58 protein-coding genes and 2 pseudogenes (2 of these 60 cut by a window edge) are annotated in these 56084 nt (G+C 58.0%); 37 read left to right on the forward strand and 23 right to left on the reverse strand.

Annotation, left to right across the window (positions count from 1 at the left end; translation table 11 throughout):
• The 5 genes from P3G59_RS16375 to P3G59_RS16395 all read left to right on the forward strand — a co-directional run.
• Positions 1-612 carry the 3' portion of a LysR family transcriptional regulator gene (locus P3G59_RS16375; RefSeq protein ID WP_277758082.1) on the forward strand. The gene continues 342 nt to the left of window position 1, outside the view, so 612 of the gene's 954 nt are visible here — the last part of the coding sequence; the start codon falls outside the window, past its left edge; the stop codon is at positions 610-612.
• A 163-nt stretch (positions 613-775) separates the two neighbouring features.
• Positions 776-1186 (forward strand): GFA family protein, encoded by a 411-nt coding sequence (locus P3G59_RS16380; RefSeq protein WP_277758083.1) that lies wholly within the window; start codon positions 776-778, stop codon positions 1184-1186.
• 129 nt (positions 1187-1315) lie between these two features.
• Positions 1316-2155, forward strand: coding sequence for a glutathione-dependent disulfide-bond oxidoreductase (gene yghU, locus P3G59_RS16385; protein WP_277758084.1), 840 nt, complete (start codon positions 1316-1318; stop codon positions 2153-2155).
• Between the two features lie 275 nt (positions 2156-2430).
• Complete coding sequence (locus P3G59_RS16390) at positions 2431-4584, forward strand: TonB-dependent siderophore receptor (RefSeq protein WP_277758085.1); 2154 nt, start codon at positions 2431-2433, stop codon at positions 4582-4584.
• A 140-nt stretch (positions 4585-4724) separates the two neighbouring features.
• Positions 4725-5918, forward strand: a complete 1194-nt coding sequence (locus tag P3G59_RS16395; RefSeq protein WP_277758086.1) for a GAF domain-containing sensor histidine kinase — start codon at positions 4725-4727, stop codon at positions 5916-5918.
• On the opposite strand, the gene P3G59_RS16400 is transcribed toward P3G59_RS16395, so the two are convergent.
• From P3G59_RS16400 to P3G59_RS16410, 3 genes are all read right to left on the reverse strand, one after another.
• Entirely contained in the window at positions 5915-6556 is a 642-nt protein-coding gene (locus P3G59_RS16400) for a LysE family translocator (protein ID WP_277758087.1), read from the reverse strand. The two genes, P3G59_RS16395 and P3G59_RS16400, sit on opposite strands and share 4 nt — an antisense overlap.
• 820 nt (positions 6557-7376) lie before the next feature.
• A complete protein-coding gene (locus tag P3G59_RS16405) occupies positions 7377-7718 on the reverse strand; it encodes a hypothetical protein (protein WP_095111982.1) in 342 nt (113 codons plus the stop codon).
• Between the two features lie 86 nt (positions 7719-7804).
• A complete protein-coding gene (locus P3G59_RS16410; RefSeq protein ID WP_277758088.1) occupies positions 7805-8449 on the reverse strand; it encodes an ATPase in 645 nt (214 codons plus the stop codon).
• 170 nt (positions 8450-8619) lie between these two features.
• Here P3G59_RS16410 and P3G59_RS16415 point away from each other — a divergent pair, with 170 nt between their 5' ends.
• From P3G59_RS16415 to P3G59_RS16425, 3 genes are all read left to right on the forward strand, one after another.
• Positions 8620-8868, forward strand: coding sequence for a hypothetical protein (locus P3G59_RS16415; protein ID WP_277758089.1), 249 nt, complete (start codon positions 8620-8622; stop codon positions 8866-8868).
• A 147-nt stretch (positions 8869-9015) separates the two neighbouring features.
• A complete protein-coding gene (locus tag P3G59_RS16420; protein WP_277758090.1) occupies positions 9016-10173 on the forward strand; it encodes a GGDEF domain-containing protein in 1158 nt (385 codons plus the stop codon).
• A gap of 8 nt (positions 10174-10181) precedes the next feature.
• Entirely contained in the window at positions 10182-10676 is a 495-nt protein-coding gene (locus tag P3G59_RS16425; RefSeq protein WP_277758091.1) for a PaaI family thioesterase, read from the forward strand.
• Between the two features lie 170 nt (positions 10677-10846).
• On the opposite strand, the gene P3G59_RS16430 is transcribed toward P3G59_RS16425, so the two are convergent.
• The gene (locus P3G59_RS16430) at positions 10847-13051 is read right to left on the reverse strand and encodes an OsmC domain/YcaO domain-containing protein (protein WP_277758092.1); all 2205 of its coding nucleotides are present in this window, start codon (positions 13049-13051) and stop codon (positions 10847-10849) included.
• A gap of 221 nt (positions 13052-13272) precedes the next feature.
• Here P3G59_RS16430 and P3G59_RS16435 point away from each other — a divergent pair, with 221 nt between their 5' ends.
• Positions 13273-15885: an EAL domain-containing protein gene (locus P3G59_RS16435; protein WP_277758093.1), complete on the forward strand. Its 2613-nt coding sequence runs from the start codon at positions 13273-13275 to the stop codon at positions 15883-15885.
• A 25-nt stretch (positions 15886-15910) separates the two neighbouring features.
• On the opposite strand, the gene P3G59_RS16440 is transcribed toward P3G59_RS16435, so the two are convergent.
• Positions 15911-16126 carry a hypothetical protein gene (locus tag P3G59_RS16440; RefSeq protein WP_277758094.1) on the reverse strand — a complete coding sequence of 72 codons (216 nt, stop codon included), beginning with the start codon at positions 16124-16126 and terminating at the stop codon, positions 15911-15913.
• A 188-nt stretch (positions 16127-16314) separates the two neighbouring features.
• Here P3G59_RS16440 and P3G59_RS16445 point away from each other — a divergent pair, with 188 nt between their 5' ends.
• The gene (locus P3G59_RS16445; protein ID WP_277758095.1) at positions 16315-17055 is read left to right on the forward strand and encodes an NAD(P)-dependent oxidoreductase; all 741 of its coding nucleotides are present in this window, start codon (positions 16315-16317) and stop codon (positions 17053-17055) included.
• A gap of 27 nt (positions 17056-17082) precedes the next feature.
• Here the strand turns inward: P3G59_RS16445 and P3G59_RS16450 are convergent.
• Positions 17083-17175, reverse strand: a pseudogene (locus tag P3G59_RS16450) (polyphosphate kinase 2); the annotation flags it as partial.
• A 109-nt stretch (positions 17176-17284) separates the two neighbouring features.
• Here P3G59_RS16450 and P3G59_RS16455 point away from each other — a divergent pair.
• From P3G59_RS16455 to P3G59_RS16470, 4 genes are all read left to right on the forward strand, one after another.
• On the forward strand, positions 17285-19411 hold the full coding sequence (locus P3G59_RS16455) for a TonB-dependent receptor (protein WP_277758096.1): 2127 nt from the start codon (positions 17285-17287) through the stop codon (positions 19409-19411).
• A gap of 135 nt (positions 19412-19546) precedes the next feature.
• Positions 19547-20338 (forward strand): enhanced serine sensitivity protein SseB, encoded by a 792-nt coding sequence (gene sseB / locus P3G59_RS16460; protein ID WP_277758097.1) that lies wholly within the window; start codon positions 19547-19549, stop codon positions 20336-20338.
• 51 nt (positions 20339-20389) lie between these two features.
• Positions 20390-21040 (forward strand): hypothetical protein, encoded by a 651-nt coding sequence (locus P3G59_RS16465; protein ID WP_277758098.1) that lies wholly within the window; start codon positions 20390-20392, stop codon positions 21038-21040.
• A 64-nt stretch (positions 21041-21104) separates the two neighbouring features.
• Positions 21105-21806, forward strand: coding sequence for a DUF695 domain-containing protein (locus P3G59_RS16470; protein ID WP_277758099.1), 702 nt, complete (start codon positions 21105-21107; stop codon positions 21804-21806).
• Positions 21807-21984: 178 nt separating this feature from the next.
• On the opposite strand, the gene msrA is transcribed toward P3G59_RS16470, so the two are convergent.
• On the reverse strand, positions 21985-22491 hold the full coding sequence (msrA, locus tag P3G59_RS16475) for a peptide-methionine (S)-S-oxide reductase MsrA (RefSeq protein ID WP_102899013.1): 507 nt from the start codon (positions 22489-22491) through the stop codon (positions 21985-21987).
• Positions 22492-22583: 92 nt separating this feature from the next.
• Between msrA and P3G59_RS16480 the strand changes: the two genes are divergently transcribed.
• Positions 22584-22961 (forward strand): hypothetical protein, encoded by a 378-nt coding sequence (locus P3G59_RS16480; RefSeq protein WP_277758100.1) that lies wholly within the window; start codon positions 22584-22586, stop codon positions 22959-22961.
• Between the two features lie 145 nt (positions 22962-23106).
• On the forward strand, positions 23107-23574 hold the full coding sequence (locus P3G59_RS16485) for a hypothetical protein (protein WP_277758101.1): 468 nt from the start codon (positions 23107-23109) through the stop codon (positions 23572-23574).
• Positions 23575-23627: 53 nt separating this feature from the next.
• Here P3G59_RS16485 and P3G59_RS16490 read toward each other — a convergent pair.
• Positions 23628-23849: pseudogene (locus tag P3G59_RS16490) on the reverse strand (MFS transporter); the annotation flags it as partial.
• Between the two features lie 269 nt (positions 23850-24118).
• Between P3G59_RS16490 and P3G59_RS16495 the strand changes: the two are divergent.
• Complete coding sequence (locus P3G59_RS16495) at positions 24119-24832, forward strand: NYN domain-containing protein (protein ID WP_277758102.1); 714 nt, start codon at positions 24119-24121, stop codon at positions 24830-24832.
• 76 nt (positions 24833-24908) lie between these two features.
• Here P3G59_RS16495 and P3G59_RS16500 read toward each other — a convergent pair whose 3' ends face one another.
• Both P3G59_RS16500 and P3G59_RS16505 read right to left on the reverse strand, forming a co-directional pair.
• Positions 24909-25199, reverse strand: a complete 291-nt coding sequence (locus P3G59_RS16500) for a hypothetical protein (protein WP_277758103.1) — start codon at positions 25197-25199, stop codon at positions 24909-24911.
• A gap of 63 nt (positions 25200-25262) precedes the next feature.
• The gene (locus P3G59_RS16505; protein ID WP_277758104.1) at positions 25263-25628 is read right to left on the reverse strand and encodes a hypothetical protein; all 366 of its coding nucleotides are present in this window, start codon (positions 25626-25628) and stop codon (positions 25263-25265) included.
• 189 nt (positions 25629-25817) lie between these two features.
• On the opposite strand from P3G59_RS16505, the gene P3G59_RS16510 reads away from it, so the two are divergent.
• The 4 genes from P3G59_RS16510 (at position 25818) to P3G59_RS16525 (ending at position 28704) form a co-directional block, all read left to right on the forward strand.
• The gene (locus P3G59_RS16510; protein WP_277758105.1) at positions 25818-26378 is read left to right on the forward strand and encodes a hypothetical protein; all 561 of its coding nucleotides are present in this window, start codon (positions 25818-25820) and stop codon (positions 26376-26378) included.
• A 496-nt stretch (positions 26379-26874) separates the two neighbouring features.
• Complete coding sequence (locus P3G59_RS16515; RefSeq protein ID WP_277758106.1) at positions 26875-27237, forward strand: hypothetical protein; 363 nt, start codon at positions 26875-26877, stop codon at positions 27235-27237.
• Positions 27238-27433: 196 nt separating this feature from the next.
• Positions 27434-27976 (forward strand): PAAR domain-containing protein, encoded by a 543-nt coding sequence (locus P3G59_RS16520; protein WP_277758107.1) that lies wholly within the window; start codon positions 27434-27436, stop codon positions 27974-27976.
• Positions 27976-28704: an N-acetylmuramoyl-L-alanine amidase gene (locus P3G59_RS16525; RefSeq protein ID WP_277758108.1), complete on the forward strand. Its 729-nt coding sequence runs from the start codon at positions 27976-27978 to the stop codon at positions 28702-28704. The genes P3G59_RS16520 and P3G59_RS16525 overlap by 1 nt, the downstream gene beginning before the upstream one ends.
• A gap of 385 nt (positions 28705-29089) precedes the next feature.
• Here P3G59_RS16525 and P3G59_RS16530 read toward each other — a convergent pair whose 3' ends face one another.
• Together P3G59_RS16530 and P3G59_RS16535 are read right to left on the reverse strand one after the other, a co-directional pair.
• Positions 29090-29896, reverse strand: coding sequence for a hypothetical protein (locus tag P3G59_RS16530; protein ID WP_277758109.1), 807 nt, complete (start codon positions 29894-29896; stop codon positions 29090-29092).
• 74 nt (positions 29897-29970) lie between these two features.
• Positions 29971-30771 carry a 2OG-Fe(II) oxygenase gene (locus P3G59_RS16535; RefSeq protein WP_277758110.1) on the reverse strand — a complete coding sequence of 267 codons (801 nt, stop codon included), beginning with the start codon at positions 30769-30771 and terminating at the stop codon, positions 29971-29973.
• A 267-nt stretch (positions 30772-31038) separates the two neighbouring features.
• On the opposite strand from P3G59_RS16535, the gene P3G59_RS16540 reads away from it, so the two are divergent.
• Positions 31039-32022 (forward strand): AraC family transcriptional regulator, encoded by a 984-nt coding sequence (locus P3G59_RS16540; RefSeq protein WP_277758111.1) that lies wholly within the window; start codon positions 31039-31041, stop codon positions 32020-32022.
• Positions 32023-32245: 223 nt separating this feature from the next.
• Positions 32246-33442 (forward strand): SEC-C metal-binding domain-containing protein, encoded by a 1197-nt coding sequence (locus P3G59_RS16545; protein ID WP_277758112.1) that lies wholly within the window; start codon positions 32246-32248, stop codon positions 33440-33442.
• A gap of 92 nt (positions 33443-33534) precedes the next feature.
• Here the strand turns inward: P3G59_RS16545 and P3G59_RS16550 are convergent, their stop codons facing one another.
• The 3 genes from P3G59_RS16550 to P3G59_RS16560 form a co-directional block, all read right to left on the reverse strand.
• On the reverse strand, positions 33535-34149 hold the full coding sequence (locus P3G59_RS16550) for a hypothetical protein (RefSeq protein ID WP_277758113.1): 615 nt from the start codon (positions 34147-34149) through the stop codon (positions 33535-33537).
• 243 nt (positions 34150-34392) lie between these two features.
• Positions 34393-36312, reverse strand: a complete 1920-nt coding sequence (locus P3G59_RS16555) for a tyrosine-protein phosphatase (protein WP_277758114.1) — start codon at positions 36310-36312, stop codon at positions 34393-34395.
• A 522-nt stretch (positions 36313-36834) separates the two neighbouring features.
• The gene (locus P3G59_RS16560) at positions 36835-37101 is read right to left on the reverse strand and encodes a hypothetical protein (protein WP_277758115.1); all 267 of its coding nucleotides are present in this window, start codon (positions 37099-37101) and stop codon (positions 36835-36837) included.
• A gap of 143 nt (positions 37102-37244) precedes the next feature.
• Here P3G59_RS16560 and P3G59_RS16565 point away from each other — a divergent pair, with 143 nt between their 5' ends.
• On the forward strand, positions 37245-37685 hold the full coding sequence (locus tag P3G59_RS16565) for a TspO/MBR family protein (protein WP_277758116.1): 441 nt from the start codon (positions 37245-37247) through the stop codon (positions 37683-37685).
• Entirely contained in the window at positions 37685-38662 is a 978-nt protein-coding gene (locus P3G59_RS16570) for an alpha/beta hydrolase (protein ID WP_277758117.1), read from the forward strand. The genes P3G59_RS16565 and P3G59_RS16570 overlap by 1 nt, the downstream gene beginning before the upstream one ends.
• Here P3G59_RS16570 and mug read toward each other — a convergent pair.
• Together mug and P3G59_RS16580 are read right to left on the reverse strand one after the other, a co-directional pair.
• Positions 38650-39165 (reverse strand): G/U mismatch-specific DNA glycosylase, encoded by a 516-nt coding sequence (gene mug / locus P3G59_RS16575; RefSeq protein ID WP_277758118.1) that lies wholly within the window; start codon positions 39163-39165, stop codon positions 38650-38652. The genes P3G59_RS16570 and mug overlap by 13 nt on opposite strands.
• An 8-nt stretch (positions 39166-39173) precedes the next feature.
• The gene (locus tag P3G59_RS16580) at positions 39174-39797 is read right to left on the reverse strand and encodes a TetR/AcrR family transcriptional regulator (RefSeq protein ID WP_277758119.1); all 624 of its coding nucleotides are present in this window, start codon (positions 39795-39797) and stop codon (positions 39174-39176) included.
• Between the two features lie 269 nt (positions 39798-40066).
• Between P3G59_RS16580 and P3G59_RS16585 the strand changes: the two genes are divergently transcribed.
• The 5 genes from P3G59_RS16585 to P3G59_RS16605 all read left to right on the forward strand — a co-directional run bounded on the left by P3G59_RS16585 (position 40067) and on the right by P3G59_RS16605 (position 46303).
• Positions 40067-41197: an HlyD family secretion protein gene (locus tag P3G59_RS16585; RefSeq protein WP_277758120.1), complete on the forward strand. Its 1131-nt coding sequence runs from the start codon at positions 40067-40069 to the stop codon at positions 41195-41197.
• A gap of 6 nt (positions 41198-41203) precedes the next feature.
• Positions 41204-42667, forward strand: coding sequence for a DHA2 family efflux MFS transporter permease subunit (locus tag P3G59_RS16590; RefSeq protein ID WP_277758121.1), 1464 nt, complete (start codon positions 41204-41206; stop codon positions 42665-42667).
• Positions 42668-42686: 19 nt separating this feature from the next.
• Positions 42687-44153, forward strand: a complete 1467-nt coding sequence (locus tag P3G59_RS16595; protein WP_277758122.1) for an efflux transporter outer membrane subunit — start codon at positions 42687-42689, stop codon at positions 44151-44153.
• 22 nt (positions 44154-44175) lie between these two features.
• Positions 44176-45129 (forward strand): aldo/keto reductase, encoded by a 954-nt coding sequence (locus P3G59_RS16600; RefSeq protein ID WP_277758123.1) that lies wholly within the window; start codon positions 44176-44178, stop codon positions 45127-45129.
• 238 nt (positions 45130-45367) lie between these two features.
• Entirely contained in the window at positions 45368-46303 is a 936-nt protein-coding gene (locus P3G59_RS16605) for a LysR family transcriptional regulator (protein ID WP_277758124.1), read from the forward strand.
• A 44-nt stretch (positions 46304-46347) separates the two neighbouring features.
• On the opposite strand, the gene P3G59_RS16610 is transcribed toward P3G59_RS16605, so the two are convergent.
• Both P3G59_RS16610 and P3G59_RS16615 read right to left on the reverse strand, forming a co-directional pair.
• Positions 46348-46605 carry a DUF2790 domain-containing protein gene (locus P3G59_RS16610; RefSeq protein ID WP_277758125.1) on the reverse strand — a complete coding sequence of 86 codons (258 nt, stop codon included), beginning with the start codon at positions 46603-46605 and terminating at the stop codon, positions 46348-46350.
• A gap of 230 nt (positions 46606-46835) precedes the next feature.
• Positions 46836-47030, reverse strand: coding sequence for a hypothetical protein (locus P3G59_RS16615; protein WP_277758126.1), 195 nt, complete (start codon positions 47028-47030; stop codon positions 46836-46838).
• A gap of 235 nt (positions 47031-47265) precedes the next feature.
• Between P3G59_RS16615 and P3G59_RS16620 the strand changes: the two genes are divergently transcribed.
• Positions 47266-49125, forward strand: coding sequence for an ABC transporter ATP-binding protein (locus P3G59_RS16620; protein ID WP_277758127.1), 1860 nt, complete (start codon positions 47266-47268; stop codon positions 49123-49125).
• A 146-nt stretch (positions 49126-49271) separates the two neighbouring features.
• Here the strand turns inward: P3G59_RS16620 and gabP are convergent, their stop codons facing one another.
• Positions 49272-50672: a GABA permease gene (gabP, locus tag P3G59_RS16625; protein ID WP_277758128.1), complete on the reverse strand. Its 1401-nt coding sequence runs from the start codon at positions 50670-50672 to the stop codon at positions 49272-49274.
• 185 nt (positions 50673-50857) lie between these two features.
• Here gabP and P3G59_RS16630 point away from each other — a divergent pair.
• Positions 50858-51999 (forward strand): IS3 family transposase gene (locus tag P3G59_RS16630; protein WP_277758129.1). Its coding sequence is split into 2 segments (ribosomal slippage): positions 50858-51107 and positions 51107-51999, totalling 1143 coding nucleotides; the frame shifts between segments, so codons are not numbered across the junction.
• A gap of 196 nt (positions 52000-52195) precedes the next feature.
• On the opposite strand, the gene P3G59_RS16635 is transcribed toward P3G59_RS16630, so the two are convergent.
• The gene (locus P3G59_RS16635) at positions 52196-52351 is read right to left on the reverse strand and encodes a hypothetical protein (RefSeq protein WP_277758130.1); all 156 of its coding nucleotides are present in this window, start codon (positions 52349-52351) and stop codon (positions 52196-52198) included.
• 237 nt (positions 52352-52588) lie between these two features.
• Between P3G59_RS16635 and P3G59_RS16640 the strand changes: the two genes are divergently transcribed.
• Positions 52589-53065, forward strand: coding sequence for a short chain dehydrogenase (locus tag P3G59_RS16640; RefSeq protein ID WP_277758131.1), 477 nt, complete (start codon positions 52589-52591; stop codon positions 53063-53065).
• A gap of 47 nt (positions 53066-53112) precedes the next feature.
• On the opposite strand, the gene P3G59_RS16645 is transcribed toward P3G59_RS16640, so the two are convergent.
• On the reverse strand, positions 53113-53547 hold the full coding sequence (locus P3G59_RS16645; RefSeq protein ID WP_277758132.1) for a DNA methylase: 435 nt from the start codon (positions 53545-53547) through the stop codon (positions 53113-53115).
• Between the two features lie 194 nt (positions 53548-53741).
• Between P3G59_RS16645 and P3G59_RS16650 the strand changes: the two genes are divergently transcribed.
• Together P3G59_RS16650 and P3G59_RS16655 are read left to right on the forward strand one after the other, a co-directional pair.
• Positions 53742-53990, forward strand: a complete 249-nt coding sequence (locus P3G59_RS16650) for a DUF6555 family protein (RefSeq protein ID WP_277758133.1) — start codon at positions 53742-53744, stop codon at positions 53988-53990.
• 2 nt (positions 53991-53992) lie between these two features.
• A complete protein-coding gene (locus tag P3G59_RS16655) occupies positions 53993-54385 on the forward strand; it encodes a GFA family protein (protein WP_277758134.1) in 393 nt (130 codons plus the stop codon).
• 217 nt (positions 54386-54602) lie between these two features.
• Here P3G59_RS16655 and P3G59_RS16660 read toward each other — a convergent pair whose 3' ends face one another.
• Positions 54603-54893 (reverse strand): hypothetical protein, encoded by a 291-nt coding sequence (locus P3G59_RS16660; protein ID WP_277758135.1) that lies wholly within the window; start codon positions 54891-54893, stop codon positions 54603-54605.
• A 492-nt stretch (positions 54894-55385) separates the two neighbouring features.
• Between P3G59_RS16660 and P3G59_RS16665 the strand changes: the two genes are divergently transcribed.
• Entirely contained in the window at positions 55386-55748 is a 363-nt protein-coding gene (locus P3G59_RS16665) for a hypothetical protein (protein WP_277758136.1), read from the forward strand.
• A gap of 188 nt (positions 55749-55936) precedes the next feature.
• On the forward strand, positions 55937-56084 hold the 5' portion of the coding sequence (locus tag P3G59_RS16670; RefSeq protein WP_007916145.1) for a hypothetical protein. 71 nt of this gene lie beyond the right edge of the window; the window shows 148 of its 219 coding nt (coding positions 1-148); the start codon lies at positions 55937-55939; the stop codon falls past the right edge of the window.

A 56084-nucleotide genomic window follows, 5' to 3' on the forward strand; every position in this document is an offset into this window, starting at 1 on the left:
GCTGCCCGGCATCCGAGTCTGCTCATCGAACTCTCGACCACCAACGGCAAGATCAACCACATCCAGGACGGCATCGATCTGAGCCTGCGGATCAAACCGCAACTGGAGGACGGCATCGTCGCGCGCAAGATCGTTTCGCTGCCCTTCATCATGTGCGCCGCGCCGTCTTATCTACAACGCGCCGGTCGCCCGCAATCACCAGACGACTTGCAAAACCACGCTTGCCTGGCGTTTCGTTATCCCTTGGACGGGCGTTTTCTGCGCTGGAGTTTTACTCGCGACGGCCGGCGTTTCGATGCCCCCATCAATGCCACCGCCATCAGTGATGACATCGATGCGTTGGCGCAAATGGCGGTGCACGGCGCCGGGGTCACCCGGCTGGCAGAGTTTGTCGCGGCGCCTTACCTGGCGAGCGGGCAATTGGTGCCGTTGTTTGAACACAGCGACGCCACCCACTGCGTTGTCGACCCAATGGACATCTACGCCTGCGTACAGGAACGCGCGGCGATGACGCCGAAGGTCAAAGCCTTTCTGGACTATCTGAGCGAACATTTGGCCCAGCGCTGGCCGACCATCAATGTTTTTGCCGAGGGCCTCAAAGAGGCTCGCTGAAGTGGGCGAAATCGGGCAAAGTCCATCCCGTCAAAACGGCCCATCACGGAAGAAAACAACAATGAAAAAACACTCGGCGCCCTGTTTCTGCTTTGCCTTAGTTTCTGCCGCAGTCACCCGACAGCCTGAAACACGCCATCACTGATAAGGACTCCCAATAATAATGCTCACGCCTTCCCCTCAGACCTTCCGGGGCAGTTGCCTGTGCGGAACGGTGAAATACCAGATCCGCTCACGGCCCAAAGCGCTTTCGCACTGCCACTGCAGCCAGTGCCGCAAAAGCCATGGCGCGGCATTTGCGAGCTTCGGCAGCGTGCTGCGCCAGAATCTGGAATTGCTGGCGGGCGCCGAACAAGTCAAGTCTTACCGGTCTTCTGAAGCGGTACAGCGCCAGTTCTGCTCGCACTGCGGCTCGTCACTGTTCTGGGCGCGTGATGAGGGTGAGCACAGGGAATGGATCTCGGTCGCGCTGGGCACGCTGGACACACCGTTCACCAGCGAAAAACAGCAACACGTCGAAGTGACGTCGAAGGCGCCGTGGTTTGAAATCAAGGATCAATGGCCGCAGCGCTGAGACTGAACGTACCCGTACGCTGCCACTCCCATCGCATCGGTCAGCCACTGGAATACACAGTCGCTTCTGTGGTGTCCTGTCTATTCTCAGCAGATATTTTTTCCACTCGCCAACGATGAGGCCCCTTTCATGAGCAAAGCGCCGTACGTTCCGCCCCAGGTCTGGAAAAACGAAGCCCCGTCCGGAGGACAGTTCGCCAGTATCAATCGACCGATTGCCGGCCCCACCCACGACAAGACGCTGCCCGTCGGCAAACATCCGTTGCAGCTGTATTCGCTGGCCACGCCCAACGGCGTCAAAGTGACGATTCTGCTGGAAGAGCTGTTAGCGCTGGGGCACAGCGATGCCGAATACGATGCCTGGCTGATCCGCATTGGCGAGGGCGATCAGTTCTCCAGCGGTTTTGTCGAGATCAACCCGAACTCGAAAATCCCGGCGCTACTGGACCGTAGCGTTGAGCCGCCGATTCGGGTGTTCGAATCCGGTTCGATCCTGCTGTATCTGGCCGAAAAGTTCGGCGCCTTCCTGCCGAAAGACCCGGCCGGCCGCACCGAAACCTTGAACTGGCTGTTCTGGCAAATGGGCGCCGCGCCGTACTTGGGCGGTGGTTTCGGGCATTTCTATGCCTATGCGCCGGAAAAGATGGAGTACCCGATCAACCGCTTCACCATGGAAGCCAAGCGCCAACTGGATGTGCTGGATCGACGCCTGGCCGAAAGCGCCTATCTGGCCGGCGACAGCTACACCATCGCCGACATCGCGGTCTGGCCGTGGTACGGGCAACTGGTGCGCAACAACGTTTATTCAGCGGCCGAGTTTCTCGCGGCGCACGAATACACGCATGTGCAACGTTGGGCAGAGGACATTTCCAAGCGGCCGGCAGTCATTCGTGGGCAACGCGTCAATCGCACGTGGGGCGATGAAGCGACGCAAGTGCCCGAGCGGCACGACGCCAGCGATTTAAACTGACCGTTCTGTTCATCACCTCTCCTGCTTAATCAGCGCCGATCGCACGGATGTGTGATCGGCACGCTGCGCCTTGATTCCGCCCTCGCGGGCCCCTCGAAAAACGCTCGTATCGACGCCAACCCGCGACATAGAGCGCCCGCCACAATGTGAAAAATTCGTTAACTAACTGAGCCGTACGGCTTTCTTCACCCGGAATGATCTGACACACTAATGCGAATAATTCCTACACGCACTCGCACTGGATTCGTTTTCGTATCATTTGGGGAAGCAGATTGATGTCGTTTCGCACCATTTACCGCCGCTCACACCGTTCACCTAACCTGTTGGCGGTCGCCATCTGCATGGCCAGCATCGCACCGGCACTGGCCGACGAAACAACCCCCACCACGCTGGAACTGGACGCCACTGAGATCGGCGCCACCCAAATGAGCAGCACCACCGAAGACACCCAGTCCTACACCACTGGCCCGATGCAGACGGCGACCAAGCTGTCGCTGACCATGCGCGAAACGCCTCAGGCGGTTACGGTGATCACCCGTCAGCGCATGGACGACCAGAACATGACCAGCATCAACGACGTGGTCAAAGGCACGCCGGGGTTGTTCCTCAGTCAGGCCAGCGGCCCGGGGCGACAGACTTACAAGGCGCGCGGCTTCGACATCGACAACATCATGTACGACGGCCTGCCCAGTGCTTACTCGCCGTACGCCATGGCGGTGCAACCGAACCTGGCGATGTTCGACCGCGTCGAAATCGTCCGCGGTGCAACCGGGCTGGTCACCGGTGCCGGCAACCCGTCGGCGGCGATAAACATGGTGCGCAAACGCCCGACCGCCGATCAACGCGTAACCCTCACCGGTGCCGCCGGCAGCTGGGATGACTACCGTGGCGAAATCGACGCTTCTAGCCCCTTGAACGAAAGCGGCACCTTGCGTGGCCGCGTAGTCAGTTCGTATCAGGGCGCTGATAGCTTCCGCGACAAGGAAGAAAGTGACCACGGCTTGTTCTACACCATCGGTGAGGCCGACCTGAGCGACAGCACCACCGCGACCCTCGGCTTCTCGCGGCAGAATGAGCAAACCAACTATTTCTGGGGCGGCCTGCCGATTGGCACCAACGGCCATCACCTCGATCTGCCCCGCTCCACTTACCCGGGGACCGACTGGGAAAACCGCAAGCTGCAAATCGACACCGTATTCGGTGAAGTCGAGCATCGCTTCGACAACGACTGGAAACTGCACGTCGCCGGCTCGTCCTCGACCCTCGACGGCGAGTTCTCCGGCACTTACCTGTCGCGCTATGCCGGCCCGCTGGAAACCACGGCCTATCAATCCCATCACACCGACAAACAGCGCTCGCTCGACGTCTTCGCCAGTGGCCCGTTTGAAGCATTCGGCCGCAGCCACGAACTGGTCGTCGGCATCAGCGACCGGGTGTATGACGCGACCACCAAGGAATACGACCCGTACACCACCGCCTGGCCGATCGGCGCGCCCAAGCCAGACTTCGTGCGTGACGGCAAAACCCGCAGCGTCACCACCCAGGACGCGGTGTACCTGACCACCCGCCTGAGCCTGGCCGATCCGCTGACGCTGATCCTCGGCAGCCGTCTCGACTGGTATGACTACGATGACCGCTCCGGCGATGGCGACTACAAAGTCACCCGTAACCTCACCCGCTATGCCGGTCTGATCTACAAACTCGACGACCATCACTCGGTGTACGCCAGCTACACCGACATCTTCACCCCGCAAACCCAAAAAGACCTCGGCGGCAAAGTGCTCGACCCGATCGTCGGTGAAAACTACGAAGTGGGCATCAAGGGCGAGTACTTCAACGGCGCGCTCAACGCCAGCCTGGCGTTATTCCAGATGGACCAGACCGGCCGCGCCACCCTGGCCGACAATCAGTTCGGTTGCCCGGTCATGACCTGCTACGGGTCGTCGGGCAAGGTGCGCAGTCAGGGCGTGGACATGGAGCTGCAAGGCGCCCTGACCGACAACTGGCAGGTCGGCGCCGGCTACACCTACACCCGCTCGCACTACATCAAGGATGAAAACCCGGCCAACAACAATCAGCGTTTCGACACCGACACGCCGGAGCATCTGTTCAAGGTGTCCACCGTGTATCGCTTCCAGGGCCCGCTGCAACACCTGCGCGTGGGTGGCGACATCTATTGGCAGAGCCGCATGTACAACGACATCACCCTCGCCAACAACGGTAGCTATCGCCTCGAACAGGGTGGCTACGCGGTGACTGACCTGATGGCCGGCTACGAAGTCAACAAACACCTGGATCTGCAGGTCAACGCGAACAACATCTTCGACCGCGTCTACTACTCCGCCATCGGTTCCGATGTCACGTGGGGATCCAACGACAACTACGGCACTCCGCGCAGCTACATGCTGACGGCCAAGTACAAGTTCTGAGTCGCTGACGTTCTGATCAGCAGCAAAAAACCAGGGCGCCGAGGACATCCACGGCGCCCTTGTACTTTCTGGCCTCTTGATTAGTCATGAGCAGCAATAACCGTTAGTCTCTGAGCGAATTCTTCACAAAGCATCGCGCCATGACCAATCCGGCCTTCACCCCCGACATCGAAGCCATCCGCAGCATTGACGCGGTTCCGGTCATCCTGAGCATGGTCAAGCACCTCACGGGCATGCGTTTCGCCGCGGTGGCCCGGGTCACTGAGCGCAACTGGGTGGCGTGCGCGGTGGATGACTCCATTGATTTCGGGCTCAAACCCGGTGGAGAACTGGTGCTTGAATCGACCATCTGCCACGAGATCCGCCAGCATCAACAACCCGTGATCTTCGGACACGCCAGTGCGCACCCGGTCTTTTCGCTACACCACACGCCGAAAACCTATGGGCTGGAAAGCTACATCTCCATTCCCATCATCAAAGCCAATGGCGACTTCTTCGGCACGCTGTGCGCCATCGACTCGGTACCGGCCAATATCGACGAACCGGCCATTACCAAAACACTCACCCTGTTCGCTCAATTGATCGCCATGAACCTGGACACGCAACGCCATCTGGAAGCGACCCAGATCGAGCTGAACAACGCCAATGAACTCGGGCGCCTGCGCGAGCAATTCATCGCCGTACTCGGCCACGACTTGCGCACACCACTGAGCGCGGTGCGCATGAGCGCCGACTTGCTGGAAAGCAAAACCGAAGACAAACGTTCGCTCAACCTGATTGCGGCGATTCGCAACAGCTCGGTGCGCATGGGCGTGTTGATCGAAAACATCCTCGACTTTGCTCGAGGACGCCTGGGCGGCGGGATTCCGGTGCAGCGCAAGTTGGTGGACGACTTGCAGCACACCCTGCAATTGACCCTTGCCGAAGTCCAGGCCTCGCACCCCCAAGCGAATTTCATTGAAGAGCTGAATGTGCCGGCAGGCATCTATTGCGATGCGCTGCGCGTCAGTCAATTGCTCTCCAATCTGCTGGGCAACGCCGCGACACATGGTTCGAACAGCGCACCCATCGTCCTCAAGGCCTATGCAGAACAGGACGAGATTGTGATCTCCCTGACCAACCAGGGCACACCGATTTCAGCGCAACTGATGCCACTGCTGTTCGAACCGTTCTCCCGAGCCGAGGCCGGACAACGTTGCGAAGGGCTGGGGCTGGGGCTATACATCGCCTCGCAGATAGCGATGGCGCATAACGGCACATTGAGCGTTACCTCAAGCGCCGAGTCGGGAACCTGCTTCGTCGCGAGATTCCCGGCCCGGTTCAAATGGCTTTAAGCCGTCTGCCGACGCATCGTCAGAATCGCCGCGCCAAAACCGATAAAGGTCGAACCGACCACACGGCTGACCCAACGGGACAACGCCGGACGGGTCAACACACCCTTGGCGCGGGACGCCAGCGCGGCGTAAACGCTCAGTGACGACACCGACAACGCCATGAAAATCGAGGTCAGGATCAAAAACTGCGGCAGCAGTGCGGCGCCCTGATCAATGAACTGCGGGAACAACGCGGTAAAAAACATCGTCGCCTTGGGATTGGTCACCGCCGTCAGGAACGCCGACTTGTACAACTTGCCACGAGTCGGCCGCACCCTACTCGCCTCCCCCTCGACACCCTCCGGCAGCATCGGCCCCTTTTTGAATAACTGCTTGACCCCGAGGTAAAACAAATACCCGGCCCCGATGATCTTCACCGCATTGAACAGAATTTCGGAACTGGCCAACAACGCCCCCAACCCCAACATCGCCGCTGCCGACAGACAGAACAAACCGCTGGCATTGCCCAACGAAGACCAGATCGTACTGCGCTGCCCGTGAGCGAGACTATTGTTGATCGCCATCAACGTCGCCGGCCCAGGGCTGGCAATGGCAATTGCGGCGACCAGAGTGAAGGTCAATATCGAGTGAGAATCCATTTTCGCTGCTCGCAAGATTGAAGTTGCCGCATGTTACAACAACCTGCCGCATAGCCCAGATCAAAAGCCCCTCACCCTAACCCTCTCCCGGAGGGAGAGGGGACTGACCGAGGTGATTGCGAGAAGTACACCGAAATGAAATACCGAGTTGAACTCGATACTGAACCAGATCAAAAGCCGACCGCATGCTCTTCCACCACTCCAACAAAGCCCCCAGCCCCAACATCGCCGCTGCCGACAGAGAACAAACCACGTGAAATACCGAGTCGAACCCGGCTTTGAAAAACCCACAAATCCGCCCTCTCCCCAAACCCAAACCCAAACCCAAACCCAAAGCCGACCACATGCTCTTCCACCACTCAACAGGATGAGCGTTAGCTCGGCTGCCGCTCTTGATCTTGCCGTGCCGGCCCCTTCGGCAGGCTTCGTTCCGGGATTGATCCGGGGGTGGGAGCGCAGCGACCGTTTGGCGAAGCCAAACACAGCGAGAGGAGGTGCAGCGAAGCAAACCGTAGGCGCTGCCCCCGGATCAATCCCGTAACGAAGGAACCCCGAGCCCCAGCGAGCGGGCCGAACGCCGGGGCCCAGCCTTTTGCTTACTTTTCGGCGTCTGGAAAAGTGAGTCGCTGTAAGAGCGAAACCGTCAGCGGCAGCACCCGAAGCAACGGATATTCACAAAGAACCCCCAAAGCATGGTCGGCCCAAAGGCCGCCAAGCCCAAACAAAAAAAAGCCCCGCAACCACATCAGGGCGCGAGGCAAAAAATTGGTTGGTTGCGGCCAACCAAAGGAGCTCAGTCAAATCCGTACAAAAGCCAAAATCAAATGCAATCCTGAGCAGCCCGCTCAAAACTCGAAGGCAAAAGATTCGAAGCCAACAAATGCCGCTCGTAAATAAACACCTTGCCGCCATTCCCGGCTTTATAGGCCTCTAAAACGTTGTCAGCAGAAATCTTGCTCGGCACCACAATCCGATAACTACGCTGAGTCTGCGAAACAGTCGGGTTCAGCGCACTGCCCTGCAACTTCGGCACAACACAATCAGCGTACTGCGCAGGCGTCTTGCTGGTCTGCAACGTCAGGCTCGGATTATTCGGCGCCGATGCACAACCGGCGAGCAACAAAGAGGCAAAGGCCAAAGCAGGCACAAAGAAAAGACGCATCGGTGTCATCCTGAAAATAAAGGTTCGGTTCAACCGGCAACGGTTCAGCCTCACGGAGCCGCCGTCGCCATTTATGTTTTAAGTGATCAGCTCGACGCCACCAGCGCCTTGAGCGACACATCGAATTGCTGCAACGCGTTGAGTTGCAGGTCACGCTGTTTGTCGATCTGCGCAGCAATGGCCGGAGCCGCCTGGTCAGGCACCCACACCGACGGCAGCTGTTTCTCGACGGCGCCTTCAGCCTTGCCGATGTATTGCAGCTCGGCGTCGTAGAACCGTGCGGTGAAACGCGCTTCGACCAGGCTGTTTTGCCGCGTCAGCAAACGATTGAAGGTGTCGAGCTTCACCACGATGTCCGGATGCGCCTGCAGCAATGCATCAAGGTTGTCGTAAACCGTCACGGACGAGAACTGCTGTTGCAGCGAACTCACCAGCCAGTCGATGGCCAATTCCGGATCGGAACTGCTGACAAAAGCTTCACGAATCCGCGAATCCAGCGCACCTTTTGCGCCGTTGACCGCCATGTCGTGGTAACGCCCAAGGTATTGCAGGTTGTCCAGCGTGTTCTCACTGAGCAACACACCCACGGTTTGCGAATGCTGCAACGTGGCGCTGCTACCCGTGATGGTCTGGAAGTGACACGACCCGGCGTCGGCTGCGTAAGTCGGGGCAGTGAACAGTGCGCCGCCTGTCAGCAAGGCGACCAAAGCCAATCGGGTCAGTGTGTTCATCGCGCAAATTCCTTGAGCGGCGTGTTCGATGGGAGTGATTTTCCGCCGATCGCCGACAAAGCAGAACTTGCGTTTAGTGATGGTCACTATTACTTCTAGCAATAGTTGCGCGACGTGCAGACTGATACACACTCAATACAAGTAGAAAAAAGCCCCATGAGGAACCTTCCTTGAGAACGTTTGACCTGATCCGAGACGCCGTTCTGCCTGACTTTCGCGAGCGCGTAGCCGAGTACCTCGTGCAGTACGAAAGCGTATTGCTGGACAAAAACGCCAATGACCCGCAGCTCATCGCAGACACTGCCAATCAGTTGCGCGGTTACCTGCGCGGGCTGAACACCACGCGGGTGCTGGGCATGGCGTACTGGGAAGAACTTGATCGTCGAGTGGTGGACACCTGGCTCGCACCCGAGCAATGACCGATCGGCGCAGTGGTCGGGGTGGCGGCGAGCAACCGCGCCCTCCCCGCAGCCAGTGGTCTGCGCGGCAACACGACCGCTGCGAAAAAACCGCCCGAACGCTTACAATCGCCGGTCTCACTGCCAATCAGACAGGCTCATCCAGAAATGCCGCTCGACCCACCTACGATGCTGACCATTTCCATCGCCCTCGCAGCCGCCGCCGCGCTGTATCTGGCGATCGAGTGGCGCAGCATTCGTGAGCCTTCGCTACTGTTCTGGAGCGCCGGTTTCGCCACCATCACCGTCGGTTCCACCCTGGCCCTGCTGCGCAGCAAAGGTTTTTTGCTGATCGGCATCTGGTTCGCCAACGGCTTGCTGGTGACCGCACATTTCCTGTTCCTGCTCGGCGTGGCGCGCTTCACCCAGATACGGCTGTCGCCGGCCTGGTACCTGATCTTCGTCACCTGGCTGGTCATGCTGTTGTTGCCGGACGGGCCGCTGTGGTCGAAGGTCATGCTGGCGGCCAATTCGCTGCTGGTGGCATTGTCGACCCTCAAGGCCAGTTCACTGCTGCGCCCCCACGGCAAGTCGTTGAGCGTCGGTGCGGTGCAGTTGCGTTACGTCCTGCTCGGTCACGGGATCTTCTACGTGGCCAAAGCCTTGACGGTGGTGATCCCCGGCACGTTGATCGATCTGGCGGCGTTTCGTGGCGAGATCATCCAGATTTCCCTGGTTGAAGGCGCGATGGCGATCATGTTGATCGCCCTGTCGATGACCGGCACCGAACGTTACCGCCGGGAAAAACAGATCGCCCGCCTCGCCGAGCGCGACCCGCTGACGGCCCTGTACAACCGCCGCGCCCTGGAAAAACGTGCACCGCGCCTGCTTGAACACGTTTCGCCGGAGCATCCCGGCGCCCTGCTGCTGATCGACATCGACAATTTCAAACTGGTCAACGACCAGTACGGCCACACCGCCGGGGATCGTTTGCTCATCGCCCTGAGCGAGATCATCCGCTCGGCGCTGCCGCGCAATGCGCTGACCGCACGCCTGGGCGGTGACGAGTTTGTCATCCTGCTCAACAGCGCATCGGCCGAGCGGGTCATGGAACTGGGCAACACACTGCGCGAGCAGTTTCTGAGCACGACCTCTCAGACATTCCCCACCACCGCTGCCGTGACCCTGAGCATCGGCGCCAGCCTGTTCGACAACCCGCCGGCCAGCCTCACCGCGCTGATCGAGCAAGGCGACGCCGCCCTCTACGAATCGAAACGCGGCGGACGCAATCGCTTGCGCCTGACCGGACTCACCACTCCAGGATAATAAAAACCATGTCCAGCTTCGAAACGCCGCTGCAAGACCTCGCCGCGCCCGAAGGCGTCTGTTACGGCTGCGGCGGGCGCAACCCGCACGGCCTGCACGTCAAAAGCCAGTGGCACGAAGACGGCGTGCACGTCATTGCCGAACACCTGCCGGACGCCAAATACTGCGGCTGGCCGGACCTGGTCTACGGCGGCCTGATCGCCATGCTGGTCGACTGCCATTCCAACTGGACGGCGATGGCGTATCACTACCGCGCAGAAAACCGCGAACCCGGCAGCTTGCCGCGCATCGACTGCGTCACCGGCAACCTCGGTATCAAGTTCATCAAACCGACACCGATGGGCGTACCACTGGTTTTGCGGGCGAAAATCGACGGTGACGTCGGGCGCAAGACGCGGGTGATCTGTGAGGTGTTTGCCGGGGAAGTGCTGACGGCGGTGAGTGATTCGGTGTTTGTTCGGGTTGATACGGAGCTACTGGCGGATGCGGCACATGGGCGCTGAGGTTTGCTAACCCTGTAGGAGCTGCCGAAGGCTGCGATCTTTTGACTTTGCTTTATTCGCGACCAAAGCAAGATCAAAAGATCGCAGCCTTCGGCAGCTCCTACATTGGATCGCGATCGAAATTGTTACACGCACAAAAAAGCACCCGAAGGTGCTTTTTAGCGGCGATCTCAGCGCGACAAAGCCGTCACATTCGCCCGCGCCGAATGCAGCTTTTTATAGCTCTCGATCAAGCGCAAATGCCGATCCAGCCCTTCCAGCTTCATGCTCGTCGGCGTCAGGCCATAGAAGCGCACGCTGCCATTGACCGAGCCAATCGCCGCATCCATACGCTCGTCGCCGAACATGCGGCGGAAGTTGGCTTCGTAGTCTTCCAGTTGCAGATCTTCGTCCAGTTCCATCTCCAGCACCACGTTGACCGCTTGATAGAACAAGCCGCGCTCGACGGTGTTGTCGTTGTATTGCAGGAAAGCTTCGACCAGGTCTTTGGCCTGTTCGTACTTCTGCAGGGCGAGGTAGATCAGCAGGCGCAGCTCCAGAATCGTCAGTTTGCCCCACGGCGTGTTGTCATCGAACTCGATGCCGATCAGCGTGGTGATCTCGGTGTAATCGTCCTGTTCGCTGTTTTCCAGGCCTTGGGCGAGGTTACGCAGGCCGACCTTGCTGAGGGTGTGCAGGTTGAGGATGTCGGCACGGAATTGCAGGGCTTTGTTGGTGTTGTCCCAGATCAGGTCTTCGACCGGGTAGATCTCCGAGTAGTCCGGCACCAGGATGCGGCAGGCCTTGGCGCCGATGTGCTCGTAGACCGCCATGTAGACTTCCTTGCCCATGTCTTCAAGGATGCCGAACAGCGTCGCGGCCTCTTCGGCGTTGGAGTTTTCGCCTTGACCCGAGAAGTCCCACTCGACGAATTCGAAGTCCGGTTTGGCACTGAAGAAACGCCACGACACCACACCGCTGGAGTCGATGAAGTGCTCGACAAAGTTGTTCGGCTCGGTGACGGCCTGTCCAGAGAACGTCGGCGCCGGCAAGTCGTTGAGGCCTTCGAAGCTGCGACCTTGCAGCAGTTCGGTGAGGCTGCGCTCCAGCGCCACTTCCAGGCTCGGGTGCGCGCCGAACGAGGCGAATACACCGCCAGTGCGCGGGTTCATCAAGGTCACGCACATCACCGGGAACTCACCGCCCAGCGACGCGTCCTTGACCAGCACCGGGAAGCCCTGCTCTTCCAGGCCTTTAATGCCGGCGAGGATGCTCGGGTACTTCTCCAGCACGGCTTGCGGTACATCCGGCAGGGCCATTTCGCCTTCGAGGATTTCGCGCTTGACCGCGCGTTCGAAGATTTCTGACAAGCACTGCACCTGCGCTTCAGCGAGCGTGTTGCCGGCGCTCATGCCGTTGCTCAGGTAGAGGTTTTCGATCAGGTTGGACGGGAAGTACACCACTGCATTGTCCGACTGGCGCACGAACGGCAGCGAGCAGATGCCGCGCTGGGTGTTGCCGGAGTTGGTGTCGAACAGGTGCGAACCGCGCAACTCGCCGTCACGGTTGTAAATCTTCAGGGTGTATTCGTCGAGGATCTCGCTCGGCAACTCGTCTTTCGGGCCCGGCTTGAACCATTGCTCGTCCGGATAATGCACGAACTCGGCGTTGGCGATTTCTTCGCCCCAGAACTGATCGTTGTAGAAGAAGTTGCAGTTCAGGCGTTCGATGAACTCGCCCAGCGCCGAGGCCAGTGCGCCTTCTTTGGTCGCGCCCTTGCCGTTGGTGAAGCACATTGGCGAATGCGCATCGCGGATATGCAGCGACCAGACGTTGGGCACGATGTTGCGCCACGAAGCGATTTCGATCTTCATCCCGAGGTCGGCCAAAATCCCCGACATGTTGGCGATGGTCTGTTCCAGCGGCAGGTCTTTGCCGGCAATGAAGGTGCCTGCGTCCGAGCCGGCTACCGGCATCAACAGGGCCTGAGCATCGGCGTCGAGGTTTTCGACTTCTTCGATGATGAATTCCGGACCGGTCTGCACAACCTTCTTCACGGTGCAGCGATCAATGGAGCGCAGGATGCCCAGGCGATCCTTCTCGGAGATGTCCGCCGGCAATTCCACCTGGATCTTGAAGATCTGGTTGTAGCGGTTTTCCGGGTCGACGATGTTGTTCTGCGACAGACGAATGTTTTCCGTGGGGATGTTGCGCGTGTCGCAGTACAACTTCACAAAGTAAGCCGCACACAACGCCGACGACGCCAGAAAGTAGTCGAACGGCCCCGGTGCCGAACCATCGCCCTTGTAGCGGATGGGCTGATCGGCGATCACCGTGAAGTCGTCGAACTTGGCTTCAAGTCGAAGGTTGTCGAGAAAATTGACCTTGATTTCCATGCGGGATTACCAGAATACGGCTAAACGAATGGCGGCCATTATCCGGTTTTTGCGCGGGAAGTCTTGCCCTTTCGGGAATCGCCGCTGATCGGCATCCTGCACTTGGGGAGGCAATTCACGCCGGGTTCACTACGCTTTCAATGCAGTTGGCCAGAAGAATCTGAACATTGCGCCTGCGCCGTGGTTCTAGATTCAGAAGACAGCGGATCAAGGACGAGCACATGGACATTTCCAGCTATGCAGCCCCGCTTCCACCGCGCCAGAGCGCCGTCACCCGGCGCCTGGCCGTCGCGGTGGGTGCGCTGTTCGTCAGTGGCGTGATTGCCGCGACGGTGGCTCTGCTGGGGATCGCCAATAAGCTGGACACCGAGGAAATCAACAAAACCCGCTTCTATTCAGCCCGCGCTCTGGAAAACCGCATCACCGCGTCAAAGAACTACATCACCAGCTACGCCTACTGGACCACCGCCTACGAGCATTTGAGCGGTCAGGTCGACACCGACTGGGCGTACACCGAGCAGAACGTCGGCAAGACCCTGTTCACCAGTGACGGTTATGACGGCGTTTTCGTGCTGAACCGCGAAGGCACCCACTACGCCGTGGTGCGCGGGCAATTGCTCGACGCCGAGTTCTCCGCGTTTGTGCAATTGAGCGTTACGGCGTTGCTGGATCAAGTGCTGGGCCAAAGTGACCTGAGCAAGCCTGTCACTCGCTATTCACTGTTCGAAGGCTGGCCAGCGCTGGTCTCAGCGGCGGCGATCATTCCCAACGATGAGCGGCCACTTGGCGATCCGCAGACCGCCTCGGTGCTGGTGTTCGTCGACAAACTGACCCCGACCAAACTGCGTCTGATCGGCAGTGGTTATGGCTTGAGCAACCTGACCCTGGCGCTGGATGAAACCCTTGCACCTGAGCGTCCACGCGTAGCGCTGGACAACACCGGTTACAGCCTGATCGCCGATCTGCAAAGGCCGGGGCAACATTTATTATGGTCATTGCTGCCGCCCCTCGGCGCGACCATGCTGGTGTTGATGCTGCTGACCGCCTATTTCTTTCGGCACGCCTTGCGGTCATCGCAATACGTCGACCAGAGTTTTGCCGTCATGCAAACCTCCAATCAGGCCCTGGAAATAGCCAACCGTGGCCTGGAAGCCAGCGAGGAACGCTTTCGCGCCGTGGCCGAAGCGGCGTCCGACTGGATCTGGGAAGTCGACCGCAACCTGGCGCTGACGTACCTGTCGGCACGTTTCAGCGAAGTGACCGGTTACCCGCAAACCCTGTGGCTGGGGCAAGACATCGGCCACCTGTTGAGTTGCGACACCACGCCGCTGGAACTGTGGCTGAGAAAACTGACCGAGGAGAACAGCGCGAGTGACTTGCGTTGCACCTACCGTGACCACTCTGGCCAGACGCGCCATTGTCGGTTGTCCGCCCGGCCAATCTTCGACAAACACGCGGTCATTGGCTATCGCGGCACCGCCAGCGACATCACCGACGAGGTCGCCGCTCATGCGCAAATCCAGCATCTGTCGATGCACGACGCCCTGACCGGTCTGCCCAACCGCAACAAACTCGCGCGTTATCTGGATGAGGCGCTGCTGCTCAAGGAGCACGCGCCCCCGCTGTCGCTGTTGGTGATCGACCTCGACAACTTCAAACCGATCAACGATTCACTCGGCCACCCGGCCGGCGACGCCGTGCTGCAAGAAGTCGCTGCGCGCCTGCGTGAATGCACCCGCGAACACGACATCGTCGCGCGACTGGGCGGCGACGAATTCATCGTGGTGCTCAACGGCATGGACAGTCAGCAGGAAATCGACAAGTTCTGCACCCGCCTGATCGCCAGCCTGCATCAACCGATCGTCTTCGAACATCACCCGCTGCACATCGGCGCCAGCATCGGTATCTCGCTCAGTCGCCGCCACGGCTATGTGCCCAGCGACCTGATCCGTTATGCCGACATTGCCCTCTATCAAGCCAAATCCGAGGGCAAGAACACTTGGTGTTATTTCGAAGCGCACATGAGCGACCAGATCCAGACGCGCCGGCAACTGGAGGATGACCTGCGCCACGCGCTCAAACACAACGAATTCATCCTGCACTATCAGCCGCGCTACAAGGTCGATGGCAAACACATCGTTTCGGTCGAAGCGCTGGTGCGCTGGCAACACCCCACCAAAGGCCTGCTCGGCCCGGACCTGTTCATCCCGCTGGCGGAACAGACCGATCTGATTGTCCCGCTCGGTCGCTGGGTGCTGCGCGAAGCCTGCGAAACCGCGCTGGGTTGGCCCGAAGACATTCTGCTGTCGGTCAATCTGTCGCCCGCGCAGTTTGCCGTCAGCGATGTGGTCGAGGATGTTCGCGAGGTGTTGATTCAAACCCGCTTCCCGGCCAGTCGCCTGGAACTGGAGATCACCGAAAACGTGATGCTCAACGACACCGACGGCGCCCTGACGACCATGAACGCCCTGAAACAACTCGGCGTGCGCCTGAACATGGACGACTTCGGCACCGGTTACTCATCGCTAGGCTATCTGCGCGCCTACCCCTTTGACGGGATCAAGATCGACAAGCGCTTCATTGCCTCGATCAGCAGCGGCACCAATGATCGCGCGGTGGTGCAAGCGATTATCGGCCTGGGCAAAGCCATGGGCCTTACGGTGACTGCCGAAGGGGTCGAGACCGAAGAACAACTGGATATTCTCGGGGTCGATCAATGCAATGAGGTGCAGGGTTATTTCATGAGTCGGCCGATCGACAAAGTCGCGTTTGCGCGGCTTTTGCGCGATTCCAGAGGCGCGCAACCGAAGCTGAAGAAAGGCCGGGTAATCTGAGACGTTTGAAATGTCCGCCGACTGATCAGCGTTGTGTCCGACCCGGTTCACCGGTAAACACATTGCCCGCATCGCGCACCAACTGCCGCCATTCGGCGCTGGTGATCAGGCCTTGCTCCTCCATTTCATCGGCGGCCTTGAGCAGCTCGTCATACTGTTCTTCCGGGTCCAGACGCATCTGCGACTGCGTCGCCAGTTTTCGCCATGCCGCCAGTTTGTCTTGTTTGCGCTGATCGAACATAGGGAATGATCTCGTGAAGGACTCCACAGGTAGAAAGAAACGAGATCGCGATGGTTCAGCGCAGTCGACGGATGGACAGCCGCGTGCGCGAGCGGACCTTGAAACACCTTGATAGAAGCGCTTCAGGATGGTAATCAACTGCACGGCCGAGAGGCCAGAATGGAATCTCACCCTGAGGACACACGGAAATGAGTATGCAAAAAATCCTGGTCACCGGTGCTGCAGGCAAGATCGGCAGCGCCTTTTGGACAGCGTATGGCGATGAACTGGATTTGCGTTTAGCCGACGTGGACGTAAAAAACATTCCGCACTCGGTCGAAAGCCTTTCGCTCGACATCACGGATCTACCCCGCTGCATTGAGGCCTGCGAAGGGATACACACCGTGATTCATCTCGCAGCGGATCCGAACCCGGACGCTGACTTCATGACCTCTGTACTGCCAGTGAACATTGTTGGCACCTACAACATGCTTCTCGCCGCGAAAACTCAAGGCTGCAAACGTTTCATATTTGCCAGCAGCGCCCAGGCCATTGAAGGCTATCCAAAGGACGTTCAAGTCCACGAATGCATGGCACCCAGACCCGGCAACCTTTACGGGGTGGGCAAAGCATTCGGGGAAGCACTGGCAGCAATGTTTGCAAATGATGCTCAGATGACGACCGTCGCCGTGCGCATTGCCAACGTCGCACACTTCCAACCTGGGGAAAGCCAAAGTCACAGGGACGTCGCGGCATTCATCAGCTTGCGCGATGTTGTTGCGTTACTGCGCAACTGCGTGGAGGCCGACTTGACGGGGTTCCACGTTGTCCATGGCGTCTCGGACAACAGATACAAGCGTCTTGCGATTGATAAGACCAGAGAGGTCGTAGGCTATACGCCCCTGGACGATGCATTCAAAATTCTGGAGGGGCACGTACTGCCTCATTGAGCTGGTACGTGCGGCCAGGATGAACCCACTGCGAACAAAGATCGCCACTTCGCCTGCTGCCGGTAGACAGGGCAGATAACGCTGCACATGCATCTGGCTTTTCTCGCGATCAGTCCGTGCCGTGCTGATTGCCATTGCCGGGCAAAAAGCCAAATTGCCATGTGTTTCGTTCGTTCTTTGTTACGTCGCACTGTTCATTGCCCGTTCTTGCCTGCCTGGAGTTTTCTCGATGCCCGCGTCCAAATCCCTGCCCACCGCCCTGCTGGGCCTGGCCCTCGCCTGCCCGGCAATGGCCGAGACTCAAGGTCTGGAACTGGGGCAAGTGCTGATTTCGGCCGAGGACCGCGACGGCACCGATGCTTCTGTCGAAGAAGCCAAAACCCGTCTGGAACAAGTCCCCGGCGGCACCAACGTGGTCGACATGCGCCAGCCGTTACAGGGCCGCGTGGCGAGCAATCAGGATGTGCTGGCCTATCAGCCGGGCGTTTACGCGCAGTCAGCGGGCAACGAAGGGGTGAAGATTTCCGTGCGTGGGTCTGGCATCAACCGCGCGCCGGGCGCCCATGCCTCGGGGCTGTACACCATGCTCGACGGCCTGCCGCTGACCGGCCCGGGTGGCACGCCGTATGAATTGCTCGAACCGCTGTGGGTTGATCACGTTGAGGTGCTGCGCGGCGCCAACGGCTTCGATCGCGGTTCGCTGGCATTGGGCGGTGCCATCGATTACGTCAGCCACACCGGTTACAACGCGCCGAAACTGCAAGTACGCTACGCCACCGGCAGCCACGGTTATCAACAGCGTCAGGTCAGTTCCGGGCAAGTGCTCGGCGATTTCGATTACTACGTGTCGCTCACCGACGCCAACGCCGACGGCTATCAGGATCACACCGCCAGCGAGAGCAAAGGCGTGATCGCCAACTTCGGCTATCGTTTCAACCCGAACCTGGAAACCCGCTTCTACATCCGCTACCGCGAGACCGACAACGACCTCGCCGGCCGCGTGACCAAGCACTCCATCGAACACTCGCCGCGCGCGGCCAACCCGTCCTACGTGGCGCGCGATGACAGCCGCAAACAGCCGGGCAGCACCTTCATCGGCAACAAGACCACCTATTACATCGACGACGATTCGAGCATCCAGACCGGCCTCGTTTACCACGACTACCCGATGGACCTGCGCGAAGGCCCGAACCGTTTGAAAGTCGCCTACACCGACGTCAGCGGCACGTTCGACTACAAACGCCGCGACACGATTTTCGGCATGGAAAGCCGCAGCAACGTCGGCCTGCGCGTGACCAAGCACCTGCCCAACGACGGCGCCAGCGAGTTCGTGCGCATCCCCTCCGGCAACACCGCCAGCTACGTGCCCGGCACTCGCATGCGCAACTTCACCTATCAGGGCTCGGACACCGTTCTGCATTTCGGCAATGACCTGGAAATCGCCGACGACCTCTGGCTGACCACCGGCCTTGCCGCTATCTACACCCGCCGCGAAAGCGCCGTGACCTACCCGCAAAGCGGCGGCAAAACCAGCATGAACGACTGGGACTACGCGCCGCGCCTCGGCTTGCGCTACCAGATCACCCCGGACCTGCAAGTGTTCGGCAACCTCAGCCGCTCGGTTGAAGCACCGCATCCGTGGTCGCTGATCTACAGCTCCAACGTGCGCTTCCCGGCGGGTAATGGCGCCGCGACCGGCACGCAGAAAGACCCGATCAAACTGCAGAACCAGACCGCGACCACGCTGGAGCTGGGCGGTCGTGGCGACAGCGCCCTCGGTGAATGGAGCCTGGCGTGGTACTACGCGCAGGTGCGGCATGAATTGTTGTCGGTGTTGCCGGATGCCAACGCCGTTACACCTTATGAGTTGAACGCCAGCCCCACGGTGCACCAAGGCATCGAAGCCAGCCTCAACAGCACACTCTGGTCGGCTGCCGACGGTCGTCGGTTGGGTCTGCGTCAGGCGTATACCTTCAGCGACTTCCACTATCGCGATGACGATCGCTTCGGCGACAACCGCCTGCCCGGTCTGCCGATGCACTACTACCAGGGCGAATTGCGTTACGACTGGCCGCAGGGTTTCTTTGCGGCGGTGAATACGCAACTGGTGTCGAAGGTGGCCGTGGATTACGCCAACAGCTACTACGCCGATCCCTACGCACTGTTCGGCGCGACGCTGGGTTACAACGCGCCGAAGGGTGACTGGCAGGGTTGGGTGGATATGCGCAACCTGACCAACAAGCACTACGCGGCAACGGTGACGCCGGGGTATGACGACAAAGGGTTGGATGCCGCTCGGTCTACGCCGGGTGAAGGGATGGGGGTTTATGTCGGGGTGTCGTGGAGCTTGCTCTGAAGCCTTCCCCCTGCTGGCGATGGCGGATAGGCTGTGCCGAGGAAGTTGACTGACCCACCGCCATCGCTGGCAAGCCAGCTCTCACAATGATCTCGACGCTTTGCCCTGTTTTTGAACGAGTCACGGATGAACACCATGGATACCCAACCAGAAAACCTGCTGGAAAAAAGCCTCAAACGGGCCGCCGACGAACCGGCACATCGTCCCGAGTTTTTCAACACCCTGTTGAATTCGAAGGTATACATCCTCGGAACTGCCGGTGAGGCCGACGGCCTGGTCAATCTCGAAGCCGGCAGCAACATCAGCATCGCCCATTGGCAAAAACCGGACGGCACACCGGTCATCCCGTTTTTCTCGTCACTGCAAACACTGCAACTGTCCATCGACAGCGAGCAGTCCTACCTGGAGATTCCCGCCCGCTCGTTGTTCGAAATCACACTGGGCGCCCTGCTCTGCCTGAATCCCAAGTCGCCGTACGGCAAAGAGTTTTTCCCGCAAGAGGTGCGCAATTTGCTCGCCGATGCCGTTGGCCAGACCGCCACGCAACGCACGGTCGAGAAAGAAACCAACGTGTTGCTCGGCCAGCCCGCCGAATACCCATCCCAAATGGTCCACTCGCTCACGCAGTTGCTCGTCAAACATTCCAATGTGAAGCGCGCGTTTCTGGCATTGATGCATGACACCTCGGTGGACGAAAAACCGCACTTGATCGTGGGTATCGAGGCGGACGGCGATATTGAGCGGGTTATGCGTGAGGCGGGTAATGTTGCCGGGGATACCGCGCCGCAGGGCGAGCCGGTTGATTTGTGCCGGGTGTCCCAAGGTGAAGCTGGCCTCAGTGATTACTTTCTCAGGGAGACCACGCCGTTTTATGAGCGCAAGTGGGGCAATAAACTGCGTGCTTTCCTGGGGTTTGGTAAAGCGTGACGTTTGAACCGGAACGCAACCCTCTCCAATGCCCACCCAGTCAGGAAATGAATGAACTTCACCGATGAAATGGCGGCCGCTTTTCCTGCGGGCAATCCACTGCCCGCACGCCTTCGCCAGGCACTTGAGTTGCTGGAAGAACATGGCTGCGTGCGCAGTCACCGCGATGGCACACGCTATATGACGCTGCATCCGGACCCTGCACACAGCGATGTGGCGACAACCGCTTTTTACCTGCCAGTACCTGCCGACACCGCCCGCTGGACTAACAGCGATGATCCTGACGTAAACCAGCGCCTGATCATATTCCTCAGAACCGGCGGAGACGGCTCGTGGGCCGGGCTGTGGCTGGACGACAGCGGGCAACAGCGGTTCGTCCATCTGGGATCAGGGTCCGGGTCAACGATGCTTTGCGTCCTGACCGACACGATTGAAGACTTGTTGAGGCTGCTGGCTATCGGTTACGACGAGCTCTGCTGGCCGGAGCAGTTTCAACTGACCCCGGATGAAGTACGCAAAGAAGAATACGCCGAAGACGATTACCCTCCTCCGCCTCTTCTGTTGCGAAGCCACGTCGAGCGAACGCTCGGGCTGGGCATACCGGCGCGCGCAGCGGATCTGGTCCGCAGTACAGAGTGCATGGATGTGAGCGAATCGAACGACCCTTTCTGGAACTGGCTCAAGCAGGTCAGTCGGCATTAATCGCGACACTGTTCGATCACTTCCACTCCAAACCAGTTCTCACCCCTCCCAAGGAAGGCACGTTGTGAATGACGTCAAACCCGACAATCGAAACACCCTGAATCGCGCTTGGCCGCTGTTTTTGCTGCTGGCATCGACAGCTCTGCTTAACACGGGCTGCTCCCATCCCCCGCCACCGATCGAACGCGACCCGTGCCTGGATGAAGGCCCGATCCAGAGTGCTGCTTACGATGACTGCGTGGCTGACCGTAAGGACGCAAGTGATGCTGCACTCAAAGCCATTCTTGGCAATGGCCCAGATCTTTACCCGCAAATGCGCCTCGCCGAGCCGGGCGAGGAGACCTTTCAGGCGTCCGACTATCCGGACATCCCCAGCCCCATGAGTTACCGGACTGCTCGCTCATTTTCCGCGACGGAGCAGCAGGCGCTACCGTTCAAGATGAGAGTCCGCTGGAATTACACCTCCAGGAAACTTCTGCCGCGACCTCGTGATCTGGTACGCATGAATGAAATGGAGGCCCTTTTACTGTCGGCCGCGGCGGATGATGGGCTCGCGAAGTGGGTGTGCACGGTCACGGGAGAACACCGTCGGGAGTGGATCTTCTACGCCCGAAGTGACACTGATTTCATGAGCCGGATGCAGGCGCTGCTGGCACCGAGCGGACCTTATCCTGTCGAATGGAGCGGTCGTAAAGAGCCTGCGCGCAGTGCAAATGGAGCAAGCCGTGTCGACATCCGCATGACCCCTAAAATGTGTTTGGAGTGATGAACAGGGACGCTTGCGGCAGGGACCGAAAATGGCGTTGTGCTGGATAAGTTGAAGAATGAAGCGCAGAGCTAGAACGGCGCCATGAGCACGCCTCTTCGCGGGCTTGCCCGCGAAGTCGGAAACTCATTCAGCCTCGCAACCACTGAAGTGGCGCTGAATGAGCGGCGTGCAGCGCTTACGCGCGCTTCGGCAGCTTCCAGTTAGGCCGAATGAAATGGCAGGTGTAGCCATTCGGAATACGCTCGAGGTAATCCTGATGCTCCGGCTCCGCTTCCCAGAACGGCCCCGCCGGTTCGATTTCGGTCACCACGCGGCCCGGCCACAGTTTTGAGGCGTCGACATCGGCGGCGGTGTCCTCGGCGATATCGCGCTGCGCTTCGTTGAGGTAATAAATTGCCGAACGATAGCTGCGACCGAGGTCGTTGCCCTGACGGTTGGGCGTGCTCGGGTCGTGGATCTGGAAGAAGAACTCAAGGATCTGCCGGTAACTGATCACCGCCGGATCGAAGGTGATTTCAATGGCTTCGGCGTGGTCGCCATGGTTGCGATACGTGGCGTTCGGCACATCACCGCCGGTGTAACCGACGCGAGTCTGCAACACGCCGGGATAGCGCCGCAGCAAATCCTGCATGCCCCAGAAGCAGCCGCCGGCGAGGATGGCGGTTTCGGTTTGAGTGGTCATGGCTTGTGGTCCTCTCGGAAGTAGTACGCAAATGTACTTTTACAGATGAGCGATGAGTAACATAGGTGAAGACTCAAGGCCAAGGAAACGATATGCCGCTGCTCACATGGGACCCTTTCGACCTGGTTGCTGCGCTGGGCGTGATTCCTGTTCACGATGAGTATGGAACATCCCATCAGTACTTGGTCGAACAAGGCTCCGTCAGTCTTGAACTGACGATCTGGCAATACGATTCGGATGTAGAGATTCAGGTTCGGGAAAAGTCGTTACCCAACCCCATTCTCAAATACACAATGCTGGGGTGCCCCGGTATCCGGGTCGTGGATGACAAACGTGGAAAATTTGTAGAGTTTGCCGCGTCAAACACCTTCACCGGGCGATATGACGGGTACTCAGTGATTCCCTATGGCCTTAGATTATGGGTCGATCCACAGATTTTTCTGGAGCCGTTCAGCTATCCAGCGGCTTAGGTTCAACAGCGTTTAAATAGGGCTGTCGCGAAGTGGGCCTTCAGCATCCCCCAAGGCTGGCGATAACCTGTTTGGTTGTTCAGTCGGATGTGCGCATTTTCGCACTGATTTACCTGCCAATCTTCTATTGATTATGGACACTTCAATGCTTCACCGTATCTACGCCGATTATCACCAGGCGAAATGCAACCGTAGCGCCTGCGCCTGGCTGTTTATCGACGACATCCCCATCGAGCAATGGCTCAACGAGCATCTCGAATATCTCGACCTCGACTTGAATGGTCTGTCGTTGATGTGGTTGCTGGACGAGGAAGAAGACGCCCTCGCCCAACGCCGTTTCGCGCCTGCAGAACATGGTTCGTCCACGCTTGTTCCGCTGCTGGTCTGCAGCGATGACATGAACTTCGATTGCTTTGTGCTGATGACCGAACAGGTAATCGATGGCGACACTTTGCACTGGCGTCGGTTTGGCTTGAGCGTTTCCAGCGGCCTGGAAGTCGGCATCAGCACACGGTGGGACACCGAAAACCGTCCGGCCAGTTTTTCCCTGGCACAGTTTCGCGGCGCGCTGGTGGATTTTTACAGGCTGATGAAAGCCGGGGGCGCCGAGTAACGGATGGGGCTATCCAGCCTTTCTGCGTCACCACCGCCCAACACGTCCGGGCATTAGTGCCCGGCAACCGCAGCCGCTCCAGCAATACGCGGTCCCAACTTGAACCCGTGCACCCGTGCGCCAAAGGCGATTACTAACCCCAGGATTACCAGCGCCACCATCGCCCACGGAAACGAGGCGACGCCCCAACGGTCGAGCAACACCCCGCCGACAATCGCGCTGTTCCACGCCACCACATTCAACGACAGCGCCACATCCGCGCCATTGATTGAGGCTACAATGAGCCGCGCTTTTGCCTACAAAATTTGCAGAAGTAGCCGGCTTGTAGGCTTCTCCCCGGAGCTTTATTGTTTCCCCCGTCACTGCCTTCCAGCAAAAAGCGTCAGGCATACAAGATCCAACCAAAGTTGTTCAAACCGAAAAGGTGTGGTTGACGTCGATGTTGGCTACACCTAATCTGCTCCCATCCCGCCCAAGGCAGTAAGCAGTCCTAATCATCCAGGACGCGCCAAACCCTTGGGCGTTTTGTTATCAGGAAGAAAGCATGCCCACAGCGGTATTGGTCGATGGCGCCTTTTTCATCAAGCGCTTTCGAAGGATTGAACCTCAAAATGCGTTCAATGCTGAACGTGCTGCCGACCTTGTCCATCGATGGGCAACCGCCCACCTCCTTAGCAAAAATGCTAGTCGCCCGCTCGGCCATCACCAAGATTTAACTCAGCGCCACAGGAAAGAACTGTACCGGATCTTCTTCTATGACTGTCCTCCGCTGGATACCAAACAACACAATCCGATATCCAAGAAAGCCGTGGATTTTTCCAAGTCTAAAGAGGCGGTATTCAGGAGGGAGCTTCACGCAAGACTGCGTAGTAAACGCAAAATGGCACTGCGGCTCGGGCACTTATCGAAAGATGTGAAATGGACAATCAAGCCCCTAAAGATCGCAGCGCTCCTGAAAGGAAAAATTCAGATCACAGACCTTACAGAGCATGACGTAAGCATCGAGACCCGACAGAAAGGTGTTGATATGAGAATAGGTGTCGACGTTGCGTCTTTATCGTTTAAGCAACAGGTCGATCAGATCGTATTGATCGCAGGTGACGCAGACTTTGTACCCGCAGCGAAAATGGCGAGGCGTGAGGGCGTTGATTTCATACTTGATCCAATGTGGCAGAACATCCCTGATGGATTGATGGAGCATATCGATGGATTGCGTTCGACATGCCCGAAACCACCTCTAAGGACAAGTGATCTGTAAATCACTAACGGGTACAGGGGGAGGTTTTGAAATAGTCGCTTGAGAGTAAACGTACTCGATGTATCCCCCCGCTCACTCATAAAACTTCCCAGCCAACAAGATCTGCGCGCCGCTGCCAGACATCAGAAAGGGCAGCATCCGCCTGAGCATTCCTCGAAGTAGCCATCGCCCAAGCAGCCGCAGCATCAAGAAACATATCGACCGATCCATTTTCCCAGCCTAACGCACCCGCCTGATAAGCAGACGATGGCGTGGCCTCCTCAAGTGCCCGCTCACGGGAGAAATCAGCGCCCAACGCCGCGACGAAATCGATGAACGATTGCTCATCGGTGACACGTTCCAGCAACTCATCAAGATCTACAGACATAGCCATCCTTGCGTTGAAAGGTTAGTGCCGAGCAGCACGCGATAATCACAAGATGCCCCATCGCTAAGCGACCACCTCAACATAACTCGATTCCCCGCCCCCCTCGGCCCCCGACAACCAACCCCACACAAAACTCAACGTTGTCCGCCCGGCCTCATCAACCCCCACCACACCCCGCGACCAACCCGCGCGGATCTCGCCATCGGTGGTGATGCACTGATAAAGCAGCTCGATACTGTCAGGCCCGGTCACCCGGCCGACCTGATTACCCAGGCGAATATGCCCACCCGCATAAGTCCCCCAAACCGCCTCGCCTTCGACGAAGTAGTGAAACACCGTACGCGCATCGGACAACCCCTGAGCATTGTTCGCCACGGAAAACCGGCGGTTGTTCAGACGCTCGGTGACTTGCGAAAAAGCAGATTCCATAAACCACACATCCTTAGTCGAGAAGATCCATTCCAGCCTGCGGGCATCCTAATCCATTACCTCTGCGCAGCAAGGCTCTACAGCCGTTATCTGCCAACCCAACCGCACAGCCACGTTTGACGGTCCTCCCGGCCCCACCTAGTCTGCCCAAAACACCCTTACAGCCAAACCGAGTTCACGAGAGGCAGGATGAGCAACTTCCCAATCGTCGCCACGGTTCTCTCAATGATCCTCGGGCTCTCCGTCACCCGCCTGCTGCTCGGCGCTTTAACGGTATTCCGCATCCGCCGCGTGGCCGCGCCCGACTGGGTGGCGCTGGTCTGGGCGGTGATGCTGTTCACGACCCAGCTAGAATTCTGGTGGGCCGTCAACGCACTGTCGGCGGTGAAACAGAGCTTCTCGTTTCTCGAATTTCTACTGTTGGTGATGCTGACACTGTCGCTGTTCGTCACGGCGGCGTTGCTGCTGCCGAGCCGCAGTGAGGATGAGCAGAACGGGTTGCGCGTGTACTTCGAACAGGATGGGCGCTATGCATTGCTGTCGCTGTCCACGTATCTGTGCCTGGGGCTGATCGTCAATGTCACGTTGTTTCAGGCCTCGCCGGTGGCGCTTTGGGGATTACTGGATGTGATCATGATTGTGTTGCCGGTTTGCGCGTTTGTGGCTCGGACGCGCAAAGCGTATGCGGCGATTACCCTGATTTACGTGCCCATCAGTGTCATCGACACGCTGATTTCGCTGGCGACCTGACGATTCAAGAACGCATTAACAAAAACAATCACCAGGGCTTCTACTGCCACGCCAGCGAAATCGAACTAACCTCCAAACTTGCGCGTTGGTCCAACGGCTGGATCGAACGTTTTCGAGGGGCTCAGGTTTCAGAAAGCTGCCCATCTCAACGACCCGTTTAAAAGCGTTCCGAAATACTTCCAGCAGGCTACAACGCCTTGCGCCGTTGCCTACGACTACGCCAGAATCCGCCGGCTTGTGCGCCGGGTGGGCGGGTTCTATCGTGGGTCGGTCACTGAATAGCAGTGACCGGGTTTGGTAGCCCGTGTATACAAGGTGCGCAATTTCACTATTGGCGAAAGTCTTCGCCTGGCTTTTATGGTGGTCATGCGCAGGGCGCTTTCGAGCGCGCCGGTTTTCCTTGTGTCCCGGTCTACCAACCTGTGCATGGCCGCCACCCATCGTTTGGTAGCGAGAGGGTGATGGCTCCTTTTAAGCGACACAAGGGAGTTACATCATGTTCAAAATCACACCGAATCCGCCAGAAACCGATCCGATCGCGGGCGGCGAATCCCCGGACGCAAAGAAATTCAACGAAGCCGTCGACCGCGCCCTCTCCCACTACCTCGGCCCTGCACCAGAAATCATGGGCACCCCGTATCAACCCAACACGATGTTTATCGTCAATAAAAAAACCAAGACTGAAGAACTGCTGGTGAATGCCAGTGAATCACTCGGCTCGGCTTCGGTGATGCTTGGGGATGTTATCGGGCTGGTGCAGGGACCGGCACGCAAGACACTGCAAGGCAATGCGCAGGTGGTAATGCTTGGGGAGTTGGCGGTGAATCGGGCGTTGGATAACGTGGTGCCGGTGGAGTAACGAAGTCCCCTCCATTGCGTCGCTGATGTGTCGTCATGGAGGGATCAACCAGAAAAGAGAATGGGTGATGTTGATGCGTTCTCGAATCAAACGTTCAGCGGCCTCGTCCTGCTAGCTCCCCTTTCATTCCATGTGGTCCGTGCTCTGCCTTTTATGCCAAACTTCGACTGACGTAATTTCTACAAGGATGTTTGAGATGTCGGGAAAACCTGCAGCTCGTATTACCGATCCCACTTCCTGCCCTCTGCCTGGGCATGGGGTCAATCCAATAGCCTCTGGATCTCCAGATGTTTTCTTCGACGGCTTAGCCGCCGCGCGACAAACAGACAAAAGCGCATGCGGAAGCGCAATTGTCGGAGACGTCGCCTCTACGGTTCTCATCAATGGCTTGCCTGCCGCAACCTTGGGTAGCACCGGCGCCCACGGCAACAATGTCATCAGCGGTTCCGGCACAATCATAATCGGCAACTCTCACACGCCCGCTCCATTTACACCACCACTGCCATTAGTCCTGCCGAACACCTTCGGTCAATCATTCAGCGTGCTTAACAGCGAAACTGGCGAGCCGTTGGCACTTAGGGATTATGTTGCCACCGTCGACGGAGTGACGATTACGGGCGTGACGGACGCGAGTGGCGTAGCTCATATAAAAGCCCCTTCGAAAGACTCAAAAATCTCACTGCATATCAAGTTCAATGCGCCAGCAAGAACGCTTGACGAACTATCGGAGGGGCAGTAATGGCCGAAAATTTTTCAACGAAAGCAACTGCTCAAAAAATTAAGCCCGGTGAGTTCATGTGCCCCATCCCCGTGAAAGTGGATGATCGAGCGGCGACAAGGGAGGCCATTATTAAAAACATCCGCTCATCCGGAGGCACCTTTACTGAACGCTCTAGCTGGGGAGCAGCCAAGGCAAAGCCGGACATGGAGAAGGATTGGGATTATTCAATGATTGCGCTGCATCATGCAGGCCGCTCATACGAGTGCACTCCGGGCGGCGCCAAGCAAATGAAAGGTGTTCAATCTCATCACATGGGCAACGGATTTGATGACATTGGCTACCACTATGCGATTGCTTGTGACGGAACGGTTCTTGAAGGCCGTGACATCAGATTTTTAGGATCAAACGTTCATCTCTTCAATACCGGCGTAATCGGTATTGTGCTTCTGGAGAACTTGACTACCGCAGAGGAAGGCGGAGACATCGTAGCGAAAGGCAGGGAAACACTGGAGTACTTTGGGGTCAGCACAACAAACGTCGTTCCTGCAACACAAGTTGATTCGCTGCTGCGTTTGATCCATGTGTTGAAGGGGGTTTTTGTCATTAAGAATTTTGGTGGCCATCGTGAGTACCCTGGCCAAGTGAGCGAAGGGAAAATCTGCCCCGGCAATATTGGCATGGAACTTGTGAGAAACATCCGAACCAAGACGGGACTTTTACCACCACCGAAGCCAGGTGCGGAGTGAAATATTTCATACTCGCAACTTTAACTTCGTTGCTACTCATTCTAAATATTGGCTTCTACAATGAAGTTTCTGACGCCGAGATCAATAGAATATTTTTCATTAAAAAGCATCCAACGTTTCGAGTGCAGTTTTTTAACATTCACGCCAATGATGGCAATCATCGACGCATAGAAAAACTAACGAGCGAGCAGAGACAGGACATCATGGACTACTGCAAATACAGATTAGGTATCGACTCAGAGGTAACGACCCAAGCCGATATCGAAATGTGCGCAAAGAGGTAGGCCCAATAGGTGGTTAATGAAGGGAGTATTTGGGACCAGACCACTTCAGATTATTTTGGTCTGCTCCCCGCTCCTGCCTTCTGCTATACCTTTGAAAGCTATTACCTGACAGAATTTTTGTTTAGACGCCGATAATTATCCTTCAACTCCTCTACCGACATTGACGGACGAAGGGTATGAACCATAGCGTGGCAATTCGGGCATAGGGGAACAAGGTCCTTTACCGGATCAATTTTATAGCGCTCAGACCTTGTGCTAATGTCAATTCGATGATGCACATGGATATATCCCTCACCAAAATCACCATACGTCCTTCCAAAGTTAAAATTGCAAACAAAACATTCGCTGCCATAGTGTTCAATACAGGCTGCACGTGCTTCTGGATTCCTCTCAACAGCGGTAGCCTTTATATCCCAGCGCCTTCCTTCTTCAAAAATTTCTTCTTTTATAATTCCTTGACTGTCGAATTCGAAAAGCGTCCAACGAGAGTTCTGCCCTAAACTTACCTTACCACCGACCTCTTTCCAAAGAGCATCCGCATCAATTGATGTTAAACATGCAGGCCGCTGATGCCCATAACCTTTAATTTGCCCAAAACCGCGTTCAAAAATATACGGCCCAACCACCTCAAAAACACAGCACCGCTTACTATTAGATGTAGCTATAACCAAATCACCCTCACCCATCCTATTATAGAGATTCCACAAGCTTGGCCCACCAAGATTAGAATTCTTCAATTCTGGATATGATCGAGAAATCAAACTTCTTATTCTTGGGGAGCCATCGACAGACGCATCACGCAAATCACCGATCTTACTCCACCCAATCGCAATTCGACTGCGCTGCTTCATTTCCTGAATTGCATCAGCACTTTCCTCATGATGGGCTACGAGCCGCCAAACTTTCATTTTTGAACTCCTTTTTTACTCTGATGGCTACTCCGGCACTCGCAATTAGCTCACGGCGTGATGCGTTGTTGCCCTTACCTCTTCTTAAATACCTTACTCACGTAATACCTAAAACTCCACCGATCCTTCGGCCGAGGCTTATAGTGCGTTTTATTCCTCTGCCCCGGCTCCCCTCCCACCCCACTCGCCGTGTAGTAATAAAGCGCAATCGATCGACGCGTAACGCCTTCAGGCGTAGTCAACGGCTCCGGATGCCCATGGTTACTGTCCTTATCCGTATTAAAAATCACACACCGGTTATAAACCGGCAGCACCCTCTTCAGGCACTTCTTCATCCCCACATCCCAAAGCTCCAGGTTGCCGCCGTACGCCTCCTGCCAGTCCTCGGTCAGATAGATAATCACGTTCAACCGCCGCTCGACATTGAGCTTTTTGTTCAGCCGGAAATCCGAGTGCACGCCCAGGAAGCCGCCAGTTTTGGTCTCGTGCAACCCGCCACCGACAAAGTAGGGATCAGGGATCAGACCTTGAATGCCGGTGAGTTTTTCGAGGAATTGCAGCATGGGTGCGGAGTTGAAGGTGTTGAACAGGTTCTTCAGGTATGGGCTGCAGGCGTTGGGGCTGATCTGGCGTTTGAGTTGGCCTTTGTAACCGCGCTCGTAGGTCTGTTCGTTTTCGGTCGGTTCGACCGGGAAGTGTTCGCGGATGCTGGTGATGACGTCTGCTTGCAGGAAGTTGTCGATGACGATGTGCGGGAATGGCGTGGCTTGGCTGTATTCGCTGGTCAGCGATTCGCCGAAGGCGCTGGCGGCGTTTTGGTCGAAGTCGAGTTCTGGGGACAGGGTGATCGGAAGTGTTTGTGTGTTGGCTGGCATTGCCGCTCCAATTAACTTGAATGCTTTCAGGTCTTGTCAAACAGGGCCGAGCGCTGGAGGCGTCGCCGCTCTTTGTTGGCTGAGTACAGATGCGATCAGGTTGCCATGTCGGCAATGGCCTGCCGAGTGTCCTTTCTCTAAACGTGGCGCGGCGCTGTAACGGCATGTTTCTGGCTGTCACAAACGCGTCATATTTCCTCTGCTAATCTCCTCGGCGCCCTGCCCTACACCCCAGTCATAGAGCCCCCAAACGAAGGTGCCGCCAAGGTGTTCCCGACTCCCGTTCGCCAGCAAATCATCCTGCGCTCCGACAACCTTCGTTCGGACGACTTCGGTGCGCTGTTTTCCAGATTGTTTGGCAACCGCTATGCCGACAATCCGCCGCTACCGTCGAACATCATCATCGGTGGCGTCTACGGTCGTCACGATGGCGTGAGTTTTCGGCGGATGCATTATCACGGTGATTTCACCGTCGCTTTCCCCGATCCACAGGATGAGATCACGTTCGTCATCCCCACTGCCGGCAAGATCGTTTTCAACCACGCCACCGAGTCCATTGGTATGTCGCACGTGGGGCTGGCGATCGATAAGGCAGATATCCGTTCGATGCGCTTTCTGGATGATCACGCGCATCACGGGATGTCGATCAGTCGTCTTCAGCTCACCGAGCGACTGTCGGCGCTGTTGGAAAAACCGATTGTGCAGAAGATCGTTTTTGAACCCAGCGTGGATCTGAGTTCGGCGGCGTTTCAGGGGATCAAGGCGTTGATTGATCTGGCGACGGGGACGGAGTTTGATTTGTTGATCAACAGCGGGACGTTGATGCCGTCACGGTTGCGCGAGATGTTGGTTGATGCGGTGCTGGAGGCTTGGCCGCACAACTTTTCCGAGGCGTTGCGGCGGCCTGCGGCGATGGTTGCGCCGCGACATGTGAAGTTGGCGGTGGAGTTTATTCAGGCGCATCCGGAGCAATTGGTCAGTGGTGTGGAGCTGGCGCGGTTGAGCCATGTCAGTCAGCGCGCATTGCAGGAAGGGTTTCGGCGGTTTGCCGGGATGTCGATTGTGGCGTATCAGCGGCAGGTGCGGCTGGAGCGGGCTTATGAGGTGTTGAAGCAACGGCATTGCGGGTCGGTGACGGAGGTGGCGTTGCGGTTCGGGTTTAGTAATGTGGGGCGGTTTTGTCAGTATTTTCAGGGGGCTTATGGGGTGAGTCCAGGGGACTTGAGAAGTGGTTTTCGCTCGCTGTGCTGAGCAATTTGCGATGCTCTCGCCAGGGCGTTCGATCTTTTTTAAAGGCGCAGCGGCCGCATACCGCTGCCTTACAACCTGGCGGCGCGTTACTGGAAATCGAAAAACGCTGAAAGGCTCGAGGCTACCATTAGAGCCCTACTGCAATGATGGCAAAATGACTAAACTTCAGCGACACACATCGAGACGTCTCGACCGGGACTCTCGCGGCATATAAGGAGATATTATGCAACGGACTTACCTATCAGATACTAATTCTGACTATAAATGCCTTGAGAACTACTTATCTAATGGTGAATTCGGCAAGTTGCCGGATAAAGAATCCCATATCTTGCAGCATGATGGTTTAAACAATGCGGCGATTTTAGAATTTGTCAGACAAGGGAATCCTGAGTTCGTATCTCTAGACTCAAACAACGAAGTACTGAACGGCATTAACGATCTACTGGATGCTCACGTACTGCCAACTCGCTACGACGCACCCACTAGCTTCCACTTACTCGATTCTTTGGTTGCAACGCTTAGAAGCACCGTTGAGCGATTAGGCATCGATACAAAAAACTTTCCACTTCATGCGACTGTACCAACAGGAATGATCAACGCAATGGTTGTTGATCTGCCCTGCTCTTCAACACCCTTCCTGCTTTTTGACTCGCAACTATTCATCTTTTGCAACTTAATCTCAAAAATATACGCACAATGCCTCTTCCCCGCTGCGGGCACGAACTTCGTCAGCGCAGATACAATAAAAACAACAATCGCTAACGATCCGGGCATTTCTTTACGTTTGACCGGATTACTGGATGCCCTTGTAAGAAATGGAAGGCCCGGCACATCAAAACCTTTCCCTGTCGATTCTAGAACTGTAAGGCTGGCACATGATCTCTGCAGGGGGATGGAGCTTTTCATAGTCGCCCATGAATTTGGCCATGTGTATGCCGGACATCTTGATACCCCGAATTCAAGTTTTCACATGTCTGAGGCAAGCTCCGAGATCCCAAGTTCACATAGAAAAGAATACGAAGCCGACTACGCGGCCTTGATTTTCACTACCCATGCCTTAGAACACGAACACTGGGATTTTTGGCAGATCAATTCTTCTATTAAGCTATTCTTCTCGACTCTCGACCTGATCAACCGCTATGCCGACTATATTACTAATGGGCCAAACAGAAAATTTACAAGTAAAGAAAGCGAAACTCACCCTTCTAATGAAAATAGAAAGAAATCCATCGATATCGCGATAGGCGAACTTGAAATACCAGCTGTGCAAAGGAACCTGGCCAGCCACCACGGGATTTTGATTGAGGAGGCTACGCAGTTGCTTTGGTCCTCCATTACAAAAGACAAGGGCACACTCGGGAGGAATGATCCCTGCTCATGTGGTTCCGGATTGAAATATAAAAAGTGTTGTTCAGCGTAAATTCACTGAAAAATAGACCTTTGCGAAGGTCTATTTTGATGTAGGCGACAAGCTATTTAATATTGGCTCGACACTGCTGAAACCTTGGTCAATTATAGCTTCAAATCCTTGAGATATTTATACAACCCAACACCCTGCTTAAAGATCTTCCACTTCAAGCGGTCATCTTGGCGCAGCGATAAAGCGGCGTACAATCCCTTCGGACTCTTCAGATTCTCCCGCCTGACTCCTGATATAGCACGACAGGAAAACTCAAGCTGATCCCGAATGCTTTTGTAAGCGGTCTCGACAGTTGTTTCTTCGATGGGTAATTGAATGGAAAGATATGCGCCATTGACCTCCGTAAAAAGCAAAAGCATCGGAAGATCCTGAGTACTCTCCAATTCAAAGAGCTCGATAATTTCTCGATTTTCCTCGGGTTCAACCCATATGGGCACCATCATACTCATAGACCCCCCAGGAAATTTGGGGCAACTATGCTCGCCCTGCGCGGGACGAATTGAAAAAACAGCAAAATCCTCCCCGGTGATTTTATTGAACGCCTTCCAATAATGCTCATCGCACAAGACTTTTATGAGATTAGGATGCTCATCCCCGTATAAAACAACACCAAACATTTGAGCAACTTCATTGTTTGAATTGTATTCGTGCACGAGCGTCTTGAATCTACTCATATCGCGTCCATTAACATTTAAATAGTCTTCCATATCGACGCCTTGAAATATCGCCTAATTCAAGGGTCACAATTGTTCAATGACCTCTTTTCCGGTTTGAACGGAGCCATGATAGTCGTATTCAATAGCTACTCGCCACTACTGATTAATGGCCTCGGACTCAATAAAACAATGCATAGCACCAGCACCCGGCATCACTGCAATATGTCGGGAATACTTCTCCCTGGCTCGTGCGCCCGGCCCGACCGCTAGCTGCGCAGCCGAGCCCGGTCCCCATTAAAACGCATAGCTGGCCTTGAGGCCGCCGTTGAAGCCGTGGCTGTCGCCGCCGCCATTGGCGCCGATTTCTGCGCCCAGGCTCAGGGCGCCGAGGCTGGCCATGAGGTTGACGCCGCCGCTGTATTGGTCGCGGTTGTCGAAGGCCGCGCGTTGTTCGATGTCGAGGCCCAGCAGGTGGCTTTGGCTGTCGATCTGGTTGTCGCCCAGTGTGCGTTCGTATCCCACTTGCACGCCGGGCACCAGTTGCCAGCTGCCCATCGCTACCGGGGCAAATGCGATGTTGAGGTTGGCGACGGCGCTGCGGCGGGTGGCGGTGTTGTCGTCGACGTCGAGGGCCAGTTCGCTGCCCTTCTCTTTGAAGCCGTTGAGGTCGAGGTGGCTGACGCGGAAACCGAGGCTGGGTTCGAAGGTCATGCCGTTGACCGGGGTGCGATAACCGAGGGCCACGGTGGCGCCGGTGAGGTTTCCGTGGGTGTTGCCCTTCGCGGTGCCGAGGCCGCCGCCGAGGTCGCGTTTGCTGTCGTAGTCGACGTAGCCGGCGCTGGCGTTGGCGTCGAGAAACAGGCCGCGTTCCAGACTGGTGAAGCCGTAGCGGGCGCCGACGTTGAGGAAGGTAAAGTCGGTGTCGGCTTCGCCACCTGCGCCGCCGACGGTGCCTTTGCTGTAGCCGAAGCCGCCACGGGCGCTGAGTTGTTCGCTGAAGCGCTGGGTGATGCCGACCATCAGGCCTTGGCTGTGTTCGTTGCTGCTTTGCGCGTGGGCCGAGCCGTCGGTGCCGAGGTAGCCGGCGAGCGCGGTGGTCCAGAGGCGAAATTGGCCGACCTTGAGGTCGCTGCCGCTGGCGAACGGTGCGGCGGCTTGTTCAATCATCGCGTTTTGGCGCAGCAGGTAGCTGGCGGCGTCGGCGTGCACCTGGCCACCGACCTGGGATTCGACACCGCCGAGGGTACCGGCGTCGATGGCCGATTGCAGGTAGTAGTTGTAGGCGCTGTAGGTGCCGGACAAGTCAGTGTTCTGCAGCTCGCGGAGCAATTCAGCGCCGGCAGCGGCGTTGCCGATCAACCCGGCCTGACCCGGCAGGCTGTTGTACTCGACCAGTTTGCCGCGCAGAACGTAGATGGTTTCCTGGGACAGGCCGAGGCCTTGCTTGAGGTAGTTGTCCATGCTGCCGTATTGCGCGGTAACTTCGTCGAGGCCGGCCTGAAGGTAACTGGCCTGCACGCCGAGCAACGGCTCGTAAATGGCTGCCATGCTCGGCGGCAGAGCTTTGAGCGTGGCGGCGACGCGGGCGGCGGTGTAGTCGTTGGTCGCGAGGTAGTTGGCCATGATCGTTGTGTTGTCGACACCGGCGATGCTCTGCAACACGGCGGCGGTCCAGCCGGTGCGATCCTTGCCGGCGGTGCAGTGGAACAGTTGCGCGCCGTCGGTGCTGGCCAGTTCGTTGAACAGTTTGTTGAACTGACCGCGCATGCCCGCGTCGTTGACGAAGGCGCGGTTGGTCTGCTCCATCATGGCGATGGCGTCGGCGGCGCTTTTGAAGGAAATGTTGGTGATGTTCGAGCCAGAGGTGGTGGAGCCGATGATGTCGATGTTCTGGTAGGTCGCGCCGCTCAGCATCGTGTCGGGGGTGGCGGCGATTTCGCTGGGGGTGCGCAGGTCGTAGATGGCTTTGATGCCGAGGCCGTTGAGGGTTGCCAGATCGCTGGCAGTCGGCGTCAGCGCGTTGGAACGGTAGAACACCCCGGCGCGCATCGTGCCGTCGTGGGCCGTGGTGTACGCGGTGGTGATGCCGGCGACGTCGCGGAAGTTGTCGATGCCTTGCAGGCGCGGCGTGTCGAGCAGCACGGGCTCGGCAGCGTGGGCGGCGGCGATGGACAGGCTCAGAACGGACAGCGAACACAGAAGACGTTGAAACACGGTGCAGCCTCATTTCGGTTGGCGTTGGGCTGCCTACTATCTGCACTGAATTGACACGAAATATGACAAATTCGCGTAGCGTGAAAATGCCTGCGCGAACGGGCCGTGGGGTGCGTGAATTGTCCATCGGGTCGGATGGTGGAGTTTGCGCGGCGACACTGTAGGAGCGAGCTTGCTCGCGAATGCGGTGGGTCAGCTAAGGTGATGTTGGCTGACAGGGCCCCTTCGGGAGCAAGCTCGCTCCCACAGGGTTCTTCGGCATGCTGGATATCCTGGATTTCACACAAATGTTGTAGGAGTGAGCCTGCTCGCGATAGCGGTGGGTCATTTAGCAATGATGTGGCTGATAGACCGCGATCGCGAGCAGGCTCACTCCTACAGGGTTTTTTGGGCTATTGGAGGTCTGTGGTTTGCCACAAACCTGTGGGAGCAAGCCAGCGCCCACAGGATTGTCGTATCAGAAAAAACTGCCCTCGTCGCTGCGCACGCCAGCCACAATCTGCGCGATCGCCGGCCCATGCTTCAATTGGTCTGGCTGACAACCTTGATGTGCGTGATACCTACTCGCTCGGCATGTTCGAGGATCTGCTCGGGCGTTGAATCCGCGGTGGGCATGATCAAGCCGTTTTCTGCATCGCCCAGATGCAGTTCCAGCAGATGCATCGCGGCTTCGTGCCTGGCCAACTGCTCCTCCTTGAGTTCAAGCAGAAAAGTCCGAGGCTCGCCGTTAAATCGATATTCGATGTGATAGGTGTACATGATGTCATCCGCGTCAGTAGGAAAAGGCAACTGATTATCCTGACGCGGTGGTCAGTTTTTAGTTCAAATTGAATCGCCTCTCAGGCCGGTATGGATTTCAAGGCAAACTTTTTCCTTGCCGAGGCGTCCCTTTCTTAAACCCCCAACCGGCTGATTTCAGCCAAGGACTGGCGATGACCTTCTTCATTTTTCTTCTGGCCTGCGCAGCAGCGGCAACCACCGGCGTGATGTTCAAGCCGGGGCCGTGGTACGAAGCGCTGAACAAACCGGGTTTTACCCCGCCGAACTGGGCTTTCCCGGTGGCCTGGACGATTATCTATCTGCTGCTGGCTTGGGCCGGTTATCGCTTGAGCCTGATCCCCGGCAGCCAGACCGTGCTGGCGCTATGGGCGGCGCAGATTGCACTGAACACGCTATGGACGCCGGTGTTTTTCGGCGCGCATCAGGTGTTGGCGGCGATGGTGATTCTCACCGTGTTGTGGCTGGTGGTCGCGGCGATGGTGGTGCTGGCGATACAACTTGACCTGATCACTGGCTTGATCCTGTTTCCTTATCTGGCGTGGCTGTGCGTGGCGGCGGCGTTGAATTTTTCCATCCTGATCAAGAACCGCTGATGACCAGTGCCAATTGGGGTACTGAAACACCGTGGCCGCAGGGCGAACGCGAGTTGGCGCAGGTGCGCGCCTTCAACAGGAAGCTGGCCTGGCTGCCGCGCTTCAAGATCCGCAATCGCCTGACGCCGCGTTTGATTCAAGCGCTGTTGCGCGTCAGTCAGGTCGGCGGTTCGGGCGCGTTGCGCAAGTTTGGCCTCACGGCCGAGCGCAAGCTGATTGATAAAGTGCCCGTGCGGATCATCCGCCCCAAGGGCCCGGCGAAAGGCGTGGTGCTGGATTTTCACGGTGGCGGCTGGGTGATTGGCAATGCGCAGATGGATGACAACTTCAATGCGGCCATCGCCGACAGCTGTCAAGTGACCGTGGTTTCGGTGGATTATCGACTGGCCGTGTCCACGCCCATCGAAGGCTTGCTGGAGGATTGCCTCAACGCCACTCGTTGGTTGTTACAAGAGGCTGAGTTCGCCGGCCTGCCCGTCGTGGTAGTCGGTGAATCGGCGGGCGGCCATCTCGCGGCGGCAACCTTGCTGGCGCTGAAGCAATGGCCGGATTTACTGCAACGCATAAGCGGTGCGCTGCTGTATTACGGCGTCTACGACCTCACCGGAACACCCAGCGTACGCAACGCGCCTGCGGACACACTGGTGCTGGACGGCCCCGGCATGGTCGAGGCGTTGCGCCTGCTGACGCCCGACATGACCGACGAGCAGCGCCGCCAGCCTCCGTTGTCTCCGTTGTACGGCGACTTCAGCGGCTTCCCGCCTGCGCTGCTGTTTGCCGGCGAACTCGATCCACTGCGCGACGACACCCTCGACATGGCCAAACGCTGGGCGCAATCGGCGCCGGTGGAAATGTACATGCTGCCCTCCTCGCCCCACGGTTTCATCCACTTCCCCACGGCCATCGCTCAGGGGGTTCTGGCCTACAGTCGGCAATGGATTTCGGCACGCATCGAGGCCGACATTCAAGCGCTTTGAAGCGCTGTGGCTTCGTACAACTGCCGATAGACCGCGACCAGTTGTTCGAGGGTAAACGCCAGATTGCGCCCGCTGGGATTGGGCAGCACCCAGACCGCCGCACCGCCGAAAGTTTCCGGTTGAAGCCCCCAGACAATGGTTTTTTTCCCGGAGAGCCCCGCGTAAGCCGCTTTGCCGAGAAACGCTACATGCTGCGGTTTAAAGTGGGCCATCTTCGCTTCGAAATCCGCCGCAGCGGCGACAAACTCCTGCGCCGAGACCTGATCCGCCCGCGCAGTTGGCCGTGCGACCAGCGCCGTCAATCCACAGCGGTACTGCAGAATCGAGCGATCGTTTTCCGGGCGGACTTCTTCGGGCGTGAACCCGGCCAGATGCAGAGTGCGCCAGAACCGATTGCTGCGCCCGGCAAAATGGTGTCCCTGCTCTGCCGCCAACAACCCCGGATTGATCCCGCAAAAGACCACTGAGAGTTCATCCGCGAGAATGTCTTCAAGGCCTTTCATGGCCGCGCTCAGCCGCAGATCACGCTGACGGCGTTGCGCACGATCGCGGTCAGTTCGTCACGGGATTTGCCTGCTCGCGCGCGGATCGAAATGCTGTGCAGCAGCGAAGAAGTGATCACTGCCAGCGCGGCGAGGTCGCTGTCGGGTTTCAGTTCGCCAGCGTCGATTGCCGTTTGCAGACGTGCTTCCAGATCAGCGTCCAACTGGCTGAGGCGTGCCGATAGCACATTGCGGATTTCCGGGTCTTCGACCGCTTCGGTGGTCGCCGTACCGATGGCAAAGCAGCCGCGAGGCTGGCCGTCGCCCGAGAAATAGATCGCCAATTGCCCTTCGTAAAAACCGCGCAACGCCTGGGCCAGGGTCAGGCTGCTGTCGGTCAGCGCGGCCTGCATGGCGGCGTGCGCGGTGTCCCAATATTGATCCAGCGCCTTGATGTACAGCGCGTGTTTATCACCGAACGCGGCGTACAGACTTGGCCGGTTCATGCCTGCGGCGGTGGCGATGCTGTCCAGCGAAGCGCCGGAATAACCGGTGTTCCAGAACACGCCAAGGGCCTGTTGCAGCGCTGTTTGCGGGTCATAGGCGCGAGGACGGCCGCGGCCTTTTCCTTCTGTCGATTTATTTTGTGCCATGCCGTACAAATTCCTTGCAAGGAGGGGAAGTCGCTCATATTCTTACATCATCGCACAAAATTAGGGAACCAGAAATTCCCTGGTCAACAGCTTTGTTGTTGCGCAGTTCGAATGGGCTGTAGCAACGACGAACAGCGGTAAGGAGCGATCCTCCCCCGCCGCGCACCGATTTGATTTTTCGCAGCCATTAATCACGTCGCGGCCACAGGCGATTGCCCCGGTCGGCCCGATGTCCCGTTTGCGCTTCAGCATTTTGGATAGAGCAGATCATGACCCAGCCAATTGATCTCACCGCAGTACATGCCAGTGCCCAGCCGATCCGGGATCTGGCGGACGCCCCGCCAAAAACACCGCTCAAGCAAAAGCTGCGGCCACTGTTGATGGCCGGCCTGCCCGCGCTGTTCGCGGTCATCGGCTACAGCCAATACCGGGCGAACGAGCCTTACGTTTCCACCGACAACGCCTATGCCCGCGTGGCCAAGGCATCGATCAATGCACGGGTGTCCGGGCAAGTGGTCGAGATTGCCGTTGATGACAATCAACCTGTGCGCAAAGGCCAGGTGCTGTTTCGCATCGATCCCCAACCGCTGCAGATTGCGGTCGACCGCGCCGAAGCCCAGCTAGGCAATGCTCGCCTGCGCATCGACGGCCTCAAGGCCAGCTATCGCCAGCAACAGGCCGAACTGCAATCGGCGCGAGCATCGGCGGACTACGATCAGAAAGAATTCGTCCGCAAAAAAGCGCTGATCGCCAGCGAGTTTGTTTCGCGGGCGGCTTATGAGCGCGCCGACACCGACCTGAAAGTCTCACGCCAACGCATCGCCGCGATCGAGCAACAGATCGCCAGCACCGTGGTCGCCCTCAACGGTGATCCTGACATCGCCATCGACCGCCACCCGACGGTGCGTGAAGCCAAGGCTCAGCTCGACGAGGCGCAGCTTTATCTGTCCTACGCCACGGTGATCGCACCGGCAGACGGCATCGTTGCCAAGGTCGACGACTTGCAGGTGGGCAATTACGTGAGTAACGGCAGCGCGGCGTTCGCGCTGATTTCCGACCGCGAGACCTGGGTCGAAGCCAACTTCCGCGAAACCCAACTCACCCACATGCGCCCCGGTCAAACGGCGACGATCACGCTCGACACTTATCCTGACCGGCCCTTCAAGGCCCACGTGATCAGCATGAGTCCCGGCGCCGGCGCGGACTTCGCCCTGCTGCCGCCAGAGAACGCGACCGGCAACTGGGTCAAGGTCGTGCAACGGGTGCCGGTGCGCCTCGAACTCGATGACGCCGACCCGGCCATGCCGCTGTTCTCCGGCACCAGTGCCACGGTTGAGGTCGACACCGGCCACCGCACGCCTTGGTGGTATCCATTCAAGTCGTTGCTCAGCGCGGGGTAATGGGTGATGAACAACACTGCTGATCTGCGTGCATTGCGCTTCGTCGCTTTACTGGCGACTTATCTGCAATCGATGAATCTGCCGTTGCCCAATGCCGCGCTGCGTTTGATCCAAGGCAGTCTGTCGATGACTGACGATCAGGCCGGATGGATTTTCACGGCTTATCTGGCCGCCAGCGCGATCACTTTGCCGGTCGCCCAGTGGCTCGCCGCCGCCTTCGGCTTGAAGCGGGTCTATCAGATTGCCCTGGTGCTGTTTGCCCTCGGTCTGTGGCTCGGCACATTGGCCAGCACGCCGCTGGAATTCATCGCCACGCGCATTCTGCAAGGCCTGGCCAGTGGCGTATTGGCGCCGCTGTCGATGGCAATTGCCGTGGAAACCTTGCCCGCTGAAAAGCGTCCTGCGTTCGGCGCGAAATGGACAGCGCTGGTGCTGTTCGGCATCGTCAGCGGGCCGAGCATTGGCGGCCTGATCTGCGAGTACTTCGACTGGCGGCCCATGTTCTACCTCAGCCTGCCGCTGATCGCGTACATCTTCCTGGTGGTGACGTTGCTGCTCGCCGAGAAAAAAGCCGAGCAGCGTCCGCCGTACGACTTTTTCGGTTTCGGCACCTTCACCCTCGGCATGATTAGCCTGCAGATGCTCCTCGACCGTGGCGAGCGCCTGGGCTGGTTCGACTCGCTGGAAATCTGCATCGAAGCGCTGACCTGCGCGCTCGGGCTGTACCTGTTCATCGTGCATCGGTGGACCGCCAAGGTGCACTTTGTCAGCAAGGCGTTGCTCGGCGATCGCAACTTCGTGCTGGCGACGGTGATGTTCTTCGCCCTCGGTTTCGTCCTGCTGTCGACCATGGCGCTGACCTCGCCGATGCTCGACGAAATCATGGGCTACCCGCCGGACACCACCGGCTTCCTGACCATCCCGCGTGGCATCGGCCTGGTCGGCGCGTTCCTGCTGATGGGCCGTGCGCCGAACTGGATCGACACACGGCTGTTTATTGCCGCCGGTATCGCGCTGGTCGTCTACGCCAATGGGCTGATGCTCGGCTACTCGCCGCTGATGGACTGGACGCCCGTGGCCTGGAGCGGATTCATTCAAGGCGTCGGCCTCGGCGTATTGATGCCGGCGCTGAGCAAGGTCGCGTTCAGCACTCTCAACCCGGCATTGCGCCCGGAAGCCACCGGTCTGTTCAACCTGATGCGCGTCTATGGCAGCACCCTCGGTGTGGCAGTGGTGCAGATCTTTTTCTTCAACAACACCCAGGCCATGCACGTCGCGCTGGTCAGTCAGCTGACGCCCTACAGCACGGCACTGCCGACCTCGTTATCGGCGCTGGAAGGTTTGAATCACCTGGTGACCCATCAGGCCGCGTTCGTCGCAGTCATGGGCCAGTTCAAGATTCTGATGCTGGTGATGCTCGCGGTGAGTCCGCTGTTGCTGTTGCTGCGCAAACCGGCTGCGGCCAACTGATCTTTGTGGAGTCTGCAAAATGAAAACGTCTACGCGCTTCACTCGTTCAGCAATCCCCGGAACCTTCAGCGCATTGGCCCTGATGGTGATGCTCTCGGCCTGCACTGTCGGCCCTGTTTTTCAGCGTCCCGCCGCCAGTTCGTCAGAACACTACGATGAACAAGCCGAGCAATCCTCCGGCGCTCAACGCTTCGACATGGGCCAACGCCTGCACGGCGATTGGTGGACGGCACTGCGCTCGCCGAAACTCGATCAAGTGATGCGCCGCGCCATCGACGGCAACCTTGAACTGGTCGCCGCTGACGCAACGTTGCGCCAGGCCGCCGCGTCAGTTGCCGCAGCGGAAGGCGCGCTGTACCCGCAAGTGGATTTCGCGGCGGCGGGCGGTCGTCAACGCAGCCACAATGGACCGCAGCCGAGCGTTGCCAATGTCTACGCCATCGGCCCGCGAGTGGCATTCGATCTGGATGCCTTCGGCGGTATCAAGCGTGAAGTCGAAGGCCAGCAGGCGTTGGCCGATTTGCACAAACACCGCTACGAAGCGGCCTACCTCACACTGACCGGTGAAGTGGCCCGACAGGCGTTGCTCATCGCCTCGGCCAACGCGCAGATCGCGGCCGTGCAAACGCTGCTGGCCAATGACACAAAGAACCTTAATCTGGTACAACGCGCTCAGCAGAGCGGCAGCACCACGCGCATTGATGTGTCGCTGGCCGAAACCCGCCTCGCTCAGGATCGCACCCTGCTGCCGCCCCTCGCCCAGCAGCGTGATGCGGCGCGGCATGCCTTGTCGATTCTCGCTGGCAAAGGCCCGGCCGACTGGATCGCGCCGGACTTTACCCTCGACGACTTTGCCTTGCCAGCGACGCTGCCGGTCAGCCTGCCCTCGGAAACCGCGCGCACCCGGCCGGACATCCTGCAGGCCGAAGCCGAACTGCACATGGCCAGTGCCGCCGTGGGCGTAGCGACGGCCAATCTCTATCCGCGTATCGAACTGTCGGCCTCGTTGGCGCAAGCCGCTTCCGGCAATGGCGGCGCGGCGCTGTGGGGCTTTGCTGCCGGGCTGACCGCGCCAATCTTCAATGGCGGCACGCTGAAAGCCGAGCGCCAGGCCGCCGTCGATGGCTACAACGCCTCACTCGCGCGTTATCAGCAGACGCTGATTCAGTCGTTCGGCCAGGTCGCGGACAGCTTGCAGGCGATCCATCACGGCGCCGAACAAAACCTTGCGCAGGACGATGCATTGCGCGCCGCTGACAGCAGCTTGCGACTCAACCAACAGGCTTACGCCCAAGGCGAAAACAGCGTTCTGCAAGTGCTCGAAGCCGAGCGTGCCTACGAGCAAGCGTTGCTCGGGCAGATTCAGGTGAAGACCGCGCGCTATCTCGACACCGTGCAGTTGTACGTGGCGCTGGGCGGCAATGCCGTCGGTGTCTTCGAGCAGAAAATCGCCGCGCGAGCCGGCACCGAGCAAACACCGCTGTAACCACCGACACTGGAGAAAAACCATGACTTACGAAGCCTTTCACGGTGCGCTTCGCGACACCCGCTGGCCGCTGAACAACGGCGCTGGCTCGATGCCGGCCGTTGGCTTTGGCACGTTGTTCCGCGATTTGAGCACCACCACTGAAGCGGTCAAATGCGCGTTGGAGGTGGGTTTCCGCCATTTCGACTGCGCCGAGCGCTATCGCAATGAAACGCAGATCGGCGTGGCGTTTCAGCAGGTTTTTGCTGCCGGCCAGATTCGCCGTGAAGACGTGTTCATCACCACCAAACTGTGGAACACCAACCACCGGCCCGAGCGGGTCAAGCCTGCCTTCGAGGCGAGCTGTCAGCGTCTGCAAACCGACTACATCGATTGCTACCTGATCCACACGCCGTTCGCTTTTCAGGCGGGGGATGATCAGGACCCACGGGATGTGTTCGGCCATGTCATTTACGATGGCGAGATCACGTTGCTCGACACCTGGCGTGCGCTGGAAAGTCTGGTGGACGAAGGTCGCTGCAAGTCCATCGGCCTGTCGGACATCACTTTGCAGGCGCTGAAAGAAATCGTCGCACACGCCCGGATCAAACCGGCCGTGGTGCAGATCGAGTCGCACCCGTACCTGCCGGAATGGGAAATGCTCGAGTTCTGCCAACAGCAAGGCATCATCCTTCTGGCGTTCGCGCCGCTGGGCCACGGGATGCAACCGAACGTCCTTGCCGACGCTGTGCTGACCGGCATTGCCCGACATGTGCAGAAGACCCCGGCGCAAGTGGCGCTGGCGTGGGCGGTGCAGCGTGGCACGGCGTTTCTGACGACGTCAGCGACGCCGAGCCATATTCAGGAGAATTTTGATATAGCGACATTGCCGCAACGGGCGATGCGTGAGATCAAGGAAGATATCAGCACGCGGATCCGTTTCAATTCGGTGGTGGAAACCGGGGTGCCGGGGTTTATTGCTGGGCGTACGGCTTGAAGTCGGTGGCGTGACGCAGAGTGTAACCCTCACCCCCGGCCCTCTCCCGGAGGGAGAGGGAGCCTGATCGCGTGCTATTCAAATCCTGAGTTCGACTTGATCTTTCAGGTCGGCGGACAGCGCAAGACACCTCGGTCAGTCCCCTCTCCCTTCGGGAGAGGGTTAGGGTGAGGGGCCGCCATAAAAAGTGAACCGCGATTCACCAACACCACACAACCCACCATAAGGCGGAACAACGATGGACGTTTTCCAGAGCATGCGGTTCTTCGTCGCCGTCGCGCAAAGCGGCAGCTTCACAGCGGCCGCCGAGTTGCTCGACACCACCACAACCAACGTCTCCAAAGCCGTGTCGGCCCTTGAAGCCCGCTTGCACACACGTCTGATCAACCGCACCACCCGCCGCCTCGCCCTGACCGAAGCCGGGCTGCGTTACCTGCAACGCTGCGAGCGCATCCTCGACGATGTCCGCGAGGCCGACGAAGAAGCCGGCACTGCGCAAACCCTGCCCGTGGGCCGCTTGAAAATCCATGCGATGTCGGCCATCGGCAACCACTACGTGATCGACGCCATCGCCCGCTATCGCGAGATTCATCCCACGGTGATGTTCGACCTGACCCTGACCAACCGCGTGCCGGACCTGCTCGAAGAGGGCTACGACATGTCCATCGTATTGGCCCGCGAACTGCCGGATTCCGGCTTCGTCGCGCAGCGTCTGGGCATCACCTACAGCATCCTCTGCGCCTCACCCGCGTACCTGGAAAAACGCGGCACACCGCACTCGCCCGCCGCCCTGGGCGAACACGAGTGCCTGCGCATCGTCAACACGGTAATGCCGGTGGAGCACTGGACGTTCGAAGGTCCGCAAGGCCTGGAGACCATCACCATTCCCCTGTCACCCTTCCACATCAACACCGCCGACGGCATGACCATCGCGATCAGAAAAGGCATGGGTATCGGCATTCAGCCGATAGCGTCGGCCGTGGATGGCCTGCGTGCGGGGACGTTGGTGCGGGTGTTGCCGGAGTACCGGCTGGAGGAGTTGAACCTGTTCGCGATCTATCCGTCGCGCAAGTTCGTTGATGCGAAGACCAAAACCTGGGTGGATTTTCTCAAGCAGTCGATCCCGGAATTACTGGCATCGGATGAAGATATTGCGGGAGCAAGAAAGCACTGAGCGCAGCAGACAAGGAGTGTCGACCCTCCCTTCTCTGCACTGAATCAACTGGAGCAGCCAGTGCCCATGACCTGGTATTGCAAAACATGGCGCTCGCCATGGGAATCTTCATAAGTCATCTGAACCGGCACCGGTGCACACTCGTTCGCCGGCTCAGTGATCGAGATCACATGTTCGATATCGAGTTTTGTCGAGTAGGCATAGGTTTCGACCGGCAGGTTTTGCGTTTCTGTCGTACCCGCATAGGCCTGTGCGCCCAGACTGCCAAGCAGTAACGCCATTGCGATTTTCATTGCGTTCATGAGGTTCACCGTCTCGTTGAGTTGACCGCTTCAGCGTGATTGCTGGCGGCTTGAGGACGATGCTAGGGAATGACGGTGGCGGGAAAAATCGGGCGACGGGACAAACACTGTTGCCAAATCGGAGGGGAATGGCAGCGCACGTGTCAGAGGGGGGTTCAATCCGAGGCGGAGGATTTATATTCCGGAATCAACAGCGTCACCTCTTATCGGTCTGCCGCAAATGGCTACGCTCAGGCGAGGTAAAAGAAGTACAGCGCCAAACCCAGCAACTGCATGATCAACAGGATCGCAAGCAGGTGATTGCAGCCCTTCCACACCTTGCTCACCGGTTGGTTTTTGGCCACTCGGTAACGAAGATAGCTGTCGAGTGAAAGCGACGCCGTGGGAATGAGCACGAACAGAAACGTCAAAAAGAAATTAAACATTTCCTTTGCCCATCGACTCCCAACATGAAACCGGATTTGTTCGCTGCATCGTGCGCTGCTCAAGTCGTCTGAGCAGACAGCTTAGCTGATCGGCATGCCCCCGGAATCCGTGGGGTCCTGCAACGCAGCGATCCCGGGCAATAACACTTAGTGGGGACAAGTCGGTGAAGTGCAAACCCGCAAAGCCGCCATTCAATGGCAGAATCCCCTGACCCTGAAGATTTCGGAGACCACAATGCTGCGCGTGTTTGAACAACGGCTCGACCCCTTCCCCCCCGACGAAGCGCCCCCTCCGCCCGTTGGCCTGATGCGGTTCCTGTGGGCCTGCACGCGCGGTGCACGCGGTTATATCCTGGCGCTGGCGCTGCTCAGTGCCGGTGTTTCTATCTACGAAGCCTGGCTGTTTTCCTTTCTCGGCCAGGTCGTCGATCTGCTCTCAACGTGGCAGGCCGGCGGTGGTGTCAACGCGCAAGAGAGTCGCATGCTCTGGGGCATCGGCATCGTGTTGTTGATCAGCATCGGCCTGGTGGCGTTGCGCACCATGGTTCAGCACCAGATCCTGGCGATCAATTTACCGTTGCGGCTGCGCTGGGACTTTCACCGGCTGATGCTGCGGCAAAGCCTTTCGTTCTTCTCCGATGAGTTCTCCGGACGGGTCACGACCAAGGTCATGCAGACCGCATTGGCGGTGCGCGAAGTCTTGTTCACGCTCATCGAAATCGCCCCCGGCATCGGCGTTTACTTCATTGCGATTATCGCCCTCGCCGGCGGCTTTGCGCTGAAACTGATGCTGCCATTCATTATCTGGGTCGCGTTGTTCGGGCTGGCCATGGTGTATTTTGTGCCGCGTCTGGGCCAGGTCGGCCAGGAACAGGCCGATGCGCGATCGTCGATGACCGGACGCATTGCCGACGCTTACACCAACATCACCACGGTGAAACTGTTCTCGCACTCCAAACGCGAAGCGCACTTCGCCCGCGCGGCGATGGAAGATTTCAAGCTCACCGGTTTTCGCCAGATGCGCCTGGTCAGTCAGTTCGAAATCGTCAATCAGGCGCTGGTGGTCGGGCTGATTATCGGTGCCGGCGGTTATGCCCTGTGGCTGTGGCACCTCGGCCAGGTCGGCACCGGCGCGGTGGCGGCGATCACCGCGATGGCGCTGCGCATCAATGGCATGTCGCACTGGATCATGTGGCAAATGACCTCGCTGTTCGAGAACATCGGCACCGTGCAGGATGGCATGGCCACCCTCACCCGTGGCCCCAAAGTGCAGGACGCGCCGAACGCCGGCGTGCTGGTGCCGGCTGGCGGCGCGGTGACGTTCGACAAGGTCAATTTCAACTACAACGGCGAACGCCAGGTCCTCGACAACCTGAGCCTGAGCATCCGCGCCGGCGAAAAAATCGGTCTGGTCGGCCGCTCCGGTGCGGGCAAGTCGACGCTGATCAATCTGCTGCTGCGTTTCTATGATGTCGACAGCGGCGAGATTCGCATCGACGGCCAGAACATCGCGCAGGTGAGCCAAGACAGCCTGCGCAGCGCCATCGGCATGGTCACCCAGGACACATCGCTGCTGCACCGCTCGATTCGCGACAACATCGCCTACGGCCGCCCGGACGCCAGCGACGAAGATATCCGCCGCGCCGCCGCCAACGCGCAGGCCGACGGCTTCATCGGCCAACTGAGCGACAAGCAAGGCCACAGCGGCTACGACACTCTGGTCGGTGAACGCGGCATCAAGCTCTCCGGCGGCCAGCGTCAACGCATCGCCATCGCCCGGGTGATGCTGAAGAACGCGCCGATCCTGCTGCTCGACGAAGCCACCAGTGCGCTGGACTCCGAAGTCGAAGTGGCCATTCAGGAAAGCCTCGATGAAATGATGCAGGGCAAAACCGTGATCGCCATCGCCCATCGGTTGTCGACGATTGCCGCGATGGATCGACTGATCGTCATGGATGAGGGACGGATTATCGAGCAAGGAACGCACGCAGAACTGCTGAACAGAAACGGCATTTATGCACGGCTCTGGCAGCATCAGAGCGGCGGGTTTCTGGGTGAGGATCAGGGCGTGGCGGCGGCGATGGATCAGGCTTGAGGTCCCCACATGATCCCTCCTGGTGCCGGCGACTTACCGGTTTCATTGACCCCAACAGGAGGGTTTATGGGCAATTGCGTAACCAGGCAAGAACCATACGGATGCGGAATCTGCAGTGATAACCCTTCGAAGCGAGCCGTCCCGCCCTACCCTGCCGACGTGACCCTCGCCGCCGGCGCAGGATGACGCGACGTCACCAGGCCAATAAAGGAAATCGCCAGCGCCAAGCCAATGGTGGTGGTGACTTCGGTGCGGTGCTCGGGGGTGATCATCATCACCGCCAGCGCGGCACAAATGAACACGATTACCAACCACGTCAGCCACGGAAACAGCCACATGCGAAAGGTCAGTTCGACCTTGCGCTGACGCAATATCCGGCGCATGCGCAGCTGCGATACAGCAATCGCCAAGTACACCAGCAAGGCAATCGCACCGGAGCTGGCCAGCAGGAATTCGAACAGCCCGGCCGGCATGAAATAGCTCCACACGGTGATCGACGCACCGAGCACGGTGCTGGCGATAACAGCGGCCCGTGGTACGCCTGCCGAGGAGGTTGTCTTGAGCATTTTTGGCGCGTCGCCACGCCGGCCCAGTGAGTACAACATGCGCGAGGCAATGTAGATCGAGGAGTTCATGCAACTGGCTACGGCAATCAGCACGACCACGTCGACCATGAACTTGGCGTGCGGAATGTTCATGATTTCCAGGGCGCGCTGATAAGAGCCGACCGAGGCCAGCAACGGATCATTCCAGGGCACCACGGAGATCACCACGAAGATCGACAGCAGGTAAAACACACCGATGCGCCAGATCACCGAACGCGTGGCCTTGGCTATGTTTCGCGACGGATCGTTCGATTCGGCGGCGGCGATGGTCACCGCTTCCGTGCCGATGAAGCTGAACATGATGGTGATAAAAGCGCCAACCACCGCTGACAAGCCATTGGGCGCAAATCCACCGTGCTCGGCCATCAAGCCGCTCAAGCCGCTGACTTCTCTGTCGGGAATCCAGCCCATCAACACGGCAAACCCGACACCGATAAAACCAATGATCGCCACGACTTTGGCCATGGCGAACCAGAATTCGAACTCACCGTATTTGGACACACTGAACAGGTTGGTCACCACCAGCGCAATGATCGAGCCCAACGCAAACAGCCAGGCATCGACCTGCGGGAACCATTGGTTAAGCACATGCCCGGCCGCCAGCGCTTCGATAGGAATGACCAACACCCAGAACCACCAGTAGAGCCAGCCAATGGTGAAGCCGGCCCAGCGCCCGATCGCCTGGTCGGCATAAGTGGAAAACGAGCCGGTGTCCGGATTGGCCACCGCCATTTCGCCGAGCATGCGCATGACCAGCACGACGAGCAACCCCGAGAACAGATAAGCCAGCAGAACCGCCGGCCCCGCCGCCGCAATGGCGTGCCCCGAGCCTACGAACAATCCGGCGCCGATAATCCCGGCAATGGACAGCATGGTGACGTGACGAGGCTTGAAGCCCTGCGCCAATTGGCTACTCGAATCCGTTGAGTTCGGGCTGATCATTGGTTTTTTTATTCTCTGCTGATCGACATTCAAGCGAACTGATGTGGGCAAACGATCACCGTCGTTGCCCGTTGAACTCCCCGAAAGAAGCCCTGCTCAACCGCCGCAGTTCTTATCATGATCTGGCTTAATGATTCTGGACACCCCTGAAGGGCGTAATCTACGCCCAACGACGAGGTGTAATTTTGACTAGACGGTACTTTTCGACAGATTTCAAACGGGACGCGGCTTGCTTGGTACTGGATAAAGATTATTCAGTAAGTGAGGCCTGCGAAGCGATGGGGGTGGGCCCGACCGCTCTGCGCCGCTGGGTTGAGCAGTTGCGCCAGGAGCGCAACGGCAAGACGCCCGAAAGATCCAAGGCCATGACACCCGATCAACAACGCATTCAGGAACTGGAAGCAAAAATCCGACGGATTGAGCGTGAGAAAGAAATCTTAAAAAAGGCTACAGCTCTCTTGATGTCGGATTCCCTCGATCGATAAGGCTGGTCGAGGAGTTAAGCGAGCAATATCCAAGAACCGAGTTGTGTGGTGTGTTTGGAATCAACCGCAGCAGTTTTTACGACCGGTTGAAACAGGGCACAAAAGTTGATGTTGAACGCGATCGCCTCAAGATCAAGGCTGTTGAACTGCATCAGCAAAGTCGCGGTTCGATGGGCGCGCGAGGCCTGTCAGAGGCGTTGCGTAACGAAAAGGAGTCTGTAGGTCGCTACATGGCTCGTAGCCTGATGCGCGAAATTGGATTAAAGAGCCAGCAACGGCGCAGGCATCGTTACAAACCCAGCGGCGCGGAGGCTCAATACGCCCCTAACCATTTGGAGCGTAAATTCAACGTCGAGGCGCCCAATCAAGTGTGGTGTGGCGACGTGACTTACATCTGGGCGGGTACTTACTGGGTTTATCTGGCTGCGGTACTTGATCTGCATGCCCGACGCATCGTCGGCTGGGCGATGTCCCGAAGCCCGGATTCAGCACTAACCTGTCAAGCCTTGAAGGTGGCTTTCGAGTCGCGAGGACGGCCTGAAAACTTAATGTTCCATTCGGATCAGGGCTGTCATTACAGCAGCAAAATGTTCCGTGAAACGTTGTCGGACATGCGGATAAAACAAAGCATGAGTCGACGGGGAAACTGCTGGGATAACGCTCCGATGGAACGTTTCTTTGGCAGTTTGAAATCTGAATGGATACCCAAGGCCGGCTACCGAAACGAAGACGAAGCCAGTACCGATGTGTTGCGCTACCTGACCCACTATTACAATCGGATCAGGCTGCACAGCCACAACGGTTATAGGACTCCGGTAGCCATGGAGGCCCTGGCGGCATGAGAAATGAACAAAACCCTATAACTGTGTCCAGTATCGTTTGACCAGATCATCAACCCCATGATCTCTATGGGGTTATCTTGACTTAAAGACACCTCACCTTACCCGGCCTGCCCGGTGAATCAGTAGCCTGATTGCGCCATGGTTGTGTCTGATATCGACATACGAGAACCCGGCGTTCGTGGTGGAAACCGGCGAGTCACTGATCGCACATTCCAATCTGTGTGCGCTGCAACGCCGCATAACTCGGCAACTCAATCGCATCAGCCTGCGGCGAAAGGATCTCGCCGAACACGGTTTTTAACCCCGGCGCGGTGGCCAGGCGCAACACCGCGTGAGGTTTGTCGCCACGCACCTGCCGTTTCCGTCGATCGGCCGCGTTGCCGCCAACGGCGAGGCGTTCCGCTGGATTCCGGCGATCTGGGATTACTGATTGAGCTAGCTCCACACCGTTTCGCCCGGCCTTGTTCGGGCGACGTTGTTTTCGCCTTTTACATGGCTGTTCCGGAACAACAGCTACCTTTCCTCCTTTACATGGAACGACAGCCGATCCTTGTTCTCTACCGCTGAACCTACAGCGGAGGGATTGACCATGATTGCCACTGAAACCGGTATGAAACCGGGTGAGCGTTATCGCATTGAAAGCGTCGAGCGCGCGCCCCAATTTTCCGGGTTTTTCCTCGACGGCAAGTATTACCTTGGCCCCGAGTTACAGACGGCCGTGGGCTGGCTCGAAGGGCAGAACTTCCTGTACGACCAACTCGATCCCAATGGCGAACCGGTTTATCCGGACAGACTCGTCGGCACGATCACCGCGCGGACACTGGAATTGTCAGATGGCCTGCGTCTGAGCATCGAGGAGATGCCCTTTCAGGCAGACGCTGTCACGCCATTCCAGAGGCTTGACGAAGTGACGGTTGAAACCCGACCACTGGCGATATCACAGCGGCATACAGCAGCAGGCTTGCGCCAACCGATGCAACCTTCGGCGCTGCTGGTTGCAGGCGCAGCATTGCTGGTCGGGCTGTGCCTGCTGGCGATCAATCGTTCTGGTCGTCGAGTCAGGTAGCCTTTGCACGACGCGGGTGGTGTGCGCTTGGTTGTCACGGCCCGCGATCAAAAGCTGATCACAGCACTCGCGTCGCGCATGAAGATTTCCACGGTTTTCGGACCGATGCCGTCGAATTCCGCCAGTCGCTGCTCAAACGCCTGACGATCAGCGCTGGCCTCGACCATATGGCTGACCTTGCCCGCGTACTCGTCGTTTAACCGGCGTGCCAAGGCGTGAAGCCGCACGGCGGTGGTCTCGTCGTAACGCACGTAGTGCGCCTCCCCGAGCATCGCGACCAGTTCACGATGGCTGCACGCAGCCAGTTTGCGCGGTGTATCGCGCCCGTGTTTATCGGCAATCACCCGATAAGCTTCGGCGGCGATTTCGGCCTGTATCCGCTTGCCCATCAGGAAACTGGCGAGCAGCCATTTGAACAGGGCAGCGTCATCGTTGTGTTTGAGCTGAATGTTCAAATCCTCGGCGCTGATCGTCTTGTTCACCGGGTACCTCCGGGGTGAAATCGTGGGGTCTGTTAGTCCGCATGTGTGCTTGGCAAACGCTTGATCTTTAGGCTGCCGCCGGTTCCAACCGTTCAAAGCAAAACAATTACGAGCGGCCTGAAACAAACCGCGAAAATCCTTTGAATTTTTTTCCTCGGCAAAACTCATTTGCGTATGAGCGTAAGGAGGAACGCATGAGCAACGTCGACATCTTCGTCATCGAATACAAACTTCACGGCCAGTCAAAATCATTCGTCATCCGCGCAAAAACCATGCGCAACGCTGACGCATGGCATTGGGCGAGCTGCGATGCCGGCATTGCGCCGATTCCCAAACCCGGCAAGCCACCGTTGAAAGTCATCTCCAAACCCCAGGCCGAGCGGTTCGGCATCACCGAGGTGAAGTGGCGCGAAACGGCAACGCTGGACTGGATGGAGGCTTAGTCATGCTCAAACAGATCGGCACCACAGCCATCCGCCGCGACCATCGCGCCAGCTGCCATTGCGGCGCCGTGATCCTCGAAATCCACTTACCTGATGGCCTGCCCACGCCGCACCGCTGCGACTGTTCGTTCTGCAAACGCCGAGGCGCGATCGTCGCCGCGGTGCCGGCGGCTGACCTGAAGGTGATTCGCGGAAAATCGGCGCTATCGAAATACAGCTTTGGCCAGCAAGTAGCCGAGAATTTTTTTTGCAGCAACTGCGGCATCTACACCCATCACCGACGCAGCACCAATCCGCAGGAGTTTGGTTTCAATGTCGGCTGCCTTGAAGGGGTTAATCCATATGATCTGGGCGAAGTACCCGTGGCGGATGGCGGGCCTTGGCCGTCGCCGTGAAGGGAGATGGCCACTGGCGCGCGCATCAAGGTTCGCCAGCGGTTCGATGAGCAACATAGGCAATCGCGCACCCGGGCAAACGCTTCGGCAAGGTGCAGCGTCGCCACGGTCGTCGCGCCCACCATCCATTCGTAACCCAGCACAATAGGCGCCGCGTCAGGGCGATGCATAAAACTCGCGATTTGCGGCGCAATCTCGAATACGCCGGAAGAAATGCTCAGATGCGAATCTTGCACTTCTGCGCGAAACGCAGCCCGGCCAGGGAATGATCCATGTAGAAAACCGCCACGGCGCTGACCGGGCGATCACCCAGCCCCAGGTCATCGACGGCAGGATCAATGACCACGCCCTGCGCCCCGCCCATTTCTGCTGCGGCTTGTTGAGCCTTGGCCAGGTCACGGCCGCCGATCAGTAAAGGGACATCGGGGTGGGCGGCGCGCAGCGCTTTGGCAGACCGGCGGCCGATGGCGCCGGAACCACCCAGGAACAAAATCGGATGAACTGACATAGGTATCCTTCCTCGTCTTTCTGGGTTGCAACTTAGCGTTGGTGCGTGCCCAGTCGTGAGGGTTCCACACCATTGCCTGAGCGGGAGGATGGACCGACGAATGTCATTTTGAACGGTGTGTTGATGAAGCGTGTTTAGGAGTTTTCCGTGGCCGTTTAAAAGACACGTTGCGTTACTTGCTTAAGGCTACAACGTCTTGCGCCGTTGCCTACGACTACGCCAGAATCCGCCGGCTTGTGCGCTTCAGGGGTCACCGGTAACTTGGTTCGCGTCACTGATTCCCAGTGATCGGGTTTAGTAGCCCGTGGTAAATGAAAGTGCACAAGCATCCGTCAAAAGGTATTCACGTACCTGCACTTGATGGCGGCTGTGCGTAGGGCGTCCTCGGGCGCGCCGGCTTTCTTCTTTTCCCCGGTCTACTAACCTGCGTACAGCTGCCACCCCCTGTTTAGTAGCTCGGAGTGGCGGCCACATAACAGGAAAAAGAAGAATATGTTCAAAGTAACGCCAAATCCGCCGGAAGCAGATCCGGCCTCCCCGTACGAATCGCCCGAGTCGAAGAAATTCCACGAAGCCGCCGAACGCGCCCTCGATTACTACCTCACGCCAACCCAACGCATCATGGGCAGCGAACAGAAACACGCACCCATGTTTCTGGCCAATGCCGACTACGACAGCGAGTCCCTGCTCGTTAACGCCAGCGAGTCCCTCAGCTCAGCCACAGAAATGCTCTGCAACTTCGCCGCCCTCCTGGACCCAGGCCACCGCAAGACTGCGCTGGGGATTGCGCAAGTAGTGATGCTCGGGGAATTGGCGGTGAATCAAGCGCTGGATAAGGTTGTGCCGGTGGATTGAGGGTAATCCCCTTGTGGCGGTGGTGTGGCTGCTGCCACAAAGGGATCAAGATTGCATTGGGCGTCTGCTTTCGGCTAGAAGCGACCGGCAATGAGTTCCCCTTCCTTGAACCATGAAGGCAATGTGATAGCATTGGTTCTCCCCCGGAGAGGGGGAATTTTTCTACATCCCGCAAGGAATATGCCCCTGTGAAAGACTTCGTCATCAGCGTCAACAACACCGTTCTCTATCTCTCCCTGGCGTTCATCTGGCTGGTCGCTATCGTCGCGATTTTCACCAGCGGGTTCCTCCCGGCGCTGGGTATCTTCGTGGCCGGCACCCTGTGCTGGTGCATCA

This window comes from Pseudomonas sp. A34-9 (assembly GCF_029543085.1).
In the GTDB taxonomy this organism is placed as follows: Bacteria; Pseudomonadota; Gammaproteobacteria; order Pseudomonadales; family Pseudomonadaceae; genus Aquipseudomonas.

What these genes read in the sequence shown, in the direction of transcription:
- P3G59_RS16380 (WP_277758083.1), top strand. Translation starts at nt 776, where the DNA reads ATGCTCACGCCTTCCCCTCAGACCTTCCGGGGCAGTTGCCTGTGCGGA.
- yghU (WP_277758084.1), top strand. Translation starts at nt 1,316, where the DNA reads ATGAGCAAAGCGCCGTACGTTCCGCCCCAGGTCTGGAAAAACGAAGCC.
- P3G59_RS16390 (WP_277758085.1), top strand. Translation starts at nt 2,431, where the DNA reads ATGTCGTTTCGCACCATTTACCGCCGCTCACACCGTTCACCTAACCTG.
- P3G59_RS16395 (WP_277758086.1), top strand. Translation starts at nt 4,725, where the DNA reads ATGACCAATCCGGCCTTCACCCCCGACATCGAAGCCATCCGCAGCATT.
- P3G59_RS16400 (WP_277758087.1), bottom strand. Translation starts at nt 6,556, where the DNA reads ATGGATTCTCACTCGATATTGACCTTCACTCTGGTCGCCGCAATTGCC.
- P3G59_RS16405 (WP_095111982.1), bottom strand. Translation starts at nt 7,718, where the DNA reads ATGCGTCTTTTCTTTGTGCCTGCTTTGGCCTTTGCCTCTTTGTTGCTC.
- P3G59_RS16410 (WP_277758088.1), bottom strand. Translation starts at nt 8,449, where the DNA reads ATGAACACACTGACCCGATTGGCTTTGGTCGCCTTGCTGACAGGCGGC.
- P3G59_RS16420 (WP_277758090.1), top strand. Translation starts at nt 9,016, where the DNA reads ATGCCGCTCGACCCACCTACGATGCTGACCATTTCCATCGCCCTCGCA.
- P3G59_RS16425 (WP_277758091.1), top strand. Translation starts at nt 10,182, where the DNA reads ATGTCCAGCTTCGAAACGCCGCTGCAAGACCTCGCCGCGCCCGAAGGC.
- P3G59_RS16430 (WP_277758092.1), bottom strand. Translation starts at nt 13,051, where the DNA reads ATGGAAATCAAGGTCAATTTTCTCGACAACCTTCGACTTGAAGCCAAG.
- P3G59_RS16435 (WP_277758093.1), top strand. Translation starts at nt 13,273, where the DNA reads ATGGACATTTCCAGCTATGCAGCCCCGCTTCCACCGCGCCAGAGCGCC.
- P3G59_RS16440 (WP_277758094.1), bottom strand. Translation starts at nt 16,126, where the DNA reads ATGTTCGATCAGCGCAAACAAGACAAACTGGCGGCATGGCGAAAACTG.
- P3G59_RS16445 (WP_277758095.1), top strand. Translation starts at nt 16,315, where the DNA reads ATGAGTATGCAAAAAATCCTGGTCACCGGTGCTGCAGGCAAGATCGGC.
- P3G59_RS16455 (WP_277758096.1), top strand. Translation starts at nt 17,285, where the DNA reads ATGCCCGCGTCCAAATCCCTGCCCACCGCCCTGCTGGGCCTGGCCCTC.
- sseB (WP_277758097.1), top strand. Translation starts at nt 19,547, where the DNA reads ATGGATACCCAACCAGAAAACCTGCTGGAAAAAAGCCTCAAACGGGCC.
- P3G59_RS16465 (WP_277758098.1), top strand. Translation starts at nt 20,390, where the DNA reads ATGAACTTCACCGATGAAATGGCGGCCGCTTTTCCTGCGGGCAATCCA.
- msrA (WP_102899013.1), bottom strand. Translation starts at nt 22,491, where the DNA reads ATGACCACTCAAACCGAAACCGCCATCCTCGCCGGCGGCTGCTTCTGG.
- P3G59_RS16480 (WP_277758100.1), top strand. Translation starts at nt 22,584, where the DNA reads ATGCCGCTGCTCACATGGGACCCTTTCGACCTGGTTGCTGCGCTGGGC.
- P3G59_RS16485 (WP_277758101.1), top strand. Translation starts at nt 23,107, where the DNA reads ATGCTTCACCGTATCTACGCCGATTATCACCAGGCGAAATGCAACCGT.
- P3G59_RS16495 (WP_277758102.1), top strand. Translation starts at nt 24,119, where the DNA reads ATGCCCACAGCGGTATTGGTCGATGGCGCCTTTTTCATCAAGCGCTTT.
- P3G59_RS16500 (WP_277758103.1), bottom strand. Translation starts at nt 25,199, where the DNA reads ATGTCTGTAGATCTTGATGAGTTGCTGGAACGTGTCACCGATGAGCAA.
- P3G59_RS16505 (WP_277758104.1), bottom strand. Translation starts at nt 25,628, where the DNA reads ATGGAATCTGCTTTTTCGCAAGTCACCGAGCGTCTGAACAACCGCCGG.
- P3G59_RS16510 (WP_277758105.1), top strand. Translation starts at nt 25,818, where the DNA reads ATGAGCAACTTCCCAATCGTCGCCACGGTTCTCTCAATGATCCTCGGG.
- P3G59_RS16515 (WP_277758106.1), top strand. Translation starts at nt 26,875, where the DNA reads ATGTTCAAAATCACACCGAATCCGCCAGAAACCGATCCGATCGCGGGC.
- P3G59_RS16520 (WP_277758107.1), top strand. Translation starts at nt 27,434, where the DNA reads ATGTCGGGAAAACCTGCAGCTCGTATTACCGATCCCACTTCCTGCCCT.
- P3G59_RS16525 (WP_277758108.1), top strand. Translation starts at nt 27,976, where the DNA reads ATGGCCGAAAATTTTTCAACGAAAGCAACTGCTCAAAAAATTAAGCCC.
- P3G59_RS16530 (WP_277758109.1), bottom strand. Translation starts at nt 29,896, where the DNA reads ATGAAAGTTTGGCGGCTCGTAGCCCATCATGAGGAAAGTGCTGATGCA.
- P3G59_RS16535 (WP_277758110.1), bottom strand. Translation starts at nt 30,771, where the DNA reads ATGCCAGCCAACACACAAACACTTCCGATCACCCTGTCCCCAGAACTC.
- P3G59_RS16545 (WP_277758112.1), top strand. Translation starts at nt 32,246, where the DNA reads ATGCAACGGACTTACCTATCAGATACTAATTCTGACTATAAATGCCTT.
- P3G59_RS16550 (WP_277758113.1), bottom strand. Translation starts at nt 34,149, where the DNA reads ATGGAAGACTATTTAAATGTTAATGGACGCGATATGAGTAGATTCAAG.
- P3G59_RS16565 (WP_277758116.1), top strand. Translation starts at nt 37,245, where the DNA reads ATGACCTTCTTCATTTTTCTTCTGGCCTGCGCAGCAGCGGCAACCACC.
- P3G59_RS16570 (WP_277758117.1), top strand. Translation starts at nt 37,685, where the DNA reads ATGACCAGTGCCAATTGGGGTACTGAAACACCGTGGCCGCAGGGCGAA.
- mug (WP_277758118.1), bottom strand. Translation starts at nt 39,165, where the DNA reads ATGAAAGGCCTTGAAGACATTCTCGCGGATGAACTCTCAGTGGTCTTT.
- P3G59_RS16580 (WP_277758119.1), bottom strand. Translation starts at nt 39,797, where the DNA reads ATGGCACAAAATAAATCGACAGAAGGAAAAGGCCGCGGCCGTCCTCGC.
- P3G59_RS16585 (WP_277758120.1), top strand. Translation starts at nt 40,067, where the DNA reads ATGACCCAGCCAATTGATCTCACCGCAGTACATGCCAGTGCCCAGCCG.
- P3G59_RS16590 (WP_277758121.1), top strand. Translation starts at nt 41,204, where the DNA reads ATGAACAACACTGCTGATCTGCGTGCATTGCGCTTCGTCGCTTTACTG.
- P3G59_RS16595 (WP_277758122.1), top strand. Translation starts at nt 42,687, where the DNA reads ATGAAAACGTCTACGCGCTTCACTCGTTCAGCAATCCCCGGAACCTTC.
- P3G59_RS16600 (WP_277758123.1), top strand. Translation starts at nt 44,176, where the DNA reads ATGACTTACGAAGCCTTTCACGGTGCGCTTCGCGACACCCGCTGGCCG.
- P3G59_RS16605 (WP_277758124.1), top strand. Translation starts at nt 45,368, where the DNA reads ATGGACGTTTTCCAGAGCATGCGGTTCTTCGTCGCCGTCGCGCAAAGC.
- P3G59_RS16610 (WP_277758125.1), bottom strand. Translation starts at nt 46,605, where the DNA reads ATGAACGCAATGAAAATCGCAATGGCGTTACTGCTTGGCAGTCTGGGC.
- P3G59_RS16615 (WP_277758126.1), bottom strand. Translation starts at nt 47,030, where the DNA reads ATGTTTAATTTCTTTTTGACGTTTCTGTTCGTGCTCATTCCCACGGCG.
- P3G59_RS16620 (WP_277758127.1), top strand. Translation starts at nt 47,266, where the DNA reads ATGCTGCGCGTGTTTGAACAACGGCTCGACCCCTTCCCCCCCGACGAA.
- gabP (WP_277758128.1), bottom strand. Translation starts at nt 50,672, where the DNA reads ATGATCAGCCCGAACTCAACGGATTCGAGTAGCCAATTGGCGCAGGGC.
- P3G59_RS16640 (WP_277758131.1), top strand. Translation starts at nt 52,589, where the DNA reads ATGATTGCCACTGAAACCGGTATGAAACCGGGTGAGCGTTATCGCATT.
- P3G59_RS16650 (WP_277758133.1), top strand. Translation starts at nt 53,742, where the DNA reads ATGAGCAACGTCGACATCTTCGTCATCGAATACAAACTTCACGGCCAG.
- P3G59_RS16655 (WP_277758134.1), top strand. Translation starts at nt 53,993, where the DNA reads ATGCTCAAACAGATCGGCACCACAGCCATCCGCCGCGACCATCGCGCC.
- P3G59_RS16660 (WP_277758135.1), bottom strand. Translation starts at nt 54,893, where the DNA reads ATGTCAGTTCATCCGATTTTGTTCCTGGGTGGTTCCGGCGCCATCGGC.
- P3G59_RS16665 (WP_277758136.1), top strand. Translation starts at nt 55,386, where the DNA reads ATGTTCAAAGTAACGCCAAATCCGCCGGAAGCAGATCCGGCCTCCCCG.